This is a genomic window from Rhodococcus daqingensis, assembly GCF_042665615.1.
Taxonomy (GTDB): domain Bacteria; phylum Actinomycetota; class Actinomycetes; order Mycobacteriales; family Mycobacteriaceae; genus Rhodococcus_G; species Rhodococcus_G daqingensis.
Genome location: NZ_JBHTCS010000028.1, coordinates 1 through 56,756 on the forward strand (window position 1 = coordinate 1; position 56,756 = coordinate 56,756).

At 68.3% G+C, this 56,756-nt stretch carries 53 protein-coding genes, 1 tRNA gene and 1 other RNA gene; 32 read left to right on the top strand and 23 right to left on the bottom strand.

From position 1 onward, the window contains the following. The 5 genes from sucB to ACFQS9_RS22205 all read left to right on the top strand — a co-directional run. On the top strand, window positions 1-1,011 hold a 1,011-nt coding region (sucB, locus tag ACFQS9_RS22185; protein WP_378408684.1), incomplete at its 5' end, for a 2-oxoglutarate dehydrogenase, E2 component, dihydrolipoamide succinyltransferase. A gap of 78 nt (window positions 1,012-1,089) precedes the next feature. Further along, entirely contained in the window at window positions 1,090-1,980 is an 891-nt protein-coding gene (locus tag ACFQS9_RS22190) for a TIGR01777 family oxidoreductase (RefSeq protein WP_378408686.1), read from the top strand. Window positions 1,981-2,036: 56 nt separating this feature from the next. After that, window positions 2,037-2,804 (top strand): lipoyl(octanoyl) transferase LipB, encoded by a 768-nt coding sequence (lipB, locus tag ACFQS9_RS22195; protein WP_378408689.1) that lies wholly within the window; start codon window positions 2,037-2,039, stop codon window positions 2,802-2,804. A 61-nt stretch (window positions 2,805-2,865) separates the two neighbouring features. Continuing rightward, window positions 2,866-3,879 carry a lipoyl synthase gene (lipA, locus tag ACFQS9_RS22200; protein ID WP_378408691.1) on the top strand — a complete coding sequence of 338 codons (1,014 nt, stop codon included), beginning with the start codon at window positions 2,866-2,868 and terminating at the stop codon, window positions 3,877-3,879. A gap of 56 nt (window positions 3,880-3,935) precedes the next feature. Beyond that, window positions 3,936-4,676, top strand: coding sequence for a DUF4191 domain-containing protein (locus ACFQS9_RS22205; protein ID WP_378408693.1), 741 nt, complete (start codon window positions 3,936-3,938; stop codon window positions 4,674-4,676). A 73-nt stretch (window positions 4,677-4,749) separates the two neighbouring features. Here ACFQS9_RS22205 and ACFQS9_RS22210 read toward each other — a convergent pair whose 3' ends face one another. After that, a complete protein-coding gene (locus ACFQS9_RS22210) occupies window positions 4,750-5,226 on the bottom strand; it encodes an RDD family protein (RefSeq protein ID WP_378408695.1) in 477 nt (158 codons plus the stop codon). A 194-nt stretch (window positions 5,227-5,420) separates the two neighbouring features. Between ACFQS9_RS22210 and glnA (ACFQS9_RS22215) the strand changes: the two genes are divergently transcribed. Next, complete coding sequence (gene glnA, locus ACFQS9_RS22215; protein ID WP_378408697.1) at window positions 5,421-6,857, top strand: type I glutamate--ammonia ligase; 1,437 nt, start codon at window positions 5,421-5,423, stop codon at window positions 6,855-6,857. 88 nt (window positions 6,858-6,945) lie between these two features. On the opposite strand, the gene ACFQS9_RS22220 is transcribed toward glnA (ACFQS9_RS22215), so the two are convergent. From ACFQS9_RS22220 to ACFQS9_RS22240, 5 genes are all read right to left on the bottom strand, one after another. Next, window positions 6,946-7,476, bottom strand: coding sequence for an NlpC/P60 family protein (locus tag ACFQS9_RS22220; RefSeq protein ID WP_378408699.1), 531 nt, complete (start codon window positions 7,474-7,476; stop codon window positions 6,946-6,948). Window positions 7,477-7,720: 244 nt separating this feature from the next. Next, window positions 7,721-8,101, bottom strand: a complete 381-nt coding sequence (locus ACFQS9_RS22225) for a hypothetical protein (RefSeq protein ID WP_378408701.1) — start codon at window positions 8,099-8,101, stop codon at window positions 7,721-7,723. Window positions 8,102-8,351: 250 nt separating this feature from the next. After that, on the bottom strand, window positions 8,352-11,366 hold the full coding sequence (locus ACFQS9_RS22230; protein WP_378408703.1) for a bifunctional [glutamine synthetase] adenylyltransferase/[glutamine synthetase]-adenylyl-L-tyrosine phosphorylase: 3,015 nt from the start codon (window positions 11,364-11,366) through the stop codon (window positions 8,352-8,354). Window positions 11,367-11,372: 6 nt separating this feature from the next. Beyond that, a complete protein-coding gene (gene glnA / locus ACFQS9_RS22235) occupies window positions 11,373-12,713 on the bottom strand; it encodes a type I glutamate--ammonia ligase (RefSeq protein WP_378408705.1) in 1,341 nt (446 codons plus the stop codon). A gap of 55 nt (window positions 12,714-12,768) precedes the next feature. After that, window positions 12,769-14,343, bottom strand: a complete 1,575-nt coding sequence (locus ACFQS9_RS22240) for an alpha/beta hydrolase (protein WP_378409050.1) — start codon at window positions 14,341-14,343, stop codon at window positions 12,769-12,771. Between the two features lie 137 nt (window positions 14,344-14,480). Here ACFQS9_RS22240 and ACFQS9_RS22245 point away from each other — a divergent pair, with 137 nt between their 5' ends. From ACFQS9_RS22245 to ACFQS9_RS22265, 5 genes are all read left to right on the top strand, one after another. After that, window positions 14,481-15,353, top strand: coding sequence for a DUF559 domain-containing protein (locus tag ACFQS9_RS22245; RefSeq protein WP_378408707.1), 873 nt, complete (start codon window positions 14,481-14,483; stop codon window positions 15,351-15,353). 172 nt (window positions 15,354-15,525) lie between these two features. Further along, window positions 15,526-16,374 carry a 3-methyl-2-oxobutanoate hydroxymethyltransferase gene (panB, locus tag ACFQS9_RS22250; protein ID WP_378408709.1) on the top strand — a complete coding sequence of 283 codons (849 nt, stop codon included), beginning with the start codon at window positions 15,526-15,528 and terminating at the stop codon, window positions 16,372-16,374. 133 nt (window positions 16,375-16,507) lie between these two features. Further along, the gene (locus ACFQS9_RS22255) at window positions 16,508-16,948 is read left to right on the top strand and encodes a hypothetical protein (protein WP_378408711.1); all 441 of its coding nucleotides are present in this window, start codon (window positions 16,508-16,510) and stop codon (window positions 16,946-16,948) included. Between the two features lie 5 nt (window positions 16,949-16,953). Then, the gene (pip, locus tag ACFQS9_RS22260; protein WP_378408713.1) at window positions 16,954-17,910 is read left to right on the top strand and encodes a prolyl aminopeptidase; all 957 of its coding nucleotides are present in this window, start codon (window positions 16,954-16,956) and stop codon (window positions 17,908-17,910) included. A 48-nt stretch (window positions 17,911-17,958) separates the two neighbouring features. Continuing rightward, a complete protein-coding gene (locus ACFQS9_RS22265; RefSeq protein WP_378408715.1) occupies window positions 17,959-18,834 on the top strand; it encodes a CHAD domain-containing protein in 876 nt (291 codons plus the stop codon). On the opposite strand, the gene ACFQS9_RS22270 is transcribed toward ACFQS9_RS22265, so the two are convergent. From ACFQS9_RS22270 to rnpB, 4 genes are all read right to left on the bottom strand, one after another. Then, the gene (locus ACFQS9_RS22270; RefSeq protein ID WP_378408717.1) at window positions 18,809-20,230 is read right to left on the bottom strand and encodes an RNB domain-containing ribonuclease; all 1,422 of its coding nucleotides are present in this window, start codon (window positions 20,228-20,230) and stop codon (window positions 18,809-18,811) included. The genes ACFQS9_RS22265 and ACFQS9_RS22270 overlap by 26 nt on opposite strands. A 42-nt stretch (window positions 20,231-20,272) precedes the next feature. Beyond that, window positions 20,273-20,461 carry a hypothetical protein gene (locus ACFQS9_RS22275; RefSeq protein WP_378408719.1) on the bottom strand — a complete coding sequence of 63 codons (189 nt, stop codon included), beginning with the start codon at window positions 20,459-20,461 and terminating at the stop codon, window positions 20,273-20,275. A 296-nt stretch (window positions 20,462-20,757) separates the two neighbouring features. Then, window positions 20,758-21,531, bottom strand: coding sequence for a potassium channel family protein (locus ACFQS9_RS22280; RefSeq protein WP_378408721.1), 774 nt, complete (start codon window positions 21,529-21,531; stop codon window positions 20,758-20,760). Between the two features lie 45 nt (window positions 21,532-21,576). After that, an RNA gene (rnpB, locus tag ACFQS9_RS22285) (RNase P RNA component class A) lies at window positions 21,577-21,992 on the bottom strand. Window positions 21,993-22,078: 86 nt separating this feature from the next. On the opposite strand from rnpB, the gene ACFQS9_RS22290 reads away from it, so the two are divergent. Next, a complete protein-coding gene (locus ACFQS9_RS22290) occupies window positions 22,079-22,603 on the top strand; it encodes a DUF1697 domain-containing protein (protein ID WP_378408723.1) in 525 nt (174 codons plus the stop codon). Between the two features lie 174 nt (window positions 22,604-22,777). Beyond that, window positions 22,778-24,994, top strand: a complete 2,217-nt coding sequence (gene helR, locus ACFQS9_RS22295; RefSeq protein ID WP_378408725.1) for an RNA polymerase recycling motor ATPase HelR — start codon at window positions 22,778-22,780, stop codon at window positions 24,992-24,994. Here helR and ACFQS9_RS22300 read toward each other — a convergent pair. The 5 genes from ACFQS9_RS22300 to cobC form a co-directional block, all read right to left on the bottom strand. Then, a complete protein-coding gene (locus tag ACFQS9_RS22300; protein ID WP_378408727.1) occupies window positions 24,991-26,385 on the bottom strand; it encodes a dicarboxylate/amino acid:cation symporter in 1,395 nt (464 codons plus the stop codon). The genes helR and ACFQS9_RS22300 overlap by 4 nt on opposite strands. Window positions 26,386-26,678: 293 nt before the next feature. Beyond that, window positions 26,679-27,806 carry a bifunctional RNase H/acid phosphatase gene (locus ACFQS9_RS22305; RefSeq protein ID WP_378408729.1) on the bottom strand — a complete coding sequence of 376 codons (1,128 nt, stop codon included), beginning with the start codon at window positions 27,804-27,806 and terminating at the stop codon, window positions 26,679-26,681. Further along, a complete protein-coding gene (locus ACFQS9_RS22310) occupies window positions 27,803-28,540 on the bottom strand; it encodes a zinc ribbon domain-containing protein (RefSeq protein WP_378408731.1) in 738 nt (245 codons plus the stop codon). The genes ACFQS9_RS22305 and ACFQS9_RS22310 overlap by 4 nt, the downstream gene beginning before the upstream one ends. Window positions 28,541-28,683: 143 nt before the next feature. Further along, entirely contained in the window at window positions 28,684-29,817 is a 1,134-nt protein-coding gene (locus tag ACFQS9_RS22315) for a Nif3-like dinuclear metal center hexameric protein (RefSeq protein ID WP_378408733.1), read from the bottom strand. Continuing rightward, entirely contained in the window at window positions 29,814-30,848 is a 1,035-nt protein-coding gene (gene cobC / locus ACFQS9_RS22320; RefSeq protein ID WP_378408735.1) for an Rv2231c family pyridoxal phosphate-dependent protein CobC, read from the bottom strand. Before cobC ends, ACFQS9_RS22315 begins: the two co-directional genes overlap by 4 nt. Before the next feature lie 88 nt (window positions 30,849-30,936). On the opposite strand from cobC, the gene ACFQS9_RS22325 reads away from it, so the two are divergent. From ACFQS9_RS22325 to ACFQS9_RS22335, 3 genes are read left to right on the top strand one after another with little or no spacing between them, the layout of a single operon-like run. Next, a complete protein-coding gene (locus ACFQS9_RS22325) occupies window positions 30,937-31,602 on the top strand; it encodes an HAD hydrolase-like protein (RefSeq protein WP_378408737.1) in 666 nt (221 codons plus the stop codon). After that, on the top strand, window positions 31,592-32,098 hold the full coding sequence (locus ACFQS9_RS22330) for a low molecular weight protein-tyrosine-phosphatase (RefSeq protein WP_378408739.1): 507 nt from the start codon (window positions 31,592-31,594) through the stop codon (window positions 32,096-32,098). The genes ACFQS9_RS22325 and ACFQS9_RS22330 overlap by 11 nt, the downstream gene beginning before the upstream one ends. Window positions 32,099-32,148: 50 nt before the next feature. Beyond that, complete coding sequence (locus tag ACFQS9_RS22335; RefSeq protein ID WP_378408741.1) at window positions 32,149-33,087, top strand: SURF1 family cytochrome oxidase biogenesis protein; 939 nt, start codon at window positions 32,149-32,151, stop codon at window positions 33,085-33,087. Here ACFQS9_RS22335 and ACFQS9_RS22340 read toward each other — a convergent pair. Beyond that, a complete protein-coding gene (locus tag ACFQS9_RS22340) occupies window positions 33,013-34,008 on the bottom strand; it encodes a cobalamin biosynthesis protein (protein WP_378408743.1) in 996 nt (331 codons plus the stop codon). The genes ACFQS9_RS22335 and ACFQS9_RS22340 overlap by 75 nt on opposite strands. A 165-nt stretch (window positions 34,009-34,173) precedes the next feature. Between ACFQS9_RS22340 and ACFQS9_RS22345 the strand changes: the two genes are divergently transcribed. The 3 genes from ACFQS9_RS22345 to ACFQS9_RS22355 are packed head-to-tail and all read left to right on the top strand — an operon-like array spanning window position 34,174 to window position 36,756. Beyond that, window positions 34,174-34,866: an ABC transporter ATP-binding protein gene (locus ACFQS9_RS22345; protein ID WP_378408745.1), complete on the top strand. Its 693-nt coding sequence runs from the start codon at window positions 34,174-34,176 to the stop codon at window positions 34,864-34,866. Further along, window positions 34,863-36,170 (top strand): FtsX-like permease family protein, encoded by a 1,308-nt coding sequence (locus ACFQS9_RS22350; RefSeq protein ID WP_378408746.1) that lies wholly within the window; start codon window positions 34,863-34,865, stop codon window positions 36,168-36,170. Before ACFQS9_RS22345 ends, ACFQS9_RS22350 begins: the two co-directional genes overlap by 4 nt. 10 nt (window positions 36,171-36,180) lie before the next feature. Continuing rightward, window positions 36,181-36,756 (top strand): thermonuclease family protein, encoded by a 576-nt coding sequence (locus ACFQS9_RS22355; RefSeq protein WP_378408748.1) that lies wholly within the window; start codon window positions 36,181-36,183, stop codon window positions 36,754-36,756. A gap of 9 nt (window positions 36,757-36,765) precedes the next feature. Here the strand turns inward: ACFQS9_RS22355 and ACFQS9_RS22360 are convergent, their stop codons facing one another. Then, a complete protein-coding gene (locus ACFQS9_RS22360) occupies window positions 36,766-36,930 on the bottom strand; it encodes a hypothetical protein (RefSeq protein ID WP_378408750.1) in 165 nt (54 codons plus the stop codon). A 107-nt stretch (window positions 36,931-37,037) separates the two neighbouring features. Between ACFQS9_RS22360 and ACFQS9_RS22365 the strand changes: the two genes are divergently transcribed. Then, window positions 37,038-37,697 carry an excalibur calcium-binding domain-containing protein gene (locus ACFQS9_RS22365; protein WP_378408752.1) on the top strand — a complete coding sequence of 220 codons (660 nt, stop codon included), beginning with the start codon at window positions 37,038-37,040 and terminating at the stop codon, window positions 37,695-37,697. Window positions 37,698-37,733: 36 nt separating this feature from the next. On the opposite strand, the gene ACFQS9_RS22370 is transcribed toward ACFQS9_RS22365, so the two are convergent. After that, window positions 37,734-38,204: an acyltransferase gene (locus tag ACFQS9_RS22370; RefSeq protein WP_378408754.1), complete on the bottom strand. Its 471-nt coding sequence runs from the start codon at window positions 38,202-38,204 to the stop codon at window positions 37,734-37,736. 195 nt (window positions 38,205-38,399) lie between these two features. Between ACFQS9_RS22370 and ACFQS9_RS22375 the strand changes: the two genes are divergently transcribed. Continuing rightward, window positions 38,400-38,660, top strand: a complete 261-nt coding sequence (locus tag ACFQS9_RS22375; RefSeq protein WP_378409051.1) for a type II toxin-antitoxin system Phd/YefM family antitoxin — start codon at window positions 38,400-38,402, stop codon at window positions 38,658-38,660. Window positions 38,661-38,733: 73 nt separating this feature from the next. Here the strand turns inward: ACFQS9_RS22375 and ACFQS9_RS22380 are convergent, their stop codons facing one another. Further along, window positions 38,734-38,865 (bottom strand): hypothetical protein, encoded by a 132-nt coding sequence (locus tag ACFQS9_RS22380; RefSeq protein ID WP_378408756.1) that lies wholly within the window; start codon window positions 38,863-38,865, stop codon window positions 38,734-38,736. 471 nt (window positions 38,866-39,336) lie between these two features. Here ACFQS9_RS22380 and ACFQS9_RS22385 point away from each other — a divergent pair, with 471 nt between their 5' ends. Further along, window positions 39,337-40,281 carry a hypothetical protein gene (locus tag ACFQS9_RS22385; RefSeq protein WP_378408758.1) on the top strand — a complete coding sequence of 315 codons (945 nt, stop codon included), beginning with the start codon at window positions 39,337-39,339 and terminating at the stop codon, window positions 40,279-40,281. 626 nt (window positions 40,282-40,907) lie between these two features. After that, on the top strand, window positions 40,908-41,450 hold the full coding sequence (locus ACFQS9_RS22390; RefSeq protein ID WP_378408760.1) for a hypothetical protein: 543 nt from the start codon (window positions 40,908-40,910) through the stop codon (window positions 41,448-41,450). A gap of 58 nt (window positions 41,451-41,508) precedes the next feature. On the opposite strand, the gene ACFQS9_RS22395 is transcribed toward ACFQS9_RS22390, so the two are convergent. Further along, window positions 41,509-42,114 (bottom strand): hypothetical protein, encoded by a 606-nt coding sequence (locus tag ACFQS9_RS22395; RefSeq protein ID WP_378408762.1) that lies wholly within the window; start codon window positions 42,112-42,114, stop codon window positions 41,509-41,511. A 354-nt stretch (window positions 42,115-42,468) separates the two neighbouring features. Between ACFQS9_RS22395 and ACFQS9_RS22400 the strand changes: the two genes are divergently transcribed. From ACFQS9_RS22400 to ACFQS9_RS22430, 7 genes are all read left to right on the top strand, one after another. Continuing rightward, window positions 42,469-42,780 (top strand): transposase, encoded by a 312-nt coding sequence (locus tag ACFQS9_RS22400; RefSeq protein ID WP_378408764.1) that lies wholly within the window; start codon window positions 42,469-42,471, stop codon window positions 42,778-42,780. Window positions 42,781-43,334: 554 nt separating this feature from the next. After that, on the top strand, window positions 43,335-44,666 hold the full coding sequence (locus ACFQS9_RS22405; RefSeq protein ID WP_378408765.1) for a hypothetical protein: 1,332 nt from the start codon (window positions 43,335-43,337) through the stop codon (window positions 44,664-44,666). A gap of 139 nt (window positions 44,667-44,805) precedes the next feature. Beyond that, on the top strand, window positions 44,806-45,456 hold the full coding sequence (locus tag ACFQS9_RS22410) for a hypothetical protein (RefSeq protein WP_378408766.1): 651 nt from the start codon (window positions 44,806-44,808) through the stop codon (window positions 45,454-45,456). 9 nt (window positions 45,457-45,465) lie between these two features. Continuing rightward, a complete protein-coding gene (locus ACFQS9_RS22415) occupies window positions 45,466-46,236 on the top strand; it encodes a zinc metalloprotease (RefSeq protein WP_378408767.1) in 771 nt (256 codons plus the stop codon). A 1-nt stretch (window position 46,237) separates the two neighbouring features. Continuing rightward, the gene (locus ACFQS9_RS22420) at window positions 46,238-47,128 is read left to right on the top strand and encodes a HEAT repeat domain-containing protein (RefSeq protein WP_378408768.1); all 891 of its coding nucleotides are present in this window, start codon (window positions 46,238-46,240) and stop codon (window positions 47,126-47,128) included. 588 nt (window positions 47,129-47,716) lie between these two features. Next, window positions 47,717-48,670 carry a hypothetical protein gene (locus ACFQS9_RS22425; protein WP_378408769.1) on the top strand — a complete coding sequence of 318 codons (954 nt, stop codon included), beginning with the start codon at window positions 47,717-47,719 and terminating at the stop codon, window positions 48,668-48,670. Window positions 48,671-49,207: 537 nt separating this feature from the next. After that, window positions 49,208-50,185, top strand: coding sequence for a hypothetical protein (locus ACFQS9_RS22430; RefSeq protein ID WP_378408770.1), 978 nt, complete (start codon window positions 49,208-49,210; stop codon window positions 50,183-50,185). A 909-nt stretch (window positions 50,186-51,094) separates the two neighbouring features. Here the strand turns inward: ACFQS9_RS22430 and ACFQS9_RS22435 are convergent. The 3 genes from ACFQS9_RS22435 to ACFQS9_RS22445 all read right to left on the bottom strand — a co-directional run bounded on the left by ACFQS9_RS22435 (window position 51,095) and on the right by ACFQS9_RS22445 (window position 52,112). Further along, a tRNA-Val gene (locus ACFQS9_RS22435) sits at window positions 51,095-51,169 on the bottom strand. Between the two features lie 30 nt (window positions 51,170-51,199). Further along, complete coding sequence (locus tag ACFQS9_RS22440) at window positions 51,200-51,664, bottom strand: peroxiredoxin (RefSeq protein WP_378408771.1); 465 nt, start codon at window positions 51,662-51,664, stop codon at window positions 51,200-51,202. A 25-nt stretch (window positions 51,665-51,689) separates the two neighbouring features. Continuing rightward, complete coding sequence (locus ACFQS9_RS22445) at window positions 51,690-52,112, bottom strand: DUF3052 domain-containing protein (RefSeq protein ID WP_378408772.1); 423 nt, start codon at window positions 52,110-52,112, stop codon at window positions 51,690-51,692. Between the two features lie 273 nt (window positions 52,113-52,385). Here ACFQS9_RS22445 and aceE point away from each other — a divergent pair, with 273 nt between their 5' ends. Together aceE and ACFQS9_RS22455 are read left to right on the top strand one after the other, a co-directional pair. Then, window positions 52,386-55,247: a pyruvate dehydrogenase (acetyl-transferring), homodimeric type gene (gene aceE, locus ACFQS9_RS22450; protein ID WP_378408773.1), complete on the top strand. Its 2,862-nt coding sequence runs from the start codon at window positions 52,386-52,388 to the stop codon at window positions 55,245-55,247. 111 nt (window positions 55,248-55,358) lie between these two features. After that, complete coding sequence (locus tag ACFQS9_RS22455; protein WP_378408774.1) at window positions 55,359-56,675, top strand: PucR family transcriptional regulator; 1,317 nt, start codon at window positions 55,359-55,361, stop codon at window positions 56,673-56,675. The last annotated feature ends 81 nt before the right edge of the window (window positions 56,676-56,756 follow it).

Here is a 56,756-nt window from a genome sequence, read left to right on the forward strand (position 1 = left end):
GCGCCCGCAGCCCCGGCCCCGGCCCCGGCAGCCCCGGCCGCGACCGCTCCGGCGGCCGCACCGTCCGGTGACGGCAGCCCGTACGTGACCCCCCTGGTCCGGAAGCTGGCCGCCGACAACAACGTCGACCTCTCGACGGTCACCGGCACCGGCGTCGGTGGACGCATCCGCAAGCAGGACGTGCTCGCCGCAGCCGAGGCCAAGAAGGCCCCGGCCGCACCGGCAGCCGCACCCGCGGCCGCGGCCCCGGCCGCCCCCGCAGCCGGCGTCCGGCCCGAGCTCGCGCACCTGCGCGGCACCACCCAGAAGGTCAACCGGATCCGCCAGATCACGGCGGTCAAGACCCGGGAGTCGCTGCAGACCACCGCGCAGCTGACCCAGACCTTCGAGGTCGACGTCACCAAGATCGTCGCCCTGCGCGCCCAGGCCAAGGCCGGGTTCGCCGAGCGCGAGGGCGTGAACCTGACCTTCCTCCCGTTCTTCGCGAAGGCCGTCGTCGAAGCGCTCGGGGCACACCCGAACGTCAACGCCAGCTACAACGAGGACGCCAAGGAGATCACCTACCACGCGGCCGAGCACCTGGGCATCGCCGTGGACACCGAGCAGGGCCTGCTCTCCCCGGTGATCCACAACGCGGGCGACCTCTCCCTGGCCGGTCTCGCCCGGGCGATCGCGGACATCGCGAAGCGGGCCCGCTCCGGCGGCCTCAAGCCGGACGAGCTGGCCGGCGGCACCTTCACGATCACCAACATCGGCAGCCAGGGTGCGCTGTTCGACACCCCGATCCTGGTGCCGCCGCAGGCCGCCATGCTCGGCACCGGTGCGATCGTCAAGCGCCCGATGGTGATCACCGACGAGAACGGCAACGAGTCCATCGGCGTCCGGTCGATGTGCTACCTGCCGCTCACCTACGACCACCGCCTGATCGACGGCGCCGACGCGGGTCGGTTCCTCACCACGATCAAGCAGCGGCTCGAGGAAGCCTCGTTCGAGGCCGATCTCGGGCTGTAGACAACGCCGGTTCCGCCTGTCCGGGGGTGCCATCGATCCGTCGATGGTGCCCCCGGCGGCGTTTGAGGAGGCAGCACGATGCGAGTGACAATCGCCGGCTCGTCCGGCTTGATCGGGTCATCCCTGGTGGCGTCGCTGCGGGCCGACGGCCACGAGGTCCGGCGCTTGGTGCGACGTACGACGGCGGGTCCGGACGAGTACCGGTGGGCGCCCGAACACGGCACGATCGACGCGCACGCGCTCGACGGCGCCGACGCCGTCGTGAACCTGTGCGGCGCCGGGATCGGCGACAAGCGATGGACCGGGACCTACAAGCAACTCCTGCGCGACAGCCGGATCGTCTCCACCGACGTGATCTCGCGGGCGGTGGCGACCGCGGGAGTGCCGACCCTGGTCAACGCCAGCGCCGTCGGCATCTACGGCGACACCGGCGAACGCGTCGTCGACGAGAGCGCACCCCCCGGTTCCGGATTCCTCGCCGAGCTGTGCCGCGACTGGGAGGGCGCCACCGACCCCGCACGCGCGGCGGGTGTGCGGACGGTGCTGCTGCGGAGCGGCACCGTGATCTCGCCCCGCGGCGGGCTGCTGGGTCGGCTCCGTCCGCTGTTCCGGTTCGGCCTCGGCGGCCGCCTGAGTACCGGGAGGCAGTACCTGTCCTGGATCTCGCTGGAGGACGAACTCGAGGCGATCACCTTCGCGCTGCGCTCCGAGACGCTCGCCGGTCCCGTCAACCTCACCGGGCCGTCGCCGGCGACGAACGCGAGCTTCACGGCCGAACTCGGGCGCGCGCTGCACCGCCCGTCACCCTGGGTGGTGCCCGCCGTCGCGGTGCGCGCCCTGGTCGGTGAATTCGCGGACGAGGCCGTGCTCGTCGGCCAGCGGGCGCTGCCCACCGCGCTCGAGCACGCCGGGTTCACCTTCCACCACAACACGATCGGTGAGGCGATCGACGCAGCACTGTCGGACTGAGGCCGCCGGAACGGCCCCGGTGACCGCGCGCCGCGGCCGGGCGTAACGTGTGGCCAATGGGCAGCACATCCTCGGTCCGGTTCAGCGCGGATCCCCTCGAGGTCAGACACCTCGGCCACATCGACTACCTGGCGGCGTGGGACCTCCAGCGCGAGCTGGCCCTGGAACGAGCCGAGGACCGCGGCCGGGACACCCTGCTGCTGCTCGAGCATCCGTCGGTGTACACCGCCGGGCGTCGCACCGCCCCGGAGGACCGGCCCACCGACGGCATCCCGGTGATCGACGTGGACCGCGGCGGCAAGATCACCTGGCACGGGCCCGGACAGTTGGTCGGCTACCCGATCGTCAAGCTCGCCGTGCCGGTCGACGTCGTGAACTACGTCCGGCGGATCGAGGAGGCACTGATCTCCGTCTGCACCGATCTCGGCATCGGATGCGGACGCGTCGAGGGCCGCTCCGGAGTGTGGCTGCCCGCCTCGCTGACCGGCGGGTCCTGGCTGCCCGAGCGCAAGATCGCCGCGATCGGCGTGCGGATGCAGCGCGGGGTCGCCATGCACGGCTTCGCGATCAACTGCGACGCGGACCTCGGGGCCTTCGACGAGATCATCCCGTGCGGCATCGCCGACGCCGGGGTCACCTCGCTCTCCCGCGAACTCGGACGTGCGGTCACCGTCGCCGAGATCACCCCGGCGGTCGTCGCCGCGGTCTCGGCTGCCCTCGACGGCGAACTCGAGGTGACCACGCACGACATCGAGCGCATCACCTTCGACCAGGCGGCCGCCGCGACGGCCCCGACCGAGTTCACCACCCACCGGTTCGCCTGACGTTCGCGCCTGCCGTCTCCCGGTCGTCCGACGTCATCGCCCCGGGCGTAGCATCGAATCCGTGACTGTGGCCCCAGAAGGACGCAAGCTGCTCCGTATCGAGATCCGAAACGCGGAGACCCCCATCGAACGCAAACCCAACTGGATCAAGACCCGAGCCAAGATGGGCCCGGAGTACTCCGAGCTCAAGGGTCTGGTCAAGCGAGAGGGTCTGCACACGGTCTGCGAAGAGGCCGGCTGCCCCAACATCTACGAGTGCTGGGAAGACCGCGAGGCGACCTTCCTCATCGGCGGCGAGCAGTGCACCCGCCGTTGCGATTTCTGCCAGATCGACACCGGCAAGCCCGACGCGCTCGACCGCGACGAGCCGCGCCGCGTCGCCGAGTCCGTGCAGGCGATGGGTCTGCGGTACTCCACGATCACGGGCGTCGCCCGTGACGACCTCGAGGACGGCGGCGCCTGGCTGTACGCCGAAACGGTCCGCCAGATCCACGCCCTGAACCCGGGCACCGGAGTCGAGAACCTGATCCCCGATTTCAACGGCAAGCCGGAACTGCTGGCGGAGGTGTTCGAGTCCCGGCCGGAGGTCCTCGCGCACAACGTCGAGACCGTGCCCCGGATCTTCAAGCGCATCCGTCCCGCGTTCCGGTACGAGCGTTCGCTGGGTGTCCTGACCGCCGCCCGCGACTTCGGCCTGGTCACCAAGTCGAACCTGATCCTCGGCATGGGCGAGACGCCCGACGAGATCCGGCAGGCGCTGGTCGACCTGCACGAGGCCGGCTGCGACATCATCACGATCACCCAGTACCTGCGCCCGTCGCCGCGGCACCATCCCGTCGAACGCTGGGTCAAGCCGGAGGAGTTCGTCGATCACTCCCAGTTCGCCACCGAGCTCGGCTTCGCGGGCGTGATGGCCGGGCCGCTGGTCCGCTCCTCCTACCGGGCCGGCCGACTCTACGCACAGGCGATGGCGCACCACGGTCGCGAGCTGCCCGAGGGCCAGGCACATCTCGCCGACGGGGGCAGCGCCTCACAGGAAGCCAGCTCGCTGATGGAGCGGCTCGCCCGCGCCTGAGCCCGACCACCACTCGGGTGCGATTCGCCTCCGGCCAGGGACGTATCCTGTGACGTATGGCGAACGGCAAGGGCAAGCCCACCAAAGAGGCGAAGGCTGCGGCGAAAGCGGCCCGTAAGCAGGCATCGAAGGAGCGCAGGAGCCAGCTCTGGCAGGCATTCCAGATGCAGCGCAAGGAAGACAAGCTGCTGCTGCCGCTGATGATCGGCGCCGTCGTCGGGCTCGCCGTGGTGTTCTTCCTGGTCGGCCTCATCTTCGGCATCGAGTGGTTCCTGCTGCCGATCGGCATCCTGCTCGGCGTGCTCGCCGCGTTCATCATCTTCGGCAGGCGTGTGCAGAAGACCGTGTACGGCAAGGCCGAGGGTCAGGCGGGCGCGGCCGCGTGGGCGCTGGACAACCTGCAGGGTGGCTGGCGGGTGTCCAACGCGATCGCGGGCACCACCCAACTCGACGCGGTGCACCGGGTGATCGGACGGCCCGGCGTCATCCTGGTCGCCGAGGGTTCGCCCCAGCGGGTGAAGTCCCTTCTCGCGCAGGAGAAGAAGAAGACCGCGCGGCTGGTCGGCGACACCCCCATCTACGACATCGTCATCGGGAACGACGAGGGCCAGGTTCCGCTGTCGCAGCTGCAGAAGTACCTCTCGAAGCTGCCGAAGAACATCGACTCCAAGCGGATGGACTCGATCGAGGCGCGGCTCGCGGCGCTCGGCACCCGCGGCGGCCCGGCGATGCCGAAGGGCCCGCTGCCCGGCGGCGCGAAGATGAAGGGCGTGCAGCGCACCATGCGCAGGCGCTGATCTTCCCCGAACGACGAAGGGCCCTCGACGCGTCTCGCGTCGGGGGCCCTTTCGTTGTTCGGGGCGACGTGCGTCAGCGCGACCGCACCAGCGCGGTGCCGGTGGCGCGGTCGTGCATGCCGCGACCGTCGAGGTCGGTGATCAAGGCGGGCACCACGAACACCAGCAGGACCTGGCGGGCAAGCGCGCGCACGATGCCGACGGGCACCGGCCTGTCGACCCGGGCCACCTGCAATCCGACACAGAACTGGCCGGGGGTGAACGAGAACAACGACACGGTGACCACGCCGACGACGAACCAGACGAGCAAGATGATGTTGCCGAGGCGGCCGTCCAGTGCGTCTCCCCCGAGGATCAGCAGCGCGACACCGCCGCCCATCAGCCAGTCGAGCATGAAGGCTGCGAGCCGACGGCCGGTGCCGACCAACGAGCCGGGGCCCGTCTCGGGCAATCCGAGTCGCTCACCCCGGTAGAAGTTCTCGGTGCCGTCCTCACCCTTGGGAAGGGCCGCCGAGGGGCCAGAGAGCCAGGATCCGGTCATTCGCGCCATGCATCCAGGATAGGCCCAGCGTGGCGGGCCGATCACGATGGCCCGCGGAGGGTGTGATCTACGCCGTTTGTCGAGACGTGTAACACTGGCGAAACACAACCTTGATTGCTGGGCAACACCAGGTCCATACCGTCTGTCTCGACGCAAGCCGCCGCAATGCACAATCGGCAGGCACCAACTGAAGGAGCACACGCGTGGCGTTCACCACGGCCGAAGAGGTCATCAACTACATAGCCGACGAAAAGATCGAGTACGTCGACATCCGGTTCAGCGACCTGCCGGGCGTTCAGCAGCACTTCTCGATCCCGGCGTCCGCTTTCAACAAGGACGTCTTCGAGGACGGTCTCGCGTTCGACGGTTCGTCCGTCCGCGGCTTCCAGTCGATCCACGAGTCGGACATGATGCTCCTGCCCGACGTCACCACCGCTCAGATCGACCCGTTCCGCGCCGCCAAGACGCTGAACATCAACTTCTTCGTGCACGACCCGTTCACCCGTGAGTCCTACAGCCGCGACCCGCGTAACGTCGCGCGCAAGGCCGAGGAGTACCTGGTCAGCACCGGCATCGCCGACACCGCGTACTTCGGCGCCGAGGCCGAGTTCTACATCTTCGACTCGGTTCGCTACGACTCCGGAATGAACGGCGCCTTCTACGAGCTGGATTCCGTCTCCGGCTCCTGGAACACCGGCAACGAGGTCAACGCCGACGGCAGCCCGAACCTCGGCTACAAGGTCCGCCCCAAGGGTGGCTACTTCCCCGTCGCGCCGTACGACCACTACGTCGACCTGCGCGACGAGATCTCCACCAACCTGCAGAACGCGGGCTTCGAGCTCGAGCGCGGCCACCACGAGGTGGGCACCGGCGGCCAGCAGGAGATCAACTACAAGTTCAACACGCTGCTCGCGGCCGCGGATGACCTGCAGCTGTTCAAGTACATCGTGAAGAACACCGCCTGGCAGCACGGCAAGTCGGCCACCTTCATGCCGAAGCCGCTGTTCGGCGACAACGGCTCGGGCATGCACGTGCACCAGTCGCTGTGGAAGGACGGCAAGCCGCTGTTCCACGACGAGTCCGGCTACGCCGGCCTGTCCGACATGGCGCGCCACTACATCGGCGGCATCCTGCACCACGCCCCGTCGCTGCTGGCCTTCACCAACCCGACGATCAACTCGTACCACCGCCTGGTGCCGGGCTACGAAGCCCCCATCAACCTGGTGTACAGCCAGCGCAACCGCTCCGCGGCCGTGCGCATCCCGATCACCGGCAACAACCCGAAGGCCAAGCGCCTCGAGTTCCGCGCGCCGGACTCCTCGGGCAACCCGTACCTGAACTTCGCCGCGCAGATGATGGCCGGCCTGGACGGCATCAAGAACAAGATCGAGCCGCAGGCGCCCGTCGACAAGGACCTCTACGAGCTCCCGCCGGAGGAGGCCCGCAACATCCCGCAGGCCCCCACCAGCCTGGCGACGGTCATCGACCGCCTCGAGGCGGACCACGAGTACCTCACCGAGGGTGGCGTGTTCACCACCGACCTGATCGAGACCTGGATCTCGATCAAGCGCGAGCAGGAGATCGCCCCGGTCAACCTGCGGCCGCACCCGTACGAGTTCCAGCTGTACTACGACGTCTAAATCGACGTCTGAGTCGTCACCGCTGAACGGCTGAACACACAACGGCGCCCCGACCATTGCTGGTCGGGGCGCCGTTGTGCTGAGGGGGTCAGTACCGCCGGGCCGCGGTGAAGGGCATCGAGTCGAGCGGCGCTCGCTTGACCGACTGGCCGGTCGTCGGCGCGTGCACGACCATGCCGCCGCCGGCGTACAGGCCGACGTGCTCGGTGCCGTAGAACAGCACCACGTCGCCCGGCTGCAGATCGCCCTTGCCGACCGGCGATCCGCCGTTGATCTGGTCATATGTCGTCCGCGGCACGGAGACGCCCGCCTGTCGGAACGCCCACTGGACCAGACCCGAGCAGTCGAAGCTGTCCGGTCCGGTCGCACCCCAGACGTAGGGGGCGCCGATCTTGGTCTGCGCCGCGTCGACGGCGCGCTGTCCGTGCGAGACCACGGCCGGCGGAGCGACCGAACCCACGGGCGGCGCACCGGGGATCTCGATGTTCCCCACCCCCGGGATGTTGAGCGGCTGTGCCATCGCGGGGGCGACGGGGAGCATCACCGTTCCCACGGTGATCGCCCCCAGCAGCAGGCCACGGGCGATTCGGTTGTTCTTCTGCAGGCGGGTCGTGCTCATGCGAGGGGTCCTCCGGATGTTCCGATGACCGAAACCTCGTGTGGCCCGGTCGGCTGTCGAAACCCAGAGTTCCTTCGTTGCCTATTCGAAACATCGGGAGAACTACCCGAACAGGTACCCGGTTCGTGATAATCGGGTACCTGTTCGTGATGGTTTGTTTACCTGGCCCGATACCGTACCGGCCGCCCGGTCGACACCGCGCTCCCTCGCCCGCCACGGTTCCCGCGCGAGCCCGACACCCGCGCTATGGGGTGTTGATGTAGTCCTCGATCGCCTTCTGCGCCTTGGGATTCCCGTTGCCGATGCCGATGAGTGCACCGGTGACGGCACCGGTCGGCAGACCGATCATGCAGCCGGCGAGACTCCCGGGGAACATCGAGAGGCATCCCACGCCCAGCCCGATTGCCGCACCGATCGCCGTTCCCGCCGCGCCGCCGTTGGCCCAACCGAGATTCAGCTCGTTGAGCATGTTCTCCAGCGCCGCCTGCTTCTGGTCGACCAGGTGCACTCCCGGGACCACCGGTCGCGGAGGGCTGTCGTTCGGGGCGGTCGGGGCGGCCTGCGCTGTCCCCGCTCCGGCGATCACCGCCGCGGCGAACAGGGCCGATACTGACGTTCGGGTCATCAGTTTCATGTCGATCCTCACCTTGCCGACGAAGGACGAATCCGGACCCGACTGTAACGTCCGCTCGCGGCACCGGGTGGGCGAAACGCCGCAATTTCCCCACCCCTCCCGGCGCTCGATTCGATGGACGGTCGTCCGAGTTCCGCTGGCCGCGTGCGCACCTACCGGGGCGTCGGCCGTGAACGAGCGACGGCGGGTGCACACTCGGCGGCGGGCCGACACGCCCTATGTCCCTGACGACCCGCCACGGTCAGGCGCCGAAGGTGTGCTCCACCACGGCCTTCGCCCGGCGCGTGACGCGCAGGTAGTTGTCCAGGAACTCCCCCGCGTCGCCGCTGTCCCAGCCGGCGACCTGCGCGACCGCGGCCAGCACCCGGCCCGGTCCCGGCAGCTGGTCGGTGGGCTTGCCGCGCACCAGGACCAGGGCGTTGCGCGCCTTGGTCGCCGTGAGCCAGGCCTCGCGGAGCAACTCGATGTCGGTCTCGCTCATCAGTTCCGCCGCGCCGATCGCGTCCAGCGTCTGCAGGGTCGAGGTGTTGTGCAGGGCAGGCACATCGTGGGCGTGCCGGAGCTGGATCAGCTGCACCGTCCACTCCACGTCGGCGAGGCCGCCGCGTCCGAGTTTGGTGTGGGTGGCCGGGTCGGCGCCGCGCGGCAACCGCTCGGAGTCGACCCTGGCCTTGATCCGCCGGATCTCGCGGACCGCCTGTTCGGAGACCCCGCCCTCCGGGTACCGGGTCTGGTCGATCATGTGCAGGAACCGCAGGGCGAGGTCCGGGTCCCCCGCGGCGGTGTGCGCACGCAGGAGCGCCTGGATCTCCCAGGCCTGCGCCCACTGCCGGTAGTACGCCTCATACGACGCCAACGTCCGCACCAAGGGACCGTTGCGCCCCTCGGGGCGCAGGCCGGTGTCCACCTCGAGCGGCGGATCCGTGCTCGGCGCGCCGAGCAGCTTCTGAACGCGATCAGCAATGCTGTTGGCCCACTTGACCGCCCGGACCTCGTCCTCACCGGGCCGGGGCTCGCACACGAACAACACGTCCGCGTCCGAGCCGTAGCCGAGCTCCCCGCCGCCGAGCCTGCCCATCCCGATCACCGCGAACGATGCGGGCGCCGGCCCGCCCAGTTCGGCCTCGCTGGCCCGGATCACGGCGTCCAGCGCGGCCCCGAGCACCGCCGCCCACACCGAGGACAGCGCGCGGCACACCTGCGGCACGTCGAGCAGGCCCAGCACGTCGGCCGACGCCACCCGCGCGAGCTCGTGCCTGCGCAACGAGCGAGCGGCACCGACCGCGCGGACCGGATCGTCGTAACGCGCGGAGGAGGACAGGATCCCGCGCGCGACCTCGTCCGGGTCGACATCGAGCAGCCGTGGTCCGTTCGGCCCGTCGGCGAACATCCGCAGCACGTCGGGCGCCTTGATCAGCAGGTCCGGGATGTAGGCGCTCGACCCGAGCACGATCATCAGGCGCTGGGCCACCGCGCCCTCGTCACGGAGAACCCGCAGGAACCAGTCCTGCTCGAGCATGGCCTCGGACAGCCTGCGATAGGCGAGGAGACCGGCGTCGGGATCCGGTGTGTCACCGAGCCATTCGAGCAACGTCGGCAGCAGCAGCGCCTGGATGCGGCCCTTGCGTGAGGCGCCGCCGGTCAGCGCCTTCAGGTGTCCGAGGGCGTTCTCGGGCGCGCTGTAGCCGAGCGCGGCGAGCTGGCGGGTCGCCGCGTCCGGACTCAACCGGATCGCGTCCTTGTCCAGCCGGGCAACCGATTCCAGCAGCGGACGGTAGAAGAGCTTGGCATGCAGGCGACGGATCCGGTGCGCGTTGCGCTTGACCTCGGCGTTGAGGACACCGAGCGCGTCCTTCTGGCCGTCCGGCCGCATGTGCGCGGCCCGCGCCAGCCAGCGCAGCGCCTCCTCGTCGTCCGCGGGCGGCAGCGTGTGCGTGCGCTTGAGTTTCTGGAGCTGCAGTCGGTGCTCGATCAACCGCAGGAACTCGTACGAGGCAGCGAGATTGGCGGCGTCGTCGCGCCCCACGTAGCCTCCGGCCGCGAGCGCGGTCAGCGCATCCACGGTGCTCTTCACGTGCAGCGATTCGTCGGCACGACCGTGCACCAACTGCAGCAACTGCACGGCGAACTCGACGTCGCGCAGGCTGCCGCGGCCGAGCTTGATCTCCCGTTCGCGCAACTCCGGCGGCACCATCTCCTCGACCCGGCGGCGCATGGCCTGCAGGTCCACGACGAAGTCCTCGCGCTCGGAGGCCGTCCACACCATCGGGCTCAGCGCGTCGACATAGCGGTCGCCGAGTTCGAGGTCGCCCGTCGACGGCCGCGCCTTGAGCAGCGCCTGGAACTCCCAGGTCTTGGCCCAGCGCTTGTAATACGCGATGTGCGAGTCGAGGGTGCGGACCAGTTCGCCGCGCTTGCCCTCGGGCCGCAGCGCCGCGTCCACCTCGAAGAAGGCGGCCGAACCCACCCGCATCAGTTCGCCCGCGAGCCGACTGGTGGACGCGTCCGATGGTTCCGCGACGAACACCACGTCGACGTCGCTGACGTAGTTCAGTTCGCGCGCACCGCATTTCCCCATCGCGATCACGGCGAGCCGCGCCGGACACGGGTGATCGGGGTAGATCTCCGCGACCGCGACGGCGAGCGCCCCGGTCAGCGCGGCGTCGGCCATGTCGGAGAGCTGACGGCCGACCGTCTGGTACGGCAGGACGGGCTCGTTCTCCACGGTGGCGGCCAGGTCGGAGGCCGCCAACACCATCAGCTGGTCGCGGTACGTCTTGCGCAGCGCGGCGATCGCGGCCGGCCCGGTGATACCCGCCCGGTACACCAGGTTGGTCTCGGACGCGCTGCCGTCGGGGGTGGCCTTCACGCTCGCCAGCAACTCGTCGGTGAGCTCGTCCCGGCTCGGCAGCGGGAGCTCCCCCGCCAGCAACCGCCAGCCGGCCGGGTCGGCGACGAGGTGGTCGCCGAACGCGCTGGAGGCTCCGATCAGTCCGAACAGCCTGCCCCGCAAGGCCGTATCGGAGCGGAGCTCGGCGTCGAGTTCGGCCCAGGCGTCACCGAGACGGTCCTTGACGCGAACCAGTGTGCGCAGTGCCAGGTCGGCGTTCGCGGCCCGGGAGAGGGCCCAGAGCAGTTCCAGACTCTCCGGGTTCGCCCAGTCGAGGTCGGCGAGCTCGTCCGCTGCGGTCGGCTCGACGAGGCCGAGGCGGCCGACGCTGGGGATGGTGGAACGGGCAGTAGGCGGCTTGACCATCGGCGCTTACAGACCCAGGTAGGTCTTGAGCTCGAACGGGGTCACCTGGCTGCGATACTCCTCCCACTCACGCCGCTTGTTGCGCAGGAAGAAGTCGAACACGTGCTCCCCCAGCGCCTCCGCGACGAGTTCGGACTTCTCCATCTCGCGCAGCGCCTCGTCGAGGCTGCCCGGCAGCTCCCGATACCCCATGGCGCGGCGTTCGGCGGACGTCAGGGCCCACACGTCGTCCTCGGCCTCGGGCGGCAGCTCGTATCCCTTCTCGATGCCGCGCAGTCCGGCGGCCAACAGCACCGCAAAGGTGAGGTACGGGTTGCAGGCCGAGTCTGGGCTGCGGATCTCGACGCGACGCGAGGACGCCTTGTTCGGTGTGTACATCGGCACCCGGATCAGGGCGGAGCGGTTCGACGGGCCCCAGGACGCGGCGGTCGGCGCCTCGCCGCCGTGGATCAGCCGCTTGTAGGAGTTCACCCACTGGTTGGTGACCGCACTGATCTCGTTGGCGTGTTCGAGGATGCCCGCGATGAACGCCTTGCCGGTGTCCGAGAGCTGCATCGGGTCGTCCGGGTTGTGGAAGGCGTTGTTCTCGCCCTCGAACAGGCTCATGTGGGTGTGCATGGCCGAGCCGGCCTGATCGCTGAACGGTTTTGGCATGAACGTCGCCCGCACCCCCTCGGCGATCGCGACCTCCTTGACCACGTAGCGGAAGGTCATCACGTTGTCGGCCATCGAGAGCGCATCGGCGTAGCGCAGGTCGATCTCCTGCTGCCCGGGCGCGGCCTCGTGGTGGCTGAACTCGACGGAGATGCCCATCGACTCGAGCGCGTCGATGGCGTGCCTGCGGAAGTTCGGCGCGGAGTCGTGCACGGCCTGGTCGAAGTACCCGCCGCTGTCCGCGGGCACCGGCGGGGAGCCGTCGGCCGGACCGTTCTCGAGCAGGAAGAACTCGATCTCGGGGTGCACGTAGCAGCTGAACCCCAGGTCGCTGGCCTTGCTCAGCTGCCGACGCAGCACGTGTCGCGGGTCGGCCCACGACGGCGTCCCGTCGGGCATCGCGATATCGCAGAACATGCGCGCGGAGTGCTGCGCGCCGTCCTTGTGCGCCCAGGGCAGGATCTGGAACGTCGACGGGTCCGGCTTGGCGACGGTGTCCGCCTCGGAGACCCGCGAGAAGCCCTCGATCGCCGAACCGTCGAACCCGATGCCCTCACTGAAGGCGCCTTCGAGCTCGGCCGGGGCGATCGCCACCGACTTCAGGTAGCCGAGCACATCGGTGAACCACAGTCGGACAAAACGGATGTCGCGCTCTTCGAGGGTGCGGAGCACGAATTCCTTTTGGCGATCCATGTCCGCGAGAGTAGGCACAGTCCGTTAAATCTGTGTTACATCGTGAAATCGGTTACTAACACGTGAGGTCGGCCTGCGGTTCGGTCAGCTCGGTGAGGTACTCGACCACGGGGTCGTCGACACATGAGACCCCGTTCATCGCGACGGTGTGCTGGGTCCCCCGATAGGTGATCAGGGCCGCCCCGAGCTGCTTGGCGAGCTCCACCCCCGCCTGATAGGGGGTGGCGGGATCCTCGGTCGTCGAGATCACCACGACCTGCGGCAGCCCGGCCGCGTCGATCGTGTGCGGGCTCCCGGAACTGGGCACCGGCCAGAACGCGCACGTGTCCAGCGGGGCGTTGCCCGTGCCTCGGCCGTCGTCGAGGAACGGCGCAGCCCGCCGGAACTCGACGTCCGCCGCGCCCGCCTCCGCCCGGTCGGTGACCGGCGGATCGTCGACGCAGCGAACCGCGTTGAACGCGTCGTCGATGTTGCTGTAGCTGCCGTCCGCCTGGCGACCCTCGTACGTGTCGGCCAGCTGCAGGAGGGTGTCGCCGTGCCCATCGGCGAGCGAGGTCAGCCCGCCCCGGAGCATCCCCCACAGGCTCTGCGAGTACAGCGCCTGCTGGACCCCGGTGATCGCATCCTGGTAGCCCAGGCCCCTCGGATCGGTGGTGTCGGCCGGCTTGTCCACCAGCGGACCGACCAGCTCCTGGAACCTCGCCGTGAACCTGGCCGGGTCGGTGCCGAGTGGGCAGTCGCCGGACGTCGCGCAGTCCGCGGCGAACGCGTCGAACGCCCGCTGGAAGCCGGCCGCCTGCAGCACCACCTCGGCGACCGGGTCCTGATTCGGATCCAGTGCTCCGTCGAGCACCATCGCCCGCACGTTCGCGGGGAACGTCTCGGCGTAGCTGGAACCGAGACGGGTGCCGTAGGAGTACCCGAGGTAGCTCAGCTTCTCGTCGCCGAGCACCGACCGGATCACGTCCATGTCCCGGACCACCTCGCGGGTGCCGACGTGCTCGAGGAACTTCGCCCCGGTCCGCTCGGCGCACTTGCGTGCGTAGTCGGCGTTCCTCGCCTCGATCCCGGCGATCCCGGCCGGACTCATGTCCACGGCGGGGTCCGCGCGCTTCTCGTCGACCTCCGTGGGCGTCAGGCAGCGCACCTGCGGGGTCGACGCCCCGATGCCGCGTGGGTCGAAACCGATGACGTCGAACCGCTCGTCCATCGCGGTGCCCGCGCCGTCGATCGCCATGGCCAATCCCGATGCACCGGGCCCGCCGGGGTTGACCAGGAGGGAACCGATCTTGTCTCCGGTGGCCCGGTTCCGGGAAATCGCCACCTGCGCGGTGTCCCCGGACGGGTCCGCGTAGTCCACCGGCACCGTGATCCTGGCGCACTCGAGCCGGCTCGCCAGTGGCTGCCCATCCGTGCTGTAGCCCTCGCAGGACCCCCACTCCGGGGTCTGCGTGTAGAACGCCTCCAGGCCGGCGGGCACCGCGCCCGCGCCCGGCCGGAAATCGCCCGACGACAGCTCGGCCGACTCCCCCTGCGCGGAACCGTCGACCACGCCCCCGCATCCGGCGACCATGGCCGCGGAGAGCGCCCCCACGGCCAGTGCGACAGGGACTCGACGAGACATGAGCATGCCCTCGATGGTGCCACGGGCCTCGAACCGGGCCGGTCCGCGCACTTTCGGCAGGGTTGTGCCCGCTGTGCGGGCGAATCCTTGCCGAATCCGACCTTCGAGAGGAACCGATCGGCTCGTCCTGCGTCGAACAGTGCATGAAGGCGACCCAGCTGCACGCGATCACGGCCCGCCAGGACGGCGTCATCACGCTCGGCCAGGCCCGCGCGACCGGGATGAGTGAGTCGGCGGTGAGCCGTCGCGTGACGACAGGTCAATGGCGTCGGCTCCGCCGAGGCGTGTTCCTCCGCGCGGATCACCCGCTGACCCATGCAGCTGCACTGCGCGCGGCCGTGTACGGGTCGGGACCGGACGCCGTCGCATACGGTCCGAGCGCCGCGTGGTGGCACGGTCTCACCGAAGCCCCACCGACCAGGCATTGGGTGACGGTCCCACGTGGGCGCCCCGCGTCACCCGACCCGTCCATCCGGATGCGGCGACGCGACCTGAGCTGGGAGGACATCGGGACTTTTCGGGGTCTCGGCGCAACCGAACTGCCATTGACGGCCTTGGAGGCGGCGGTCGAACTCCGGGACGGCTCGACCCTGCTCGATCGTGTCCTGCAGCGACACACCGCCCTGCCGATCCTGATCGCCGTACACGAGCGAAACCGCGGACGGGCCGGCACCGCGGCGGCGGACAGGTTGCTCCGATCGGCCGGCGAGGGTGGCCATTCCGAGGCCGAGCGGATCTTGCACCGCCTGCTCCGTTCCGCCGGGCTCACCGGATGGTCCGCGCACGTGTGGGACCGCGGTTTCGAGATCGACGTGGCGTTCGCCGCGCAGCGCCTCGCGATCGAGGTGGACGGGTGGGCCTGGCACCGCGATCCCGCGCGGTTCAATCGAGATGCCGAGCGCCAGAACATCCTGGTCAATGCCGGCTGGCACGTGCTGCGGTTCACCTGGCACCGGCTCACCCTCGACCCGGAGGGAGTGCTCGCCGAGATCCGAACCGCCCTCGCTCGGCGCTGACTTGATCCGGCTGAGTCCCGCCCGCAATCCGGGTGAATCCCTGCCGGATCCGGTGTGACCAATTGCACGTCACCGGCTGTTCTCGGGTCGGTCGACCGGTGGCAGACTGGGCTGCGTCATCACCCACAACCCGGGGACCCGCACTGGGCCTCGAGGCACGAAAGGGACACTGATGTCCGAGAACACCGCACCCTACGGTTCCGCGCCCGCTCAGCCGGCCGCCAAGCGAACCAAGATCCGCACCCACCACCTGCAGGCCATGAAGGCCGAGGGCGAGCGCTGGGCGATGCTCACCGCGTACGACTACTCGACCGCTCGGATCTTCGACGAGGCAGGCATCCCGGTACTCCTGGTCGGCGACTCCGCCGCGAACGTCGTATACGGCTACGACACGACGGTGCCGATCACCATCGACGAACTGATTCCCCTGGTCCGCGGCGTGGTCCGCGGCGCCCCGCACGCCCTCGTCGTCGCCGACCTGCCGTTCGGCAGCTACGAGTCCTCCCCCGAGCAGGCGCTGGCCACCGCCACGCGCTTCATGAAGGAGGGCCAGGCCCACGCGGTCAAGCTCGAGGGCGGCGAGCGGGTCACCGCGCAGATCGCCGCGATCACCGCCGCGGGCATCCCGGTGATGGCGCACGTCGGCTTCACCCCCCAGTCGGTGAACAGCCTCGGCGGTTTCCGCGTGCAGGGTCGCGGCGACGGCGCCGAGCAGCTCGTCGCGGACGCGATCGCCGTGCAGGAGGCGGGTGCGTTCTCCGTGGTCATGGAGATGGTGCCCGCCGAGATCGCCGGGCAGGTCACCCGGAAACTGACCATCCCGACCGTCGGCATCGGCGCGGGCGCCGAATGCGATGCGCAGGTACTGGTCTGGCAGGACATGGCCGGCTACACCAGCGGCAAGACCGCGAAATTCGTCAAGAAGTTCGCCGCCGTCGGCGACGAACTGCGCGGCGCGGCGGCCGCCTACGCCGCCGAGGTCCGGTCCGGCACCTTCCCCGCCGAGGAACACAGCTTCTGACGCGGCCCCGTGCGGCGCGACCCGCCCTCTCACGAGGGCGGGTTGTCGCCGCGCGATGGCACACTCGATGACAACGGCGCGCGCGGGTAACCCGCTGCCCGCCACACACTTCACCGAAAGACAGGGTGCCTACATGTTCCATCGTCGTTTCGCGGCTGCCGTCGCAGGAGCCGCCGCGGTCGTCGCGCTCGCGAGCGGATGCGCCACCGACACCGCCCCGAACCCGGCCCCCGCGCCGAGCGGCGGCACCGGCTCCCTGCCCGCCACCTCGGTCGCGCCGGCACCCGACGCCGCGGCCACGGGCGGCGTCACCGAGATGCAGGCCGCCAAGCTGTGCGCGGACATGCAGGCGCAGCTGCAGAGCTGGCGCACCTACACCCCGACCATCGGCAAGGGCGGACTGAACACCGTCGTCGCCACCTGGGCCGCCCAGAACGGCATCAACGTCATCGAGCTGATGGGCAACAAGGCCCGGATCGACGCGATCACCCAGGCGCAGTGCGCGGATGTGCGCGCCGAGGCCATCGAATCGCTGCGGATCCCGGACCTCGCGTCGGGCCTGATCGGGTTCTGACACCGATGCGGGCCCCGTACCCCGAGATCGAGCCGCACCGCGCCGGGCACCTCGACGTCGGCGACGGGCAGCGCATCTACTGGGAGGTCAGCGGCAACCCCGACGGCAAGCCGGTGGTGTTCCTGCACGGCGGGCCCGGCGGCGGTACCAACCCCGACCACCGCCGGTTCTTCGACCCCGACGCCTACCGGATCGTGCTGTTCGACCAGCGCGGATGCGGGCGGTCGACACCGCACGTCGCCGACGGCGCCGACCTCTCGGTGAACACCACCGCGCACCTCATCGCCGACATCGAGGCGCTGCGCACCCATCTCGGGGTGCGGAGCTGGCAGGTGTCCGGCGGTTCCTGGGGTTCGACGCTGGCGTTGGCGTACGCGCAGGCGCACCCGGACCGCGTCACCGAGCTGGTGCTGCGCGGGGTGTTCCTGCTGCGCCGCAGCGAGATCGACTGGTACTACAACGGCGGTGCGAGCGCGATCTACCCCGACCTGTGGGAGGGCTTCCTCGCCCCGGTGCCCGAGGCGGAGCGCGACGGCGACCTCGTCGAGGCCTACCATCGCCTGCTGCACTCCCCCGATGCCGACGTCGCGCTGGCGGCCGCGGTCGCCTGGTCCACCTGGGAGGGCGCCACCAGTTCGCTGCTGCCCCGGCCCACCCATGTCGAGGAGACCGCCGAGCCCCGCTTCGCGCTGGCGTTCGCGCGAATCGAGAACCACTACTTCCGCAACCACGGCTTCCTCGCGGAGGGCCAGCTGCTCCGGGACATCGCCGCGATCGAGTCCGTGCCCGCGGTGATCGTCCAGGGTCGATACGACGTGGTGTGCCCGGCCACCAGCGCCTGGGCGCTGCACAGGGCCTGGCCGTCCGCTCGCCTGGTGATCGTCGACGACGCGGGGCACGCCGCCAACGAACCGGGGATCACCCATCACCTGGTCGAGGCGACAGACGCCTTTCGTAACTGACGCCCCCGTTCCTCGACGGCAACGGGTCCGGGCGGGTAGACCTGACTCATGGGCACGGGGCGCACACGGGACGGGGCCGAGATCGTGCTGGCCGCGCTGCGCGGCTATGCCGACGAGCTGGATGCCCACGCGGACGAGGTCCGCCGCGACGAGTTCGACTCCGTGCATCAGATGCGGGTGTCGACGCGCCGCCTGCGCAGCGTCCTCGGCAGCTTCCGGTCGTTGTTCCCGGATGGCGCCACCGACGGCGTTCGAGCCGAACTCCGATGGCTGGGTACGGTTCTCGGCAACGCCCGTGACGCGGAGGTGCTGGCCGAGCGATTCCGCGGGATGCTCGATGCGCAGCCACCCGACCTGGTGCGCGGCCCCGTTCGCCATCGACTGGTCCAGGCCAACGAGCTCGCCTACCGCGCTGCGCACACCGCTGCCGTCGCCGCGCTCGACGGACCTCGCTACGAAGCGTTGCTGGCCTCGCTGGGCGCGTTGCTGGCGGCGCCCCCGGCGGACGGCACCGGCCTCGTCGCGGCCGGGATCGAGAAGGCGTACCGCCGGACGCGCAGAGCGGGCACACAGGCCGGGCTCGTCAAGCGGGACAAGGGCGAGACCACGCCCGAGCGATTGCACACGGTGCGCAAGCGCGCGAAGGCGTTGCGATACGCCGCGGAGGCGGCCGACGCGACCCACCCGTCGCCACGAAAGGTCGGCAAGGCCGCCAAACGACTGCAGACGGTGCTCGGGGAACACCAGGACTCCGTCGTCGCCCAAGAACGCCTGATGGCCGCCGCGGATGTGGCGCGCGCCGCGGGCGAGGACACCTTCACCTATGGCGTGCTGTCCGCCGTCGAGCGGAGCGCGGCCGGCGACCATGCGTCCCGGGCGCGAACCCTGTTGCGCACGATCAGGTCTGCGGGCCGGAAGCTGTAGCCGGGTAGCCGAACTTCACCGCCCGCGCTGCGACGTCGGCCTGAACTAGACGCACCGACACCGCCTTGCCCTCCGGCGGATCACCGAGACACTTACCGATCACCGTCGCCTGCGGCGCGAAGACCTCGGCCTCGCGCTTGCCGTTCACCCCACGCAGCACCACCGCGTCGAACACCTCGCCCTCGCGACCCGCGAGCAGCGTCGCCTCGGTGAGGTCCACGCAGGCCCGATCGACCTTGCTGGCGAGCGTGTCCGAGCCCTTCATCAGTTCGGCAAGCGAGGGCAGCGCGTCGCGAACCCATTGCGGCACCGGCGTTCCGGCACAGATCGCCAGGCACACCTCGGTGCTGAAACGATCCGAGAGGCGACGCAGCGGCGCCGTGACGTGGGCGTACGGCGCACCGATCCCGGAGTGCGCGACCAGCTCCGGGACCTCGCCGTCGAATGCGGCATACCCGGCTCCGCGCAGCAGAGCGGTCGCCTCGGTCATCATCACCAGCGTGTCGGGCGTGTTCGGCTCCAGCCCGGCGAGAAACTCCCCCACCGGGACCTGGGCCGGCCAGTTCATGCCGAGTGCCCCCGCGGCCTTGCGCAGCGCGGCGATCGCACCGGGGGCGGGGGCAGGCAGCGTCCGCAGCAGTCCGATGCCCGCCTCGATCATCAGCTTCGCGGCGCACATCCCGGTGAGCAGCGACACCTCCGCGTTCCAGTCGTCCGCCTCGGTGCGCGGCTGCAGCTCGAGCCGCCAGCCGTCGCCGTCGCCGACCACTTCCTGCTCGGGCAGCTTGAGCTCGATCGCGCCGCGGTCGAGTGCCGATGCCAGCCGCAGCTTGCCGAACTCGGGCAGGGCCGCGATGGAGGGATGCAACGAGCCGGACTCCGAATCAGCCTGCACCCCCGCATAGTCGAACCGGGCGACGGAGCGGACCAACGCGCGGGTGACCTCGACGGAGACCGGCTCCGCCCGCTCGTCGAGCTCGATTCGCCACAGCGCGGCCGGACGCACCAGATCGGGCAGCAGGCTGGCCGTGCCCTCGGACATCACCCGCGGGTGCAACGGCAGCGATCCGTCCGGCAGGTAGAAGGTCTGCCCACGCCGCCGGACCTCGACGTCGAGGTGGCCGCCGGGGACCAGGACCGCCGCGACGTCGGCGATCGCGTAGTGCAGCACGAACCCGGTGGGCGTGCGCTCGATGTGCAGTGCCTGGTCGAGGTCCATCGACGTCGGTGGATCGATGGTGACGAGCGCCAGGTCGGTTCGATCGGCGCGCTCGGCCGCGAAGCGATCGACCGCGGATTCCGCCTCCTCGAGGGCACTCTGGGGGAAGTCGGCGGTCAGCGAGAAGTCGGTCCTGATGGCCCCGAAGTCGATCCCGCGGGCGGAGATGCGCGTCATCACAATCACCGAGCCTAGTGCCTCGGTGGTTGTGGCCGACCGTCAGTTGTTCCAGTCGGCGTCGGCCTCGTCCGCGGCCTTGTTGCGCTCCGCGGCGATCTGCAACGCCCGCTCGGCCGTCGCGCGATCTGGATAGGGACCCATCCGGTCGAGCCCGCGGGCATCCTTGCCCTGCCGCACCGAGCCGTCCGACACGCAGTAGTACCAGAGGTGCTCTTCGTCCTCGCTCATCTCCTCAGTGTGCCCGCTTCCCTGGGACCTCACCATCCGAACCGCCGACCCGAAATGTTTTCGGCCCGTTCGCTTGAGGACTGCAGGCAAGCATGAGACTCTTACGCGCGGCGAGGTACGGCGCGCCACACCCACCGCACCCGTACCGAAGGATTCGCGAGGATCCGTGCTGCACCGCCTCAACCCGTATGAATGGAGAAATACCCGCATGGCCCCCATGTCTTACCTGCTCTACGATGCCCTCCTCCCGCATCTCGGAGCCGACGCCGCCACTCACTGGGCGACCACGCTGGTCGTCAACCCGATCTGAGTTCGGACGTCAACAGCGATGCCCCCGCCGATTCGGCGGGGGCATTCTTGTGCGCGCTTCCCGCCGTGCCCTGCTCCGCCAACCTCCGGTTGAGGTCGGCGATCTCCGCGGTGAGCCGGTGGATCTCGTCGGCCGCGTGCTTGGACCCGTCCTCCTGTGCAGCGGCGACCCGCTCGACAAACCAGGAGGCCAGCGACGCGGTGACCACGCCGAGCAACGCGACACCGCCGAGCATCAGCCCGAAGGCGATCAGGCGACCCTCCGAGGTGGTCGGGTACCGGTCCCCGTAGCCGACGGTGGTCACCGTCGTCATCCCCCACCAGAGCGCGTCCCCGAACCCCCTGATGTTCGCCTCCGGATTGGCCCGTTCCGCGTCGAGCACGGCCAGGGCGGCGCAGAACACCAACAGCCCGGTGCCCCCCACCACGTACGCGCCGACCCTGCCCCGGAAGGAGCCCGCCATGCTGCGGCTGAGCGCGGCCAGCACCACCACCAGGCGCAACGGGCGCAGCAGCGGGAGCACGAGCGCCACGAGTTCGAAGAGGTTGGCGCGGACGAAGTCCCACTTCCCTCGCGCGCGCACCAGCCGGTCTCCGTAGTCCAGCACGAAGGCCACCCAGGTGACGATCATCGTGACGTCACAGAGGAACCGCAGTCCCGGCGGCAGGTCGACCACCAGGATCGGGACTGCATAGGCAGCCAGGAAGACCAGCGATGCGACCGTGAGGACGGCGTCCCTCGACGACCTGAGCAGAGTCATCGGCAGAGAATATCGGCAGCCGACCGGAACACAGCCGGAAGTGGGCGGACGAGTTGGTCTGTAAGCCGGATCCTGTCCCCGGCGCCGAGGCGCCGGGTGGCGACCATCCATCTGGGCACACCGTTGCCGGGTACCTCGAGCGGTCCACCCGCAGGCTCGGGCGAGCAGCCCTCGAACACCTGCGCAGCCGCACCTTCGAGAAGGTGCGGCCTTCGACCTTGCTCCGGGCGGGGTTTACCTAGCCACCCCAGTCACCTGGGGTGCTGGTGCGCTCTTACCGCACCGTTTCACCCTCACCGACGCTCGCGCGCCGGCGGTCTGTTTTCTGTGGCACTGTCCCGCGGGTCACCCCGGGTTGCCGTTAGCAACCGCCCTGCTCTGTGGAGTCCGGACTTTCCTCGGCCCTGGGCCTGCGCGCGCGAGCGCACGGTTCCCCGAGCCGCGGCCGCCCGACCAACTCGTCCGCCGCTACAGACTACTGCCTGCCGCGCACACCTCGGACACTCGAACGCTTGTTTGAGCGGCGTCGACTGTCTACGGTCTAGCCATGGCTCGATACATCGCGTTGCTGCGGGGCGTCAACGTCGGCGGCATCAACATCAAGATGGCGGACCTCAAGGCCGCGATCTCCGATCTCGGATTCGACAACGTCACGACCGTATTGGCCTCGGGGAACGTGCTTTTCGACTCCGACCGCACCGACCGTGCGGCGATCAAATCCGACATCGAGTCCTGCCTGCGCGAGAGGTTCGGCTACGACGCCTGGATCGTGCTGGTGGACCACCCGACGCTGGCCGCGATCGTCGAGGCCTTCCCGTTCGAGGCCGACCGGGAGGGGTGGCACCCGTACGTGCTGCTGTCCTCGGATCCCGCGTCCCTGGACGACATGTTCGACGCCGCACGGTCACTCGCGCTCGGCGACGAGACCGTCGCGCTCGGCGAGGGTGTCCTGTACTGGCATGTCGAACGCGGGCAGACGCTGCAGAGCCCGTTCGGAAAGCTCAGCGCCAAGGTGAAGTACAAGTCGACGACGACCAACCGGAACCTGCGCACACTGCGCAAGTTGTTGTAGCGCGTCCGGGATCAGCCGGCGAGAACGAGAAATGGAAAGGAGTTCCTACTCCTTTCCATTTCCAATTTATAGCGCACCCGGGGGCTTGCGGCAAGGCCCGGGTCGTGCCGCAGAATGGCCCGCCGAAGCCAGAACCTGCGGAAACGGAGTGAGATGCGCGTGCGCTGTGATGACGTGAACCCCTTGACCACCAGCTCGTTCGACCTTCCCGACCGACTCAGCCACAAGGCCGACCCGACGCTGATCGCGGACGACGAGCAGCATTTCGCGGCCATCGCGGAGAGTCTCGAGGAGTCCATCGCCGACCTGACCGACCGCATCGGTGCCGCTCGCAAGGCACCCGGCCGCCTGGGCCAGGAGGCGATGGAGCGGGACATGTTGGTCCACCGGCTGACCGCTGAGCTGCGCGCCCTGCGACGCTTCGGGTTGGACCTGTGCCTCGGACGCATGGTCGGCGCAGACAACGCCGAGCCGGTGTACGTCGGACGACTCGGACTCATGGACGGTGCGGGTCGTCAGCTGCTGGTCGACTGGCGCTCCCCCGCGGCCGAGCCGTTCTTCGGAGCGACCCACGCCAACCCGATGGGGCTGGCCAGCCGCCGCAGGTATCGCTGGACCCGCGGCCGCGTCGGCGACTACTGGGACGAGGTGTTCACCCCGGACCTGTTGGGCACAGACGGCGTGCAGTCCAGCGCCGCGCTCGACGACCAGTCCGCGTTCATCGCCAGCCTCGGCAGCAACCGCTCGGCCCGGATGCGTGACGTTCTGGGCACCATCGCGGCCGACCAGGACGCCGTCGTCCGCGCGGGATCCCGTGGCGCGCTGGTCGTCGACGGCGGCCCGGGCACGGGCAAGACCGTCGTCGCGCTGCACCGCGCCGCGTACCTGCTCTACTCCGACCCCCGGCTCCGTCACGGCGTGCTGTTCGTCGGGCCGCACGAGCCCTACCTGTCGTACGTCGCCGATGTCCTGCCCAGCCTCGGGGAGGAGAGCGTGCAACTGTGCACCCTGCGGGATCTCGTCACCGAGGGTGCCGCGGCCACGGTCGAGACCGACCCGGACGTGGCCCGCCTGAAGTCGTCCGCCGATCTGGTGAAGGCGATCGACGCCGCCGTCAGGTTCTACGAGGAGCCGCCCACCACGGGGATGACCGTCGCGACCGAGTGGTCCGACATCTGGCTGAGCCCCGACGACTGGGCCGAGGCGTTCGGAGCACCGGAACCCGGCACTCCGCACAACGAAGCGCGCGAACAGATCTGGGAGCTGCTGCTCACCATCCTGGTGGACAAGCACGACGACACGGCCGCCCGGCACGCCTCGCCCGGTGGCGACGATCCGGCCGCCCAGCTCCGGAAATCGTTGCGGCAGAACGACGAACTGCGCGCGACCCTCGACAACGCGTGGACGATGATCGAAGCCGCCGACCTCGTCGGTGACCTGTGGTCGGTACCCGCCTACCTGCGCAAGTGCGCACCCTGGCTCAGCCCCGATGAGGTTCGGAAGCTGCAACGCACGGACGCCCAGGCCTGGACGGAGTCCGACCTGCCGCTCCTGGACGCCGCACGGCAGCGGCTCGGCAACCCAGAGGCGTCGAGGCGCCGGCGTCGCCACGCCGCCGCCGTCGCAGCCGAACGCGAGCAGAGGTCCAAGGTCATCGACGATCTGATCGCGTCCGACGCCTACGACGACGGCGAGGGCGTGATGACGCAGCTGCGACAGCGGGACCTGCAGGAGATGCTGGTCGACGAAGCCGCGCTGCCCGGCACCGACCCGGCTGGCTTCGATCAAAAACTGCTCGCCGGTCCCTTCGCGCACATCGTCGTGGACGAGGCCCAGGAACTGACCGACGCGCAATGGCAGATGTTGCTGCTCCGCTGCCCGTCCCGCAGCTTCACCATCGTCGGCGACCGCGCCCAGGCCCGGCACGGGTTCACGGAGTCGTGGCGTGAGCGGCTCGAGCGGGTCGGCCTCGACCGGATCGCGATGGCCGCGCTGAGCGTCAACTACCGGACGCCGGAAGAGATCATGACGGAAGCCGCACCGGTCATCCGGGCCGCGCTCCCCGACGCCAACGTGCCGACGTCCATCCGCAGCAGCGGCCTCCCCGTCGTCCACGGGTCCACCGCGGATCTGGGCTCGATCCTCGACACCTGGCTCGCCGAGAACGCCGAGGGGATCGCCTGCGTCATCGGCGCCGGTGACCACGAACACGGGACGTTCCGGGCTACGTCCCGTGTCCGGTGGTTGACCCCGGAGCTGTCGAAGGGGCTCGAGTTCGACCTGGTCGTCCTCGTCGACCCCGATGCGTTCGGCAAGGGCGTCGAAGGAGCGGTCGACCGCTATGTCGCCATGACCCGGGCGACCCAGCGACTGGTCATCCTGACGAGCTAGACGGTCACGGACTCCTTGTCCGCGGACGATGGGAGCTCGGGGTCCTCGTCGGCGAACGGATCGCCATTGCGGGGCGCGTTGTAGAGCTCCTCGTCGAGGATCCCCTCCCGCTTCGCGACGATGGTCGGGACCAGCGCCTGCCCGGTGACGTTGAGCGCGGTCCGGCCCATGTCGACGATCGGTTCGACGGCCAGCAGCAGACCGACCCCCGCGAGCGGCAGGCCCAGGGTGGAGAGGGTCAGCGTGAGCATCACGGTGGCCCCGGTGGTGCCCGCGGTGGCGGCGGAACCGATCACCGACACCACGACGATCAGCAGGTAGTCCGTCAGGCTCAGGTCGATGCCGTAGAACTGGGCCACGAAGATCGCGGCGATCGCCGGGTAGATCGCGGCGCAGCCGTCCATCTTGGTGGTCGCGCCGAGCGGCACGGCGAACGATGCGTACTCGCGCGGCACGCCGAGGTTGCGCTCGGTGACCCGCTCGGTCAGTGGCAAGGTGCCGATGGAGGACCGGGACACGAAGCCGAGCTGGGTGGCGGGCCACACGCCGGAGAAGAACTGCTTGACCGAGAGCCCGTGCACGCGAACGAGAATCGGGTAGACCACGAAGAACACGATGGCCAGGCCGATGTAGACGGCCAGGGTGAAGACACCCAGCTGGCCGATCGCGTCCCACCCGTAGGTGGCCACCGCCTTCGCGATCAGCGCGGCGGTCCCGATCGGGGCGAGGCGGATGATCCACCAGAGCACCTTCTGCACGATCGCCAGCAGCGCGGCGTTGAAGTTCAGGAACGGCTCGGCCTTCTCCCCCACCTTGAGCGCGGCGATGCCGATCGCGATCGCGATGACCAGCAGCTGCAGGACGTTGAAGCTCAGCGACGTGGTCGCGGCGCCTGCGTCGGTGACCGTCGTCTTCGCACCGAGCGCGAGGAAGTTCTGCGGCACCAGGCCGGTGACGAATGCCCACCAGGAGCCGGAGCCCTTCGGGACCGCGGCGTCGGCGGGATCGACCGAGGTGTTCGCGCCGGGCTGGGTGATCAGTCCGACCGCGATGCCGATCAGCACCGCGATGAAGGCGGTGATCGCGAACCAGAGCAGCGTCTGGACGGCCAGGCGCGCGGCGTTGGCGACCTGGCGCAGATTGGCGATGGAGCTGACGATCGCGGTGAAGACCAGCGGGATCACCGCGACGGTCAGCAGCGCGACGTAGCTCGAGCCGATCGTCGTGACGGTGCCGGTCAGCCAGTTCGGGCTGCCGTCGTCCGCCTTGGGCATCGAGCGGGCCAGCAGCCCGATGAGGACGCCTGCGATGAGGCCGGCGACGATCTGCGGGCCGAAGGAGGTTGCCCAGCCGGGCAGGCGCCGGGTGCGGGCGAGGGTGGGGGCCGACATGTGACGGACCTTTCGTGATGGGTGCGCAGCAGCAGGCACGCTCGTTCGAGCGTGGGTGCGCGAGGAGTGCTGACGGACGCCAGGGCCCGGGACGGACGTCGACCGGGTGGCGGGAATGGATGGGTCAGCGCGTACAGACAGCGCTCGCCTGCAGACAGTTGTCGACATACCGTCGACTGGTCAGCAGCGAGTTCACCCGGAGCATGTTACTCCCGCTAAGAAACGCGCTGCGCGCCGGTGAGTGATTCGTGTCCCGACTGGGGTGCAGATCACTCACGGGCGGCGCAGCGGCCTCACAGGTGCGAGGTGTCGTTGACCAGGCGAACCGAGGCGCCGCCATCGGGGTAGAACTCGGCGATGGACAGCGAGGCCAGGTCCAGGTGCAGCCGGTAGAGCAGCGATGGCCCGACGTCGAGGGCCATCTGCAGCAGGGTCTTGATCGGCGTGACGTGCGAGACCAGCAGCAGGTTCGCGCCGGGGAACTCGGCCATGAGGTCGTCGCGTGCCCGCTCGATGCGCGCCCGCACCTCGTCGAAGCTCTCGCCGCCGGGCGGCCGGACGGAGGTGTCGGAGATCCACCGCCGGTGCAGCTCGGGGTCGCGGGCGGACGCCTCCCCGAAGGTCAAGCCCTCCCAGTCGCCGAAATCCGTCTCGATCAGGCCCTCGTGGACGCGGACCGGCAGCGACAGCTCGGCGGCCACCGCCTCGGCCGTCTGCCGCGCCCGCCCCAGCGGCGACGACAGGACCGCCGTGATGCCGCCGCGTTCGCCGATCCGCTTCGCGGCCGCGCGGGCCTGCGCCAGACCGAGGTCGGTCAGCTCCGGGTTGCCGCGGCCGGAGTACCGACGCTCGACCGACAGCGCGGTCTGCCCGTGCCGCAGCAGCAGCATCCTGGTCGGCTTCCCCAACGCGCCGGTCCATCCCGGTGATACCGGGGCGGGTGCCTGCTTCTCGGTGTGCGCCTCGACCACCGCCGGGGCGGGAGCCGTCAGGTTCGTCGACTGGCCGTCCATGGCCTCGTTCGCGAGCCGGTCGGCGTGCGAGTTCTCGGCCCGCGGGATCCACGTGTAGTCCACGCGGTCGAATCCGGCGGCCACCTCGCCCGCCTGCCGGGCGAGCGGCTTCATGTCCGGGTGCTTGACCTGCCAGCGCCCGGACATCTGCTCGACGACCAGCTTCGAGTCCATCCGCACCGACACCGATCGGGCGCCGAGCTCCGTGGCGGCGGTCAGCCCGGCGATCAGCCCGCGGTACTCGGCGACGTTGTTGGTCGCGATGCCGATGGATTCGCCGCGCTCGGCCAGCACCCGGTCGTGGTCGGAGTCGAAGACGACCGCGCCGTAGCCGGCCGGTCCCGGGTTTCCGCGCGAGCCCCCGTCGGCCTCGACGAAGACGTGGCCGGTGGAGCGGCCCTCAGTCACAGACCGGATTCCTTGGTACGCACCATGATCGCGTTGCACTCGGGGCAGCGGATCAGCGTCTCGGGGTCGGCCTTGGCGATGCGGGAGATCTCGCCGCGGTCGATCTCGATCCGGCACGCGCCGCACCGGCGGGCCTGCAGCAGCGCCGCGCCCGGGCCGCCGGCGGACCGCTGACGGTCGTAGATGGCCAGCAGGTCGGCCGGGAACTCCGACTCGAGCGCGGCCCGGTCGGCCACGCACCGCTGCTCGGCCGCGTCGAGATCGGCGGCGGCGTCGTCGCGGCGACGGTTGGCGTCGATGAGGGCGTCGTCGATCTGGCTCAGCTGCGCGCCCGCGTGCTCGTAGTCGGACTGCGAGGCCTCGCGGCGCTCCATCACCTCGAGCAGTTCGTCCTCCAGGATCGACTGCCTGCGCTCGAGGCTGCCGAGCTCGTGCTCCAGCTCGGTGAGCTGCTTGGCGCCGACGGTGCCGCTCTGGAGCAGCTTCCGGTCGCGGTCCTCGCGCTGGCGGACCGCGTCCACCTCTCCCTCGAGCTTCTTGATGTCCCGGTCCAGGTCGTCGAGGCCGATCTCCACCGCGACCGCGGCATCCTTGCGCGCCACCCGGTCGGACTCGAGGCGCTGCACCTCTTCCTGCTCGGGCAGCGTCCGGCGGCGGTGCGCGATCCTGGCCAGTTCGGTATCCACCGCGGCGAGGTCGAGCAGCTTGGCCTGAATCCGGGGTTCGACGTTCACGCGGGCGAGCTCCTGCTTGTGCTGTGGGGGACGTTGGCCCCGCTACCGTACCGCCCGGCGGGGTGCGACCAGTACCGCTGCGCCGGCGATCCGATCAGCAGCCGCCCAGCGGCGGGCCGCTAGCAAGAACCAGCGGCAGGCCGCTAGCAAGAACCCAGCGTCCACGGGTCCGTGCGGACCGCGGAGACGGCGCTCGCCCACCCGGGGGTCCCGGCGAACCGGGCGTCGAGCACTCCCCTCGCCTGCGCGCACCACGGGAACTCACTGGCCCAGTGGGCGACGTCGACCAGCGCCGGACCGCCCGCGCGCAGGTGCTCGTCCGCCGGGTGATGACGCAGGTCGGCCGTGACGTAGGCGTCCACCCCGCGGGCGGCGGCGACACCGAGCAGCGAGTCACCCGATCCGCCGCACACCGCCACCGTCCGCACCGACGCCTCCGGGTCACCCGCCGCGCGCACGCCCCAGCTGGTCTCCGGCAGGGCGGCCCGCACCCGAGCGGTGAACCGACGCAACGTCTCCGGCTCGGCGAGCTCCCCGATCCGGCCGATGCCCCGCGGCGACCCGGTGTCCGCCAGCTCGAAGACGTCGAACGCCGGCTCCTCGTAGGGGTGCGCGGAGCGCAACGCGCCGAGGACCCGGCGACGCACCGATCGCCTGGCGACCACCTCGACCCGGTCCTCGGTGACCCGCTCGAGTCGGCCGGGCGCGCCGAGCGCCGGGTTCGCGGCCGCGCCCGGCAGGAACTGTCCGGTGCCGGTGACCGTCCAGCTGCAGTCGCGGTAGTCCCCGACCTCGCCCGCGCCGGCGTCGAACAGCGCCCTGCGCACGGAATCGGTGCCCGCCGTCGGCACCATCACCACCCACTTGTCGAGCGGCTCGGACGGCGCCGGGTCCAGCGGGCCCGTCACCGTCAGGCCAAGGGCCAGCGCCAGCGCGTCGGACACCCCAGGATCCGCGGAGTCGGCGTTGGTGTGCGCGGTGTACAGGGCACAGCCGGACCTGATCAGCCGATGCACCAACGCACCCTTCGGGGTGTGCGCGCCGACGGTGTCCACCCCGCGCAGCAACAGCGGGTGGTGGACGAGCAGCAGCTGCGCACCCCACGCCAGCGCCTCCTCGACCACGGACTCGGTGGCGTCGACCGCGATCATCACCCGGCCCGCCTCGTCCGCCGGGTCGCCGCACACCAGGCCGACGGAATCCCAGCTCTCGGCGAGTGCGGGCGGATAGGCCTGCTCCAACGCCTCGATCACCTCGGCCAGCCGAACGGTCATCACAGCACCTCTCTCATCGCGTCGACCAGCACCCGCGCCTGCGCCGGTTCCCTGACCGCCACCCTCAGGTGGTCGGGCCCCAGGCCGGGGAAGGTGTCACACCTGCGCACCGCGATCCCCCTGTCCCGCAAGCGCGCTCGCATCGCCTCGCCGTCGGGGACCCGCAGCAGCAGGAACGGCCCCCGCGCCGGCCCGTGCACGGCGACGCCCGCCTCGGCCAGCATCGCCACCATCGCCACGCGCTCGGCCTCGATCAGGTCCGCCTCGCGCCGCGCCCACTCGACGGCCGCCGGCTCGGTGCACGCCCGGATCGCCTCGATCTGCAGGCTGCCCAGCGGCCAGTGCGCCCGGCCGACCTGCAGTCGCGCCAACAACTCCGGCGGGCCGAGCATGTACCCGCACCGCAGCCCCGCCAACGCGAAGGTCTTGGTGAGGCTGCGCAGCACCAGCACGTCCGGCAGGGACATCGCCGCGAGCGACTCCGGCTCGCCGGGCACCGCGTCGGCGAAGGCCTCGTCCACGACCAGGATCCGGCCGGGCCTGCGCAGCGCCAGGATGTCCGCGGCGGGGTGCAGCACGGAGGTCGGGTTCGTCGGGTTGCCGATCACCACCAGGTCCGCGGTCTCGGGGACGGCGGCGGGGTCGAGTCGGTAGGCCTCGTCGAGCAGCACCTGCGTCACCTGGACGCCCGCCTGTCGCAGCGCCCACTCCGGTTCGGTGAACGAGGGGTGGATCAGCGCCGCCCGCGCGGGCGCGAGACGCGGCACCATGGCGAAGCCCTCCGCGCCGCCCGAGAGCAGCAGCACCTCGTCGCGTCTGCGACCGTGCCGCGCGGCGACCTGGTCCCGTGCGGCCTCCTCCGCCGCGACCTCCGGGTATCGGCCCAGCGTTCCCAGCGCGTCGACCAGGCGCTGGCGCAGCCAGTCGGGCGGCCCGTCGCCGCGCACGTTGACGGCGAAGTCGAGCAGTCCGGGTTCGGCGTCGATGTCGCCGTGATGCCGCAGGTCGGTCCACTGCGGGGAGCGGGTGTCCACGAGGGGAGTTTATGGCGGTCGCGTCGCTGCGCTCGACGACGGGCACGCTGCCGCGGCCCTGGTGCCCCCCAACGGGCAGGATGGAGGCGTGAGCCCCAGCGTGACACTCTTCGACCTCGACGGCACCCTCACCGATTCGGCCCCCGGCATCGTGGCCGGCTTCCGGCACGCGCTGGCCTCGGTCGGCGCGCCCGCCCCCGACGGCGACCTGCTCGGCCGGATCGTCGGGCCGCCGATGGTGGACACCCTGCGCTCGCTCGGCCTCGACGAGGAGACCACCCAGCGCGCCTTCGCCAGCTATCTCGAGCGCTACGACGAGGTCGGCTGGGCGGAGAACGCGGTGTTCGACGGCATCGGTGACCTGCTCACCGAGGCCGCGCGCGGCGGGTCCCGGCTGGCGGTCGCGACGTCCAAGTCGGAGCGGTTCGCGCGCCGGATCCTCGAGCACTTCGCGTTGGCCGAGCACTTCGAGGTGATCGCCGGGGCGTCCGACGACACCTCGCGGCGCGCGAAGGTCGACGTGATCGAGCACGCGCTCCGCGGACTCGGCATCGAACCGATCGACGCTCGGAGCGGCGGCACCCCCGACGTGGTGATGGTCGGCGACCGCGAACACGATGTGCACGGCGCCGCGCACTGGGGCATCCCGACGGTGTTCGTCGGCTGGGGCTACGGCTCAGCCGAGGAGGCCGAGGGCGCTCGCTGGTCGGTGGACACCGTCGACGAGCTCGGGAGGGTTCTCGATGCAGGCTGAGACGAGCGAAGCGACGAAGAATGTCACCGCTGACGCCCCGCTGCACATCACCTTCGTCTGCACCGGCAACATCTGCCGGTCCCCGATGGCCGAGAAGATCCTGCTCGGGCGCCTGCGCGAGGCCGGCCTCGACGCTCGGGTCCGGGTGACGAGCGCAGGCACCGGCGACTGGCACGTCGGACACGAGGCCGACGAACGCACCAACGAGGTGCTGCGGGGGCACGGCTATCCCACCGGGCACCGGGCGACACAGGTGGGCAGCGACCACCTCGGCGCCGACCTGGTGGTCGCGCTCGACACCGGGCACGACCGCGCACTGGCCCATCTCGGGGTGCCCGCCGAACGTCGGGCCCTGCTGCGCAGCTTCGACCCCGACGCGGACGGCGACTCGGTCCCGGACCCGTACTACGGCGACCGCGCGGACTTCGAGCTCGTGCGCGAGCAGATCGAGGCCGCGGTGCCGGGACTGCTGCAGTGGGTGCGCGAGCACCGCTGATCCGGACACCGGGCGACCGGGCGCGTCGGCGTGGCAAGTACCGTGGAGCCGTGCGAAGGCTGAAGTTTCTGCTGCGTCCGGGCTGGTTGGTGCTGGCCGCCGTTGTCGCCGGGTTCGCCTTCATGTGCTTCACCGTGCTCGCCCCGTGGCAGCTCGGCAAGAACACCGACACCGAGCAGCGCAACAGACTGATCGAGGAGTCGAGCAACGCCGAGCCGGTCGCCGTCGAGTCGATCCTGCCCGAGTCGGGCGCCCCGGCCACGGATCCCGCTTGGCGGCTCGCCGCCGACGACGAGTGGCGCCAGGTGAGCGTGACCGGCAGCTACCTGCCGGCCAGCGACGTCCTGATCCGGTTGCGCTCGATCGAGGATTCGCCCGCCTACGAGGTGCTGACCCCGCTGCGGTTGACCGACGGCCGCATCGTCCTGATCAACCGCGGGTACGTGCGGCCCGAGCAGGGCGCCGTACCGCCGCCGTTCGAGGCCGCGCCCACCGAACCGGTCACGGTCACCGCGCGGGCCCGCGTCTCCGAGGGCACGGTGGCGGGCAAGGACCCGATCCGGGAGAACGGCTACGAGCAGGTCTACTTCATCGACGCGGGCCAGATCGGGTCCACCCTCGGGCTCGAGCCGGTCGACGCCTACTTCCAGCTCGTCCCCGACCAGCCGGGCGGCCTGAACCCCATCCCGTTGCCCCAGCTCGACGCGGGACCGTACCTGTCGTACGGGCTGCAGTGGCTGGCGTTCGGGATCATGGCCCCGCTGGGCCTGGCCTACTTCGTGCGGGCCGAGATCCGGGAACGTCGCCGCGCGCGGGCGACGGAGCCCGCGCCGACCCCCGCTGCCCAGGCGCCTGCCGCCGAACCCGCGGGCGCCACCGACGACATCACGCTGCCCCGGCGCCGGTTCGGTCGCTCACAGCAGGCCGAGCCCGCGGCGTTGACGGCGACGGAGGCGAAGCTCGCCGATCGCTACGGCAAGCGCCGCTGACCCGAGCGCGGCACCGATCTGCACCGCGGACGAGAGCCGCACGACCCTGCGCAGGTCCGCGCTTGCGGGCGGCGGACCGTCGCCGAGCGTCGGCCTTTCCTCGACGCCGTGCGGGTATTCGGTGCGGCCGCCGAGCCGCACCCCGAGCGCGCCTGCCATCGACGCCTCGGCGACGCCCGCGTTCGGGCTCGGGTGCGCCGCCGCGTCCCGCCGCCACGCCGACGCCGCGGCGGCGGGCGATCCGCCGACCACCGGCGCGGTGAGCACGGCCAACAGTCCGGTCGCGCGGGCCGGCACCAGGTTCACCAGGTCATCCAGCCGCGCCGCCGCCCAACCGAACCGCAGGTACCTCTCCGAGCGGTAGCCGATCATCGCGTCGAGGGTGTTGATCGCCCGGTAGCCGAGCGCGCCCGGCGCCCCCGCGACCGCAGCCCAGACGAGCGGGCCGACGGTGGCGTCGGAGGTGTTCTCGGCGACCGATTCGACCGTGGCCCTGGTCACCCCCGCCGCGTCGAGCGACTGCGGGTCGCGGCCGCACAGCGACGGGATGAGCGCGCGGGCGGCGTCGAGGTCGCCGCCCTCGACCCGGGCGGCCATGTCCGCGCCGACCCGGGTCAGGGAGGTGCCGCCCAGCGCGATCCAGGTCGCGACCGCGGTGACCGCGGTCTCCCCCGCCCAGCCGAGTCCGCGCCCGAATCGCGCCACGGCCACGGCCCCGCCCGCGACCGCACCGACCAGGACGACGGTGTGTGCGGCGCCCGCCGCGCGGTGATCGGAGTAGGTGCGCTGTTCCAGGAGCGCCGCGGCCCGGCCGAAGCCGGCCACCGGATGCCAGCGCGCCGGGTCGGACACGGCCCGGTCCGCCGCGTACCCGAGCAGGATCCCGGCCGCCCTCGCCGCTGCGCGACCGCTGTAGTTCACGCCGGTATTTCTATCAACCGACACCGGGTCCGACCGCCATCGGGCCGGGCGGCCGATCCGGGGTCGGTCTCGCCGGTCGCGTCATACTCGGGGATGACGCGGCGGCCAGGCAAGATCCGGCGGCGGTCCGACGACGCGGGCGCGGCCATCCGCGACGGTGGAAGCATGAGCATTCCGACCCCGCCACCCGTCCTGTCCGTGCACGCCCTCGGCAAGTCCTACGGCGAGACACCCGTGCTCCGCGACGTCAGCCTGGAGATCCATGCGGGCACCGCGACCGCGATCATGGGCCCGTCGGGGTCGGGCAAGTCGACCCTGCTGCACTGCATGTCGGGCATCGTCAAGCCCGACTCCGGCGCGGTGCTGCTCGCCGGGCAACACATCCAGAACCTCGGCGAAAACGACCGCAGCCGGCTCCGGCGCGAGGCATTCGGATTCGTCTTCCAATCCGGGCAGCTGCTCCCGGAACTGCCCGCGATCGAGAACGTCGCGCTGCCGCTGATCCTGAACGGCGCGTCGATCCGCGACGCCAAGGCCACCGCGGCCACCTTCTTCGCGCCGCTCGGGCTGGACGGCCTACAGGACCGCAGGCCCGGCCAGATGTCGGGCGGGCAGGCGCAGCGGGTGGCGATCGCCCGCGCCCTGGCGACCAGGCCCGCGGTCCTGTTCGCGGACGAGCCCACCGGCGCGCTGGACGCGCAGACCAGTTGGGAGGTGATGCGGTTGCTGCGTGAGTCGGCGCGGCAGATCGGGTCCGCCCTCGTGGTGGTCACCCACGACCTCGAGGTGGCGCGCTGGTGCGATCGCACGCTCGTGATGCAGGCCGGTTCCCTCGTCGCGCAGCAGGTGGCGGCGTGAGCGCCATCGCCCGGGTCGCCCTGCTGACGGTGCGGGGCGAGGGCCGAAAGGCGATGAGCACCTTCGCCCTTCCGGTCACCGCCTTCGCCGCCTCCACCGCGCTGCTGCTCACGGTGCTCGGCGGGTACGGCGCCTTCGACGGTCGCGCCGACGAGCCGGAGGCGCAGACGTACCTGGCCCTCGCGGGGGTGGCCTCGGTGCTCATGGTGGTGCCCGCCGTGACCCTCGGCCTGGCCGCCGCACGGCTCGGTGCGCGGCGCCGGGACGAGCGGCTCGCCGCGCTGCGGCTGATCGGCGCCACCCCGCGCCAGATCGTCGCCCTGTGCTCGGCCGAATCGGGTGCGCAGGGCCTGGCGGGTGCGCTGATCGGCGCGGTGGGCTACCTGGCGGCGCTGCCGCTGGTCGCGCGGCTGCGGTTCCAGGGCCGCACCTTCGAGCTCGCCGAGCTGTGGGTCGGTGTCCTCCCCCTGCTGGGGATCGTGCTCGGGATGACCGCCCTTGCCGCGCTCACCTCGATGCTCGGCATGCGGCAGGTCTTCGTCAGCCCGCTCGGCGTCGCGCAGGGCAATCCCCGGCCCGCGCCCAAGGCACTCATCGCGGCGCTCGCCGTCGCGGTGCTGATCGGGTGGACCGCCGTCGGCGGCGCCATGCCCGGCGTCGCGGCGATCCTGGTCGGGCTCGCGGTCTGCTTCGGCGTCGTCGCGCTGATCGGCCCCTTCGTCATCTCGATCCTCGGCCGGGTCATGCTCGCCCGGTCGAGGGACGCCGCCTCGCTGATCGCCGCACGCCGGGTGCTCGACAACCCGAAATCCGTGTGGCGCACCGTCAGCGGTGTCACGATGGCCAGCTTCGTCGCGGCAGGCACCTCGCTGCTCGCCGCGATCGGCAACGGCGAGGGCCAGGAACTCCAGCCTGGTCAGGAGTTCATCTTCGCCGACTTGCGGACCGGCGTGCTGTTCACCCTCGGCGCGACCTTCGCGCTCGCCGCGATCTCCTCGGCGCTCACCCAGGTCTCCACGATCCTGGACCACCGGCAGGTCTACCGCAGCCTCGCCCTGGCCGGCACCCCCGTCGAGGTGATGGATCGGGCCCGGATCCGGCAGGTCCGCACCCCGGTGGTCGTGATGGCGCTCGCGGGCGCGGGCGGCGCGCTCCTGTTCCTGTTCCCGCTCGCCGGCGCCGCCGTCCTCACCACGCCGATGGCGTTGGTCCAGCTCGGGGTCACACTGGCGGCGGGCATCGCGCTGGTGCTGGCCAGCGCGCTCGTGGCGCGACCGGTGATGCGCCGGGTGCTCGCCGATTAGGCTCGGACCGATGAACGCCCCTGCGCCCCGGCGGAAATGGATCCTCGCCCTCGGCGTGGGGGCCTGCGTCGCGGTGGGTGTGGCGCTGGTGGCGGCGAACCGGTGGACGACCACCGAGCCCGCGGCGCGGGTCGACCCACGCGAGATGACCGTCGAGTACGTGTACGACGGCGACACCGTGCGGGCGCGCGACGACGACGGTGAGCTGACGGTTCGGGTGCTGGGCATCGACACCCCGGAGACGGTGAAGGCCGGGTACACGGTGGGCTGCTGGGGGCCGGAGTCCACCGTCTACGCCCGCGCCACGCTCGACGGCGTCGCGGTGCAGGTCTCGATCGATCCCCTTGCGGACGCCGTCGACGACTACGGCCGCACCCTCGCCTACCTGACGCTGCCCGACGGTTCCGACTACGGCATCGGCGCGGTCCGGGCAGGCATGGCCAAGGCCTACGCGTACGGCCGCGAGCCGGCGCGACTGACCGAGGACATCGCGCGGGCCGAGGACGAGGCGCGATTCGAGGGCACGGGCCTGTGGGGGCCACCCTGTCGCGGGGTCACCGATTCGGTTTCGCTGGAAGGCAATTGACCGGTACGGTCAGCCGCTGCGACGGATCCGGGCGAGGGCGCCCGCCGCGATGACCAGCCACAGCAGTCCGAGCGCGACTGTCCATCCGATGCTCTCCAGTCGGGCCGCCGCCAGCCCGAGCCCGAAGGCCAGCACCGCGAGCCCGACCAGCGTCAGCACCGCTCCCATCTTCATCGGTCAAGCGTACGTCGGCGGACAGTCACGAGCCGGGGAATGTCGGTGGCGTCCGTCCCGTCTGGTAGTCATGGCGGGCACACATCCCAAAAGGAGTATCCCCACCCATGACGAACCCCGGCGGACCCCCTCCCGGCTGGTATCCCGATCCCGAGCCGAGCGGAGCCACGGAATTCCAGCGCTACTGGAATGGCGACGAATGGACCCTGACAACGCGCCCCGTGCCGCCGGATTCGACCGCCACCACCCTCCTGCCGGTGATCCCGGCCGAGCCGGAGCCCGAGCCGGAGCCCGCGCCGAAGAAGAAGTCGAAAACCGTCCCGCTCCTCGTGGCAGGCGCCGCGGCGGTCGGGGTGCTCGCCGTCGCCGGCGCTGTCATGGGCTCGTCGACGAGCGAACCCGCCTCGTCCCAGACGACCTCGAGGATCGTCCCCACGCCGACGGCCGCACGCCCGTCGACGTTCGCGTCCACGCCGGCGAAGCCCGCGCCGCTGCTCGAGCTGCCGGCACCGACGACGCACGACCTCCCGGCCCCCGTCACCGCACCGGCACCCGCCTACGTTCCGTCACCGCCGTCGGAGCGGGTTCCCGCGCCGCCGACCGCGATCACGAAGCCGCAGCCGCTCGTGGAGGTGCCCTCACCGTCGGGCAAGTTCTCATCGTGCGAGGACGCGATCGCGGCGGGAGCGGCACCTCTGTACAAGGGCGACCCCGGCTACAGCCCCAAGCTGGACCGGGACAAGGACGGCATCGCCTGCGACAAGTAGGGCGCGCGAAACACGAAGCCGCGCGGGGGAATCCGGCTACGCGGGGAGGTCCCGCACCCGCCGCGCCGGGTTCCCGGCGTACAGCCCGTTCGGCTCGCAGTCCTTGGTCACCACCGCGCCCGCGCCGATCATGCATCCGGGCCCGATGGTGACCCCCGGCAGGACCGTGGCCCTCGCACCGATCCAGCAGCCGTCCCCGACGGCGATCGGCAGGTCGTAGACGCGACCACCGCGCCCGTCCGCGGGACCCATCTCGTGGGTACTGGTGATGAAGGCGACCTGGTGCCCGACCGCGACCTGTCTGCCCAGTGTGATCGGCGCGGTGCCGTCGAAGAACACTCCCCGGTTCACGAATGTGCCCAGGCCCATCCGGATGTCCTTGCCGCCGAAGTGACATCCCGCGTAGATCCCGGCTCCCCACACCTTGGCGCCCCCGGCGAGCAGCAGCAGGATGCGCAGCCACACCGGGACGAGCCGCCAGGACTGGACGATGTTGATCAGGCGCACACCGGTGACCCTAGTCCGTGCGATCGGGCGGCCGGTTGCCCCGACGGGCGCGCGATGCGCGTTCGCACGCGACATTTCCCACGCCGGGCACAAATTGTGCGAGTGTCCGCGGCACAGAAGTGGGTCCAACGCGTCAACGTGGTGGCAGGATTCACGAGTCAGATCCGTCGGGAATGGAGATGCGTTGTGGCCGCAATGAAGGTGAAGACCGCGAGGAAGCGATTGAAGAAGTTGATCAGGAAGGTGAACGACGACTCCGCGGCGATCGAAATCGTCGGCAAGCACGGGCAGAAGGCCGTCCTGATCTCGGTGTCGCAGTACAAGGCCCTCAGCGAGACCTCCTACCTGCTTCGTTCACCGGACTTGCTCGAAAGCCTCCGCCGGGCGGGTGCCCGCGAACAACTCCTCGACGGCATCTTCGACACGGCGCACGAACGCACCGATCAGATCGCCTGACCTGTCGGCGACCCCCGTTGGCCGCCGACGGTGGACAGGCTGCGTTCGCGCGCGATGAGGAAGAGCGGGAACATCACGCTGATCGCAACGGCGAGTACGCGATGTTGTTCCACCACGTCGCGATCAGCGCGACGAAGGCGATCACGCCGTAGACGACGCAGAGATTCCTGTGGGCTGGGTCGTCCACGGTGGTCCCGACCGCCACCCGTCGAGGGCGTCATCGGAGACCGAACAACCGAGAGTGGGCGCGGAGGGTTTCAAACCCTCGACCGCTGGCGTGTAAAACCAATGTGACCCCTGTTGTAAATCTGCGAGTCTCTGACCTGCGCAATTTCACAACAGGGGTCGTTCCACCACTCATTGTCACGGGTGATGTGACAACTACGTGACAAGAACACCATTCCACTAGTGGCGCGAGACATTCATGAGGAACGCAGCCACCTCTGGCGGCCCGCAGCTGACTCGGCGCTATTAATCGTTTGAATCAGGTGCATTGCCTGACGCATCGGATTTGATTGAAATTCTCGCTAGCAGTGCTCGATTACTCATCTGCCCACAATATCTTGCAGATCAATCGAATTGTCAATATCCAACTTCAGCGCTATCGGCGTCCAGACTCTGTCGGAGGCCGACGGTAGAATCAGGCGACCTATTTGCGAACGAAGGAGAACCTGCGTTGGGAAAGAAGCCAGGCAGGAAGAACCAGAACCGCCCTGCTCGCCCGGCCCGACCCCCGAAGCGACAGCGTGCCACCCTTCCAGAGCTTCACCCCGACGTGGCTCAGGCGCCGCAGCGAAAGGGCACGGTCCGTGTCCGTGCCATCGCTCACGAGGATTCGGTCCTGCCTGTGCCGCTCAAGTTCCCGCCGCCGTTGGCTGAGCTCGCCACCAACAAGCAAGCCTTCGACTACAACTGGCAGCTCATGACCTATGCCTTCGAGCTGGAAGATCCGCTGGACATTCCGCCGCTGCCGTCTCCACTTGATCCGGCCGAACAGCGCAAGCTCGCGCGATTCATCGAGGTCTCCGAGAAGGTCGCGCAGTACAGCGTTGTCAGCTCGAAAGGCGGATTGAAGGTCGACTTCAGCAACGGCGACATGTCAGTCGAATCGGTGACCGCCGATGATGAGGCTCTGGTCGGCTTCTCAGTTCGCTTCCGTCAGCTGCACGACAGCGACAGCGGCGATCCGTGCTTCGGGGTGGTCCAGGGCATTCTCATGAAGGCTGCAAAGAACGCAACCGACGAGCGTGCCGCCGAGCGCATGGAGATCCTGACCAAGTGGAGTAGGGCGCGGGGGCAGCTGCTCAACCATCCATTGAAGAACATCGTCGCGACAAAGGTGCTCACGGCAGGTAACTGCCCCAACCCGTCCGAGTTCGCCAACTACCGCGACGTCGATCCACAGAAGATCATCTCGCTCTTCAACTACGGCGAGAAGATCCACCACGGGAAGCACGCAGACGAGTTCGGTGAACTCGAGAAGGATCAGTTCAAGCACGACTACGCCGAGCACGAGTTCATCACCAGCATGCTCGGGCTGGTCCACCTCTACTTTGGCTACTCCCTGCTAATACGAGCCGCAGCTGGATTCGCGTGCGTTCGCGAGGGGCAGTCGGCCTAGTACCCGTCGATCACCCCGCATCGGCACCGAGGATGAGGTTTGCGGTCGGGTCCATCGCCTCGATCAGTGCGGTGGTGACGATCGCCTTCATCGGGTGCTCTGGAAGTCAGAGTAAGCGAGATCGAACTGATCCTTGATCTTGCTGTTAGCTTCTCGATGAGTTTCTCGTCGTTGAGCATGTCTTGATCATTGTGCTAGGTTCCTGCGGCCCTTAGGGCGCCGGCCGGATTGCCCGACTGGCCAGGTTTGAACTGGGTCCGCTCGCCCTGCGACGGATCAAGGTGAACAGGTACGCCTGTTATCCGCGGCTGGTCGGCTGATTCATTCTGATATGCCAAATAATGCCAGTTACAAGATAATTGCCGTTCTGAGCTATCTCTTCAAGGACTATTCCAAGTTGGCCATGTGAGCGATATGATTCACCAATGCCTGGTCTATCACGGCCCATAAACCACCGGAGGCACCGCAGGCAAGCTCACGCGGTCGATCGACGCATGAAGTCGCTCAGATTGAGACAGCCGCAGCCCAAGCCCCGAAGTTGGTGGCAGCGAGGCCCGTTCACGCCGAGACGTCCGGCCTCGAGCAAACCGGTTCCCGACGCCGTTCGCGCAGCATGGGTGTCAGCCGTGGTTGCGATCGCCACGGCAGTAGTTGCTATTACAGCCACGATTTCCACCGGCTTGTTCACCTACAACATTGGGAAGGAGCAGATCCAGGGCACCAACGAAAGGTCGGACCGAGAGTTCCTCAGAAGCCAGCGACAAACCGCATACTCTGCGTATATGAAGGCCGAACGCGACGCTCATAGAAAACTCTACCCAATCTCAGACCTGTTCGACCCAAACGCTGATATTACACCTAGTTTCGACCAAACAGCGGGCGTGGCCGACGAGTTCCTGGCTGCAATGAAATCACTCGCGGATAAGTCGTTGGAACTCCAGTTGATCGCATCGAGGCCAGTGATTGAAGCAAATATGGCCGTTGCGGCCGAATGGGACTCAATTCGCACGGCGATCATAGATGGGATGGACCGACTACAGGCTGGACAATACGATGGCGACACACAGAGCGATGCATTCGTAACCCAAGAGGAGATTGAAAGATTAGCGTGGGCAGGGTTCAATTTTGCAGCAGCAGCCAGAGTTGACCTTGGAGTACCTACAGGTTGACACGCTCTCTATTACCGCCAGCGGATAGTCGCCCTGCCAGTGAAGAAAATCGCTGCAACTACCCAGCTTCGTTCGCGTCACTCCGATTGCGTTCCTGGCGCAGCATCTTCTTTACGCGCAATCTCAGTTGGTGCCGCCAACCCGAGTAGGGCATCTTATCCAACCTGCCCATGTATTCAGAGCGCTTCCATGTCACCCCGTTGGCATCGTTGAATATCAAGAACGCATTCATCTTGTATCCTGGTCTGCGCGGTTCATCGATAGTCCACCTCTTCGTCAGCGACGTGTTGGCCAGGATCAAACCACGGTCGTCAGCTTCAATCGAAAAAGTGTACGCCAGGTAGTCTTCTACTCCCACCATGGAGGTTTCGGGTTGTCGCCACTTATGCGATGGAGTACTAACCGACTCCTCGATGAGAAACAGCACCGCAACGAACAGCACGGCATCGGAGTGGTTGTGGACATTGGCCGTTAACTCCTGACCCTTCCACTTCGTACTGAATACTACCTTCGATGCCTGGGCACGTTCCTTCTCCCGGCGATCGAGCATCAAAATCAACAAGGCGAGAAACACGGAAGCAGCCGATACTAGCGAGCTCACCCACTGCCCAACCGTCCCCCATACTGCAACGTCGAACGGGAACGCCCACAAGTCACCAAACATCCCAGGAGTATCGCAGGTCACCCACGGTTCGATCAGACATTCGATCCGGTGGCACCGTCACCATCGGCAGGCGGTGAGGGATGCGCCGCCTGCCACTATCCGCTACTGAGACTTTTCACAGGTTCGGAACGAACGTCACAAATCTCCTTAGGGCATATAAATCGACCCCAGGCATTCATTCCGGCGAACTCGTCACATCTCTTCGCCAAGAAGTCTTGCCAATACTCGACCCTCGGCACCATCGTGATCGTGAGGTTCGCCTGCGTGCCAGCCGTCCGCACAAGCAGCGTGCCGAACCCGAACTGAACCGTCCCGGGTTTGATGCCGCTTCCTTCCTTGAGGAGGATGCAGTTCATGCCCAAGCGTTACCCCGCCGAGCAGCGTGAGCGATCGGTGAAGATGGTCCTCGACCATATCGATGAGTACACGTCCGTGTATGCCGCCTGTCAGGCGATTGGCCCGAAGCTAGATGTCGGCATCGAGCGCTTGCGTGTGTGGACCAGGCAGGCCCTGGTTGATTCCGACCAGGCACCTGGTGTGACCACCAATGAACAACGTCGGATCAAGGAACTCGAACGTGAGGTCCGAGACCTCAAGGAAGCCAACGAGATTCTGAAGTCGGCCTCAGTTTTCTTCGCGAGGGAGCTCGACCCGCGCCGCCGTTGATCTGCCAGTTCATCGACCAGGTGCGTGCCGCAGGACACCGGGTCGAGTCGACCTGTCGCGTGCTCACCGAGCGCGGCTTCAGGGTCGCCTGATGCGAGAGGCCCGTATGGGGCTTGCGAAGATCCTCGACCAGAAGGCGTCCGGCACGACGTTACGAGACGTCCGGAACCAGTGAGGGAGACTGCCGATAGGTGGATCGCTGGCCGCGCGGGCTGGCAAAAGACGACCAAGGGGCACCGCAACCGGCTCAAACCGCTCGTCACCCTCTACTGCGATCTGCCGATTCAGGATCTGAAGAAGTTGCACATCAACAACCTGATGGAGCGATTGAAGCTCGGTGATCTACCACGGGCGGAGGGGAGGCGTGTCGGGTGTTCATGGTCTGCCAGACTCCGCCGAAAACTTCGGTGTGTTGTCTGCGCGAGTTCTACCTGGACCCCCAGAAGCCGGATGACTGCCGAGCGGCCCGAGCGCGAAGAAGTCAGGTAGTCGGCTACTCATGTGCTGGATTCATTTCACCACCAAAATTGACTCGAGCCTCGCACTATGAAGGAGTGATCAGCATGGTGGATCTCCGGGTCGATCAGGCGTTGAACGCGGTCGCCCAGACCGTCGAGGATGCGGGGGGAAACAGCAGCGTGCTTGCGCTCTCGTCGACGGCAGTCGGTATAGGAACTACGTCACCAGCAGCGATGCTGCAGGTTGCCGGGAACGTGCGGCTCGAGAGGAACGGCAGCCCGAAGCTGGCGCTTCGGTCGCGAGGAAACGGCACCCAGCACTACAGCCTGCGCGCGACGAACGATGCAGACGCCGCCGGCGGCCGACGCTTCGTGATCAGGAACGAAAGCGAGGAGCGAGACGACCTTGTCCTCGACAACGCCGGCAACATCGAGACCCCCGGGAACGTGCGGCTCGAGAGGAACGGCAGCCCGAAGCTGGCGCTTCGGTCGCGAGGAAACGGCACCCAGCACTACAGCCTGCGCGCGACGAACGATGCAGACGCCGCCGGCGGCCGACGCTTCGTGATCAGGAACGAAAGCGAGGAGCGAGATGACCTCGTCCTCGACAACGCCGGCAACATCCAGGTCGCCGGGGACGTACAGCTCGATCGGAAGCTGGCGATTCGGCCGTTAGGACTCGGCACCCAGCACTACAGCCTGCGCGCGACGGACTTAGCCGACGCGGCCGGGGGCGGCCGCTTCGTGATCAGGAACGAGAGCGATGGGCGAGATGACCTTGTACTCGACGGTGCCGGCAACATCCAGGTCGCCGGCAACATCCAGGTCGCCGGGGACGTGCATCTCGCTTCGGGCGGCCAGGACCGAATCCGCCTCGACGGCGGTCGCGGCAACGCCTGGCTCGGCGGCAACGGCGCCGATGGCGACCTGGCGCTCTTCCCGGCTTCGGGTGACAACCAGACTCTCTCCCAAGCGACGATCCACCTCGATGGCGAAAGCGGCGACATCATTCTGCAGAACGCCGACTGCGCCGAGGACTTTCAGGTCGCGGACCCTGGAGCCAGCGAGCCCGGTACGATCATGGTGGTCGGAGACGACCTGCAGCTCCGTGTGAGCGACGCGCCGTACGACACGCGTGTGGCGGGCGTCGTCGCCGGCGCCGGACGCCTCCGGCCCGGGATCGTGCTCGGCCGCCACACCGGAGCCACCGGGGGCGTGCCGATCGCTCTGATTGGGCGCATCATGTGCAAGGTCGATGCCGATGCCGGGGAGATCCGGGTCGGTGATCTCCTCACAAGCTCGGCCGTGCCGGGTCATGCGATGCGGGCTGCCGATCCGCTGCGCGCGTTCGGCGCCGTCATCGGCAAGGCGCTGGGCGCGCTGGCGTCCGGCCGAGGCATGATCCCCATGCTCGTTGCCCTGCAGTAGACGGAGGCAGGGTACGTGGCAATGTTAAGCGTTAAACCTCGATCCACCGCGGTAGGGGCAATCGTCGGCAAACCCCTGGCGCCTCTTTCGCGCGGGACCGTGCTGATCCTCGTGCTCTTGACACATTAGTAGGGCGCAAATGACAACCCTCAGTGTGCGCGACATCGCAAGCACCTGCCTCGGCAAGTCCGGTGACCTGTCGGTCGATACCGACGTGTATGGATACATCTTCCGTAACACCGACGGGTCGGTCTTCGGCACACTCGTGCCCACCGACACGCTTCCCGGTTCCGGCCAACCGACCGCGCGATCGCTGAAGCGTCACCTCGAGACGATCTCTGCCGAAGCGATCGATCTGTTCGTGTTCCTGGTCGGTCACGAGGACGACTTCTCCGGGACTGCCACCGAAAGCAACGTTACCGAGATGTCGGGCTTTACAGAGCTGGGGGGTCTGTGCGACAAGGATGACAGTGATGTGATGCCCGGCGCCGTACTCATGGTCTCCGGTATGCGCCGTTGGACGGGACTTGTCTTTGCCCATGAGGTCGGCCACTACCTCGGCCTTGGAACCGGGTCCGTCATAACCAACCTGATGGGCGTCGATCCTGACGGCAACGGGATCGACACGATCGGCATCAACAGCACCAACCTCACCGGTGACATCAGGCTGATGGGCTGCCGCGATCGGGGCGATCGTAGTCAAAGCCCTGGCACCGCTTTCGTGCGGCACCGGGCTCATCCCCGTATTGCTGACCCCGCAGTAGGGGCGACGACGGTCGCCATGCAATAGGGAGTACCCATGGATGTCAGCGTGAAAGGGATGCTGAAGTGTGTCGGCGCGGACTTATCGGATGATCAATCGGTGCTCTTCCGACTATTCGGGTTCCGGCGTGGCCGCGTGCCCCCCGATCCCGACCCCAGCGGCGTCACCGCCTCCGTGTCGCTGCGGCAGATGGCCGATGACCTCGCCGGCAATCACATCAACGTCAATATCATCGCCGTCGGGTTCGACACCCTGGGGGGCTCGGCCGGCGCCGACGCACTCATCGAAGTCGACTACTGCGTCTATCGGCTTCGCAACATCTACCGCCCGGTGGGGCTTGGCGTTGGGCGCGTGCTGCACACCGAGATCGATGAAGCCGACGCGAAGGGTCACGGCGACATCCGCGACGGCGAGGAAGGTCGTGATCTGTGGGAAGGCTTCTATGTTGACAACAACGGGATCGATGCCTTCGTGGTGCGTAGCATTTCCGGTTCGCTGGCCGGGGTCTCTCCGGTGGGCGGCGACTGCGACAAGCAGTCGAAGGACTCGGGGCTCCTGGCGGGAGGCGTCGACGCCGACGACGAGGGCATTTCGCGCACGTTGGCCCATGAGATCGGCCATTTCCTTGGTCTCCCCCACTCCGGCGACGCCATCTTCCCCTTGCCGCCCTTCACGACCGATGCCGAACGGGAGACCAACTTGATGACGCAGTCCGATGAAGTTCCGAATGTGCGCACAACTGTCGAGTTGACCGATTTGCAGGGCGGTTGGGTGCACCGGCACTGCAAGATAAGGGAGGGGTGCTGACATGGTGACTCCCGGAAACGACGCCCTGCTGAGGCTGGCTCTCGACAGTGGCATCGATCAGGCCGCCCGACTCAAGGCAGTCGTCGCCATGGGTGCGCGCACTAGCCCCTCGTCGCTTCAGGGCCTGCGCGCCGTGGTCGCCACCGACGACCCCGCAGTGCAGCGTCGGGCGATCGAGCGGCTCGGAAAGCTCGGTACGCCCGACGATCTCGAGCTCCTACGCCAGGTCCAAACCGACAACCCGATCACGCAGCAGTGGCTTCGCACGGCCACGGCGTTCGTCTCTTATCGCCACCGACTCGGCACCGACCGACTCGACTTGCCAAAGATCAGGGTTGCAGCCGAGGCGACCGCGGCGGCACCGATCCGTAGCGGGGCGCCGACCGAAGCGATGTTCAACCGGATGGAACGTTTGGCCCCGGCTGTGCCCGGAATCCGACTGGCGCCGCAGCCTATACGGAGATTCGAGTGCGGCTCGAGCGAGTTGGCGCTGATGCTCAACCAGAATGTCATCGATGATGGGGCAGCAACACTCCCCGAACGACAGGCCGTGCTGGCGGTTCTCTTGCGCTACAACATCGAGACTGGTGCCTACGATCCCGCCTACTACTTCTTGACCGACCCATCCGGCTCAGGAAGCTTCAGCGTCTCAGGCGCCCGCAGCTCGGGCCGGGTCGGCGTGCACGGCACGGGCAGCGTCGACGGCACGGTGATGCGCTTCGAGGTGAATGCCACCGAGTCTCCCGACGAGCATCCACTAGACGTCACAGGCTCGTTCGACCTAGCGACCGGCGCATTGGATTTCGAGATCGCGCGGGTCGAGCCCCGCTTCAGCGAACTCCAACAGCAGGGCCGCAGGCAACCTCGCCTCATAGATCGCCCCGAGCGGTAACCTTCTGACCGCCTCCAGCTGAACGAGCCCTTCCCATGCGTTGTCTTCCTTCCCGGACGGAACACCAAGATCGCGTACAAGATCGGGTGGGGCTTACTGCTCACCCGCCTCGACGCCCTCGCCGACCAGGCTCATGGTGGTGTGGCGAGAAGGACAAACTTGCCCCGTGCACCAGCGCCAACGACCAGAAGGTGGTGGACTCGCGTCCGGCGCTGGCCGCTATCGGCCAGGGATGGTGTTCGACCGAGGCGAGAAGTCGGACGACTGCAGGGTGCCCATCTCGGTCATGGGCAAAGGTGGAATGCCGCGCAGACGCCGGCTACGGCAGGATCTGCTCTCGACGTCCCCGACCCTGGGTCATGATGAAGGCCTCGGACCCTGCCCGCGCACTTCGGAACCATCATCGGCAAGGTACTCAATCCCCTGGGCGAGGCGAGGGTCTGATCCCAATGCTCATCAGCCTGCAATAAGGGATGGGAAACGAGTCCCGGCATTCATGTTCGTAACGACCGGTAGATCGGCAACCGCAAGTTTACGAAAGCGGGCGACAGCACCGAGAGAGTAATGGCACAGAGAGGTTCGAGCGAGATGGCAGAACTCAGCCTGAGACGGCACCTGGCGCAGATCGGCGAGCCGAAGTCGACCGTCGGCCCGCGAATTCCGACAGACTTTCATGTCATTCCGCCGTCAGGTCGCCTACGGGACATCATGAAGGCGATGCGGTCCCCCAAACCCGAGCAGTGGACGAAACAAGACCAAGGGGTGTTCTCGAACGAAGACTGGACAGAAGAATGTCAGGGCGTGACGCACGATTCGTCCTACTGGTACCTGTCCAGCAACCACGAGGGCAAGCAACGAGTCTATCGAATGTCATTGGCCAACGACATCGTGGGCCACGTCAAGCTGGCGGGCAACGGAAGCCACCACCTCGGGGACATCGACTATCACGACGGTCGGATCTATTGCGCGATGGAAGATGATCCCGTGCAGATTGTGGTTATCGACACGCCGCCGTTCACCGCATGGTGGGCCGCGGCATTGGTGGGCGAGTCGGGCGGGTCTCCACCGCAGGACCGATGTGCATGGTGCGCGGTGAACCCGTGGAACGGTTTGCTCTACAGCTGGAACGGAACCCAGAGCCGGTATGAAAATACCCTCTTGGCCTATCGATTGGATGACGCTGGCCGGCGTTTCGTGCACCAACCGGCCGCGAACATTGTGCTGCCGGAGAAGTTGCTGTGGGTTCAGGGAGCAGTTTTCTCCAACAACGGCCACGTGTTTCTCGCTTCGAACACCACCAACGACATCCGCTGCTACAGCGTTCTCAACGGCCACTACCTGGGACGAGTCCCAATCCCGAAAACGGGCTCTGGGCTCTGGGGCGAACTGAACGAGGAGGTGGAAGGCCTCACCATCTGGGACGGCATCTCATACGACGGCGTGGCAACCGACGTTCACCTCATCCTGCTCGACAACGACAGCACGAACGACGACGACGTGTACTTCAAGCACTATCACGTGCCGTTGTCGGAGGACCTGTAGTAGCTGGCGCAACAGCCTGAACCGTCTCATTGTTCCACACCGGACGCGGACGGTATTCGTCACGCTCGCGGGCTGCAGGATGAATACACGTCAGATCGTGGAGTTCTCGCCCGACTCGGCATCGAAACGGGACACTAAGCGAAATGTCCTAAGTCAGGAGAACGCACGAGACGAAACGCACACCAACTCCGGGGCCGTGGACCCCGACGCCACCGATCGCGTCGGACTCGCCGTTGCCCGATGCACAGGATCAGCTCAGCTACGGCAGCATCCGCGCCGGGGATCTACTCACCACGTCTCCCAGCCGCGGGTGCACGATGACGGCCTCCGACCCGGACCGTTCCTTCGGAACCATCATCGGCAAGGCGCCTAACCCCCTGAAGGAAGGAGTGGGCCTGGTCCCAATGCTCATCAGCTTGCAATAGGGATGCGAGACCTGCACGCACGTGAACGTGCTCGCGCCACGTAGTAAACCTCTGATCGACGAAAAGCGGGCGACCGCGCGGAGAGATTCATGGTCATGAAGGGTGAAGCGAGATGGCAGACCTTAGCCTGAGGTGGCATCTTGCGCAGATCGGCGAGCCGAAGTCGAGCGCGAGCGTGCGAATCCCGAGGGGCTTCTATGTTCTTCCGCAGTCAGGCCGCCTGCGAGAGATCATGAAGGCGATGCGGTCTCCGGAGCCTGCACAGTGGACGAAACCCAACGAGGGCAAGTTCGCCAGCAAGGACTGGACCGAGAGCTGTCAGGGGGCAACGCACGACTCGTCCCACTGGTATGTGTCCAGCAACCACGATGGCAAGCGACGTGTCTACCGCCTGACCCTCGGCAACGACGTAGTGGACTACGTCGACGTCGAGGGCGCCGGAAGCGACCATCTGGGAGCGATCGACTACCACGACGGCCGCATCTACTGCGCGATGGAAAACCCCGTGCAGATCGTCGTCATCGACGCCCCACCGTTCATACGATGGCGGGCAGCCGCGCTGGTCAGTGAGTCGGGCGGCAACCCGCCGCAACACAAGTGCTCATGGTGCGCTGTGAACCCGTGGAACGGTTTGCTTTACAGCTCCAGCAACGGCTGGTACGACATCGAGGATATCCTAGCTAACCGTTTGGAAGAAAAGGGCGTCGACACTCTCCACGCGTATCGCTTTGATTCGGCCGGGCAGCGTTTCGTGCATGTGCCGACCGCCAAGATCGTGCTGCGAGAGAAGGTGTGGAAGATTCAGGGGGCGGTTTTCTCCAAGAATGGCCATGTGCTTTTGTCTTCGGATCACAGTAACGACATTCGCTGCTACAGCATTCTCAACGGCCGCTATCTCGGGCACGCAGCCATCCCGAAAGACGGTGGCTGGCCGGAACTGGAGGAGGTCGAAGGCCTCACCATCTGGGATGGCATCACCTATGACGGCGTGGCAACCCACGTGCATGTCATCCTCCTCGACAACGACGTGCACAACGACGACGACGTGTACTTCAAGCACTACCGGGTCCCGTCGTCGGACGACCTGTAGCAGCACCAGCACGGCTGCAACCACCCGGGAGGTTCCATGGCGCCTCACTGGAGGCACGATCATGGTCACGATCAACCGCTAGAAAAGAATGTCATGTCGGGCGGAAGTCTCTCACTACGTCGTCTGACCGTGCACCGACTGGTGGGCAACCCGGAGAGCACGGTCACCGTCCGACAGATCCTCGGCCGCCCGAGCGGCCCAGTCCGGCTCGGAGCCCGAAATACGCAGATCGCGGTCCTGACCCACAACATGGCGCTGCTCGTTTTCCCGGCACCGTATCTCGGCACCGATCGTGAGGGCGTCGTCTCGGAAATCTGCGTGCGTATTCGGGGGTTGTCGCCCGACATCGTGGGCCTGTGCGAGGTTTTTCGGATGGGGAGCGGGCCGAGATCTCCACCGCCCCTACAGGATCTCTATCCGTTCTTTCGGGAGGGGCCGGACGAGAACAACGCGATCGCGGCCCTACGTGCGTTCAAGGCCGCGCAGGCCGCCGAGCGTCTCGCGCTCGGCTCCTCATACCCGGACACCGGGCTGGTGGCCATCCACGAGGACGGGTCACCGATCCGGCACGAGTGGTACGGCGACGAGTTCAAGCGGCAGGCCAAAGCCGCGGGCGTCCCAGTGATCCGACTGCCGACGCCCGGCACACCGCGGCGAGCATCTTGCTCGACGCCGGAAACTCGGTCTCGGCCACCGCGAAGTGGCTCGGCCACGACCCGGCGAAGACGCTGCGGGTTTACGGGCACGTGTACGACGAATCGCTCAAATCCGCGGGCGCGACGCCGTTCGGGAGCCCGCCGAGGCGGCCAGATGGCGGTGACCCTCCGGCCCGTTGGGACACTCTTGGGACACCGGCGGCCAACGGGACAGTCTCGGCTACAACCGAAAGCCGCTGACCTGCCCCAATACTGGTGGGCGCGGAGGGTTTCGAACCCCCGACCGCTGGTGTGTAAAACCAGAGCTCTACCACTGAGCTACACGCCCGAAATCCGACGGTCGCCCGCCGAATCGCACTCAGGAATCTAGCGCGGCGAGCGCTTTCTCCCAAGCCGCCTGGTCACGGGCCTCTCCGGGGCCGTTCATCTCGGCGAACCGGATGTAGCCCTCCTTGTCCACGACGAAGGTCCCGCGGTTCGCGAACCCGGCCTTGGCGTTGAACACGTCGTAGGCCTGGGCCACCGCGCCGTGCGGCCAGAAGTCCGACAGCAAGGGAAAGGTGTACCCCTGCTCCGACGCCCAGATCTTGTGCGTCGGCGGCGGCCCGACCGAGACCGCGAGCACCGCGGCGTCGTCGTTCTCGAATTTCGGCAGCCCGTCCCGGACCTTGCAGAGCTCACCCTGACAGGTGCCGGTGAAGGCGAGCGGATAGAACACGATCAGGACGTTCTTCTTGCCCCGATAGTCCGAGAGCGAGACTTCCTGATTGTTCTGGTCCTTGAGGGTGAAATCGGGAGCGATCGCACCGACGTCGAGAGGCATGGGAGTTCCTTCGGAAGTAGTGCGATCAGCGCTTGGCCGGGCGGGCCTTCGGCTGTACGAGCCGGCTGCCACTCCAGGAGCCGAGGTTCGCCGCCGAGGTCTGCGTCAGACCCGCCGTCGGCGCCGACTCGGCGATCTCACTGGGTTCGACATGGCCAGGCTGTCCGGTCTTGGGGCTGAGCACCCACACGAAACCCTCGTCGGCCAGCGGGCCGATCGCGTCCATGAGTGCGTCGACGAGGTCTCCGTCGCCGTCCCGCCACCACAGCAGCACGACGTCGATCACCTCATCTGAATCCTCGTCGAGGAGCTCCCCACCGATGGTCTCCTCCACCGATGCACGCAGGGCATCGTCGGTGTCCTCGTCCCAACCCAGTTCCTGAACAACCATGTCATTGGTGATGCCGAGTTTCTGGGCATAGTTCTGGGCGTCCGCCGCGGCGACCACGGTGGTGTCCTCCTTTTGTTGTCGGGGCCGAAAACCTCCAGCACCCGGTCCGTGTGGATCAGTAGTGAAAGCGAACAGGGTGAACGCCTCTCGCGCAAGCCGACGCCACCGAAAACACGCACAAAGATTTTCTGACGTACCAGATTGTGACTCGCCGTCGCCCCTCGCTGGGCGATACGGCAGGATTGAGCCAGATCACCATCACGCGTAACGCGGACCGCCGTCACACAGGCGATCCGCATGGATTGGGCGCCGCACCGAGCGTCCTCCCCGATGAAGGAGAGTCATACGTTGTCCGAGCCCACCCTGGACCAGTTCTCGCCACCGCAGCAGCCCGCACCCAGCGGCGATGGCCGCGTTCGCGTGATTCGTGAGGGGGTGGCCTCCTACCTCCCCGACATCGATCCCGACGAGACCACTGAGTGGCTCGACAGCTTCGACGGCCTGTTGCAGAACTCGGGCCCGGCCCGCGCCCGCTACCTGATGCTGCGACTGCTCGAGCGCGCGGGCGAGAACCACGTGTCCATCCCCGCACTGACCTCGACCGACTACGTGAACACCATCCCGACCGAGAACGAGCCGTGGTTCCCCGGCGACGAGGAGGTCGAGCGCCGCTACCGCGCCTGGATCCGCTGGAACGCCGCGGTCATGGTGCACCGTGCGCAGCGCCCCGGCGTCGGCGTCGGCGGCCACATCTCCACCTATGCGTCCTCCGCCGCCCTCTACGAGGTCGGGTTCAACCACTTCTTCCGCGGCAAGGACCACCCGGGCGGCGGCGACCAGATCTTCATCCAGGGCCACGCCTCCCCCGGCATCTACGCCCGCGCCTTCCTCGAGGGCCGCATCCCCGCCGAGCAGATGGACGGCTTCCGCCAGGAGCACAGCCATGCGGACGCGGGCGGCGGCCTGCCGTCGTATCCGCACCCGCGGCTGCTGCCCGACTTCTGGGAGTTCCCCACGGTGTCGATGGGCCTCGGCCCGATGAACGCCATCTACCAGGCCCGGTTCAACCACTACCTGCACGATCGCGGCATCAAGGACACCTCCGACCAGCACGTCTGGGCCTTCCTCGGCGACGGCGAGATGGACGAGCCCGAGTCGAGGGGCCTGGCGCACGTGGCGGCCACCGAGGGGCTCGACAACCTCACGTTCGTCGTCAACTGCAACCTGCAGCGCCTCGACGGCCCGGTCCGCGGAAACGGCAAGATCATCCAGGAGCTGGAGTCGTTCTTCCGCGGCGCCGGCTGGAACGTCATCAAGGTCGTCTGGGGCCGCGAGTGGGACGCGCTGCTGCACGCTGACAAGGACGGCGCGCTGGTCAACCTGATGAACTCCACCCCGGACGGCGATTACCAGACCTACAAGGCCAACGACGGCGGGTACGTGCGCGAGCACTTCTTCGGCCGCGACCCCCGCACCAAGGAACTGGTCAAGGACCTGTCGGACCAGGAGATCTGGAACCTCAAGCGTGGCGGGCACGACTACCGCAAGATCCACGCCGCGTACGCGGCCGCGCTGGCGCACAAGGGCCAGCCGACCGTCATCCTCGCGCACACCATCAAGGGCTACACCCTGGGCAAGCACTTCGAGGGCCGCAACGCGACCCACCAGATGAAGAAGCTGACCCTCGACGACCTCAAGGCGTTCCGCGACCTGCAGCGGATCCCGATCTCCGACGCCGAACTCGAGAAGGACCCGTACCTGCCGCCGTACTACCACCCCGGCGCGGATGCCCCCGAGATCCAGTACATGCTCGAGCGGCGCAGGCAGCTCGGCGGGTTCCTGCCGTCGCGGCGCACCGACGTCGCGCCGTTGGCGCTGCCCGAGGACAAGGCCTACGACTCGCTGCGCAAGGGGTCGGGCAAGCAGGAGATCGCCACCACCATGGCGCTGGTGCGGGTGCTCAAGGAGCTGCTCCGGGACAAGGAGATCGGCAAGCGGATCGTGCCGATCATCCCCGACGAGGCCCGCACGTTCGGCATGGACTCGTGGTTCCCCTCGCTGAAGATCTACAACCGCAACGGTCAGCTCTACACCTCGGTCGACGCCGACCTGATGCTCGCCTACAAGGAGAGCTCCGTCGGCCAGATCCTGCACGAGGGCATCAACGAGGCCGGCTCGACCGCCTCGTTCACCGCGGTCGGCACCTCGTACGCCACCCACGGCGAGCCGATGATCCCGCTGTACATCTTCTACTCGATGTTCGGCTTCCAGCGGACCGGTGACGGGCTGTGGGCGGCCGCCGACCAGATGGCCCGCGGCTTCGTGCTCGGCGCGACGGCCGGGCGCACCACGCTCACCGGCGAGGGCCTCCAGCACGCCGATGGGCACTCGCTGCTGCTGGCGTCGACGAACCCGGCCGCGGTGACCTACGACCCCGCGTTCTCGTACGAGATCGCGCACATCGTCAAGGACGGGCTGCGCCGGATGTACGGCGGCACGCCCGGTGAGGACGGTTTCGGCGGCGAGAACGTCTTCTACTACCTCACCATCTACAACGAGCCGTACGTGCAGCCGGCCGAGCCGGAGAACCTCGATGTCGAGGGCCTGCTCAAGGGCCTCTACCTCTACAGCAAGTCCGAGGTACCGGACAGTGCCGGGGGTCGCTCCGCGGGCTCCGCTCCGCGCGCGCAGATCCTGGTCTCCGGCGTCGCGATGCCCGAGGGCCTGCGCGCCCAGGAGCTGCTCGCCGAGGACTGGGGTGTCGCCGCGGACGTGTGGTCGGTGACCTCGTGGGGCGAGCTGCGCCGCGACGGCGTCGAGTGCGAGCGGCAGGCGCTGCGCAATCCCCAGGACGCCGCGGCGGTGCCGTATGTGGCCACCGCCCTGGCCGGCGCCGAGGGGCCGTTCGTGGCGGCCTCGGACTGGATGCGCGCGGTCCCGGACCAGATCCGGCAGTGGGTGCCCGGCGCGTACACCACCCTCGGCACCGACGGGTTCGGTTTCTCCGACACCCGGACCGCGGCGCGGCGCTACTTCAACGTGGACGCCGAATCGATCGCGGTGGCGGTGCTGGCCGGACTCGCCAAGGAGGGCAAGATCGAGCACAACACCCCGGCCGCGGCCGCCCGCCAGTACCGGATCGATGACGTCCTGGCGGCCCCGAAGTCACTGAAGGATCCGGGCAGCGCCTGACAGTTATCTGTGCACGGACGCTTATAGACACCTCACAAATCAGGCGCCCGGGGAACACGGAAATCGTGCCCCCGGGCGCCTGAGGTCTCATGGGGCGTAAGTTTCGGGACTATGGGCGAGCAGGAACCCCCGGCGGACGGCCCCGCCGACGACGGGACACAGGCGGCGGCCGTGCCGGCTTTCGGCCGGCAACGGCAACCCCGCGACCCCCTGCCCGACGCACTGCTCGGGCGGGTCAAGCAGTTCTCCGGCCGGCTCTCCACCGAGGCGATCACCTCGATGCAGGACCAGCTTCCATTCGTCGGCGACCTCGACGCCGCTCAGCGGGCGAGCGTGCAGCTGCTCGTCCAGACCGCAGTGGTCAACTTCCTCGAATGGCTCAAGGACCCCGAGAGCGACATCCGCTTCAGCATGGAGGCCTTCCAGGTCATCCCGCAGGACCTGGCCCGCAGACTGACGCTGCGTCAGACCGTCGACATGGTGCGGGTGGCGATGGAGTTCTTCGAGCAGTGGCTGCCCGCACTGGCCCGCAACGACCAGCAGCTCGTCGCCCTGACCGAGGCGGTCCTGCGCTACGGTCGCGAGCTCGGGTTCGCCGCCGCGTCCGTGTATGCGAGCGCCGCCGAGTCCCGTGGCGCCTGGGACACCCGACTGGAGGCGCTGGTCGTCGACGCCGTCGTCCGGGGCGACACCGGCTCCGACATGCTCTCCCGCGCAGCGACACTCAACTGGGACGCGACCGCTCCCGCGACCGTCCTCGTCGGCACGCCGCCGCCGGATCAGGGTGTGTCGGTGGTCAGCACCGTCCACACGATCGCCCAGAAACACGAACGCGCCGCGCTCGCGGTCGTGCAGGGATCGCGACTCGTGATGGTCGTCAGCGGGAACATGCAGGACCCGAACGGCGACCAGTTCATGGTGGACCTGCTCACCAACTTCTCCGACGGCCCCGTGGTGATCGGGCCGACCACCCGCACCCTCAGCGCCGCCCACATCAGCGCGGTGGAGGCGCTCGCAGGCATGGAGGCGGTGGCCGGGTGGCGCGGCGCCCCGCGGCCGGTCCACGCCGGCGAGCTACTCCCCGAGCGAGCCCTGCTCGGGGACCGGGCGGCGCTCGATTCGCTCATCGATGTGCTCGTGCGACCGCTGGCGACGGCGGGGTCCGCACTGACCGACACCCTCGAGACCTACCTCGACTGCGGGGCCGCCGTGGAGACCTGTGCCCGCAAACTGTTCGTCCACCCCAACACTGTCCGGTATCGACTCAAACGGATCAGCGAGATCACTGGACGCGACCCCACGAACCCCCGTGATGCGTACGTCCTGAGAGTCGCGTCAACAGTGGGTCGTTTGGCTCAAGCTGGTCACGAAACAACCCATCCAGTCACTCCAGTCTCATTCTTCACAAACCGTGCAATCGACTTGTAACGTTCCGCCGACCACTTCCGATGCGACTTCCCCACGTGCGATTTTGTGGGAACCCTACAAAACACTTGTCCAAGGTTGATG

What these genes read in the sequence shown, in the direction of transcription:
- ACFQS9_RS22190 (WP_378408686.1), top strand. Translation starts at nt 1,090, where the DNA reads ATGCGAGTGACAATCGCCGGCTCGTCCGGCTTGATCGGGTCATCCCTG.
- lipB (WP_378408689.1), top strand. Translation starts at nt 2,037, where the DNA reads ATGGGCAGCACATCCTCGGTCCGGTTCAGCGCGGATCCCCTCGAGGTC.
- ACFQS9_RS22205 (WP_378408693.1), top strand. Translation starts at nt 3,936, where the DNA reads ATGGCGAACGGCAAGGGCAAGCCCACCAAAGAGGCGAAGGCTGCGGCG.
- ACFQS9_RS22210 (WP_378408695.1), bottom strand. Translation starts at nt 5,226, where the DNA reads ATGGCGCGAATGACCGGATCCTGGCTCTCTGGCCCCTCGGCGGCCCTT.
- ACFQS9_RS22220 (WP_378408699.1), bottom strand. Translation starts at nt 7,476, where the DNA reads ATGAGCACGACCCGCCTGCAGAAGAACAACCGAATCGCCCGTGGCCTG.
- ACFQS9_RS22225 (WP_378408701.1), bottom strand. Translation starts at nt 8,101, where the DNA reads ATGACCCGAACGTCAGTATCGGCCCTGTTCGCCGCGGCGGTGATCGCC.
- ACFQS9_RS22230 (WP_378408703.1), bottom strand. Translation starts at nt 11,366, where the DNA reads ATGGTCAAGCCGCCTACTGCCCGTTCCACCATCCCCAGCGTCGGCCGC.
- glnA (WP_378408705.1), bottom strand. Translation starts at nt 12,713, where the DNA reads ATGGATCGCCAAAAGGAATTCGTGCTCCGCACCCTCGAAGAGCGCGAC.
- ACFQS9_RS22240 (WP_378409050.1), bottom strand. Translation starts at nt 14,343, where the DNA reads ATGCTCATGTCTCGTCGAGTCCCTGTCGCACTGGCCGTGGGGGCGCTC.
- ACFQS9_RS22245 (WP_378408707.1), top strand. Translation starts at nt 14,481, where the DNA reads ATGAAGGCGACCCAGCTGCACGCGATCACGGCCCGCCAGGACGGCGTC.
- panB (WP_378408709.1), top strand. Translation starts at nt 15,526, where the DNA reads ATGTCCGAGAACACCGCACCCTACGGTTCCGCGCCCGCTCAGCCGGCC.
- ACFQS9_RS22255 (WP_378408711.1), top strand. Translation starts at nt 16,508, where the DNA reads ATGTTCCATCGTCGTTTCGCGGCTGCCGTCGCAGGAGCCGCCGCGGTC.
- pip (WP_378408713.1), top strand. Translation starts at nt 16,954, where the DNA reads ATGCGGGCCCCGTACCCCGAGATCGAGCCGCACCGCGCCGGGCACCTC.
- ACFQS9_RS22265 (WP_378408715.1), top strand. Translation starts at nt 17,959, where the DNA reads ATGGGCACGGGGCGCACACGGGACGGGGCCGAGATCGTGCTGGCCGCG.
- ACFQS9_RS22270 (WP_378408717.1), bottom strand. Translation starts at nt 20,230, where the DNA reads ATGACGCGCATCTCCGCCCGCGGGATCGACTTCGGGGCCATCAGGACC.
- ACFQS9_RS22275 (WP_378408719.1), bottom strand. Translation starts at nt 20,461, where the DNA reads ATGAGCGAGGACGAAGAGCACCTCTGGTACTACTGCGTGTCGGACGGC.
- ACFQS9_RS22280 (WP_378408721.1), bottom strand. Translation starts at nt 21,531, where the DNA reads ATGACTCTGCTCAGGTCGTCGAGGGACGCCGTCCTCACGGTCGCATCG.
- ACFQS9_RS22290 (WP_378408723.1), top strand. Translation starts at nt 22,079, where the DNA reads ATGGCTCGATACATCGCGTTGCTGCGGGGCGTCAACGTCGGCGGCATC.
- ACFQS9_RS22300 (WP_378408727.1), bottom strand. Translation starts at nt 26,385, where the DNA reads ATGTCGGCCCCCACCCTCGCCCGCACCCGGCGCCTGCCCGGCTGGGCA.
- ACFQS9_RS22330 (WP_378408739.1), top strand. Translation starts at nt 31,592, where the DNA reads ATGCAGGCTGAGACGAGCGAAGCGACGAAGAATGTCACCGCTGACGCC.
- ACFQS9_RS22345 (WP_378408745.1), top strand. Translation starts at nt 34,174, where the DNA reads ATGAGCATTCCGACCCCGCCACCCGTCCTGTCCGTGCACGCCCTCGGC.
- ACFQS9_RS22355 (WP_378408748.1), top strand. Translation starts at nt 36,181, where the DNA reads ATGAACGCCCCTGCGCCCCGGCGGAAATGGATCCTCGCCCTCGGCGTG.
- ACFQS9_RS22360 (WP_378408750.1), bottom strand. Translation starts at nt 36,930, where the DNA reads ATGAAGATGGGAGCGGTGCTGACGCTGGTCGGGCTCGCGGTGCTGGCC.
- ACFQS9_RS22365 (WP_378408752.1), top strand. Translation starts at nt 37,038, where the DNA reads ATGACGAACCCCGGCGGACCCCCTCCCGGCTGGTATCCCGATCCCGAG.
- ACFQS9_RS22375 (WP_378409051.1), top strand. Translation starts at nt 38,400, where the DNA reads ATGAAGGTGAAGACCGCGAGGAAGCGATTGAAGAAGTTGATCAGGAAG.
- ACFQS9_RS22395 (WP_378408762.1), bottom strand. Translation starts at nt 42,114, where the DNA reads ATGTTTGGTGACTTGTGGGCGTTCCCGTTCGACGTTGCAGTATGGGGG.
- ACFQS9_RS22400 (WP_378408764.1), top strand. Translation starts at nt 42,469, where the DNA reads ATGCCCAAGCGTTACCCCGCCGAGCAGCGTGAGCGATCGGTGAAGATG.
- ACFQS9_RS22410 (WP_378408766.1), top strand. Translation starts at nt 44,806, where the DNA reads ATGACAACCCTCAGTGTGCGCGACATCGCAAGCACCTGCCTCGGCAAG.
- ACFQS9_RS22415 (WP_378408767.1), top strand. Translation starts at nt 45,466, where the DNA reads ATGGATGTCAGCGTGAAAGGGATGCTGAAGTGTGTCGGCGCGGACTTA.
- ACFQS9_RS22420 (WP_378408768.1), top strand. Translation starts at nt 46,238, where the DNA reads ATGGTGACTCCCGGAAACGACGCCCTGCTGAGGCTGGCTCTCGACAGT.
- ACFQS9_RS22425 (WP_378408769.1), top strand. Translation starts at nt 47,717, where the DNA reads ATGGCAGAACTCAGCCTGAGACGGCACCTGGCGCAGATCGGCGAGCCG.
- ACFQS9_RS22430 (WP_378408770.1), top strand. Translation starts at nt 49,208, where the DNA reads ATGGCAGACCTTAGCCTGAGGTGGCATCTTGCGCAGATCGGCGAGCCG.
- ACFQS9_RS22440 (WP_378408771.1), bottom strand. Translation starts at nt 51,664, where the DNA reads ATGCCTCTCGACGTCGGTGCGATCGCTCCCGATTTCACCCTCAAGGAC.
- aceE (WP_378408773.1), top strand. Translation starts at nt 52,386, where the DNA reads ATGAAGGAGAGTCATACGTTGTCCGAGCCCACCCTGGACCAGTTCTCG.
- ACFQS9_RS22455 (WP_378408774.1), top strand. Translation starts at nt 55,359, where the DNA reads ATGGGCGAGCAGGAACCCCCGGCGGACGGCCCCGCCGACGACGGGACA.